Origin of the sequence: Leifsonia xyli subsp. cynodontis DSM 46306 (assembly GCF_000470775.1) — a bacterium.
Lineage (GTDB): Bacteria > Actinomycetota > Actinomycetes > Actinomycetales > Microbacteriaceae > Leifsonia > Leifsonia cynodontis.
Window position 1 is genome coordinate 2,051,372 of the sequence record NC_022438.1, and the last position, 57,671, is coordinate 2,109,042.

Genomic DNA, 57,671 nt, shown 5'->3' on the forward strand with positions numbered 1-57,671 from the left:
ACGGTCATTCGTACGGGGTTCGCTGATGGTGTGTCTCCTCTGAGTCGAGCGATGCTTCGCGTGGCTCGGACCATCGGCGACGGTCCGGCGAAAGCGAGGATTCCACGCACCAGCGCGGTCCTGCGATTTCTCGCAGTCCTGGCACAGCACCCTGTCTGCCCTCGTGTGTGTACACGAAGGCGGAGTGCAGCAACCCGGTAACCTTGATGAAGCGGTCAAGCGCGGGTGGGAGGAATCTCCACTTTCATAACCCGGACAGATGCCCGGGAGCCCGAACGATTCTAACAGAGGAAAGCAGTGAGCGACACATCCCCCCACCACCATCATGAGGACGAGGCCATCGCGGGGGCCACCCGCGACATCGCAGAGGTGCCCGCCGTCGAGGTGATCACCACGACCGCGGTGCATCTGATGAGCGCGGCCGCCGTCAAGTGCGGACTGGCCGAGGCCCCCGGGGATCAGACCGACCTGGACGAAGCCCGCAAGCTCATCGACGCCCTCGCCGGGCTGGTCACCGCCAGTGCCGCGCACCTGGGCGACCAGCACGCGCGCAGCCTCCGCGATGGCCTCCGTTCGCTACAGCTCGCCTTCCGCGAGGCTTCCCCCTTCCCGGATGAGATCGGCAAAGGGCCGGGCGAGAAGCACACCGGCACGGTCACCTGAGCCGGCGAGCGCGGGCGATGTCCACGCCGGGGCGGCGCCTCACCAGACCGGCGGCCGGCGCAGATCCCAGCGCAGCCGCCGCTCCAACTGCGCGGCGAGCGACAACAGCGTCCGCTCGCCGCCGGGACGGCCGATCAGCTGGACCCCCATCGGAAGTCCGTCCTCGGTCTGCGCCACCGGGACCACGATGCCGGGAAGCCCCGTGACATTCAGCATCGAGGTGAACGGCGTGTACTGGACCTGCTGCTGGAAGTTGCGCTCGCCGTCCTCGCGGTCGTACCAGCCGACGGGGCGGGGCGTCATCGCGAGAGCCGGTGTGAGCACGGCGTCGAAGGACGCGAGCTGGCGGATGAACGAGCGCTCGTACGCGCTGAGCGCGCTGAGCGCCTCGCTCAGCTCGCGCGCGCCGATCGCCCGGCCGCGCTCGACCAGCCACGCCGTGAGCGGCTCCAGGAGGGCCAGCGCCTCCCCCTCCGCCGGGATGCGCGCCGCGCCCGCCTGCCAGATCGTGCGGAACGCGGGCGCGTAGCTCGGGTCCGGCGTCAGAGCCGTCTCCTCCATCCCGTGCCCGAGGGCGACGAGTTCGGCGACAGCCAGTTCGAGCGCCGCCCGGGCCTCCGGCGCGAGGGCGATCTCGTAGGCGTCGTCCCACGCGGAGGTCGTCATGACGCCGAGCTGGAAGCGGCCCTCGCCGCGGACCGCCGCCGCGAGGAAGGGACCGTCTCCGTCGCCGGGCGCGCGCAGCGTGTAGTGGTGGTCGATGCGGCCGCCGACCCTCGCGATCATGCCGTCCAGCAGCAGCGCGGCGTCCGCCGCGGTCCGCGCCAGCGGGCCGTCGACCACCAGGCCCGCGAGCGAGGCGATGCCGCTGCCGGCGGGAACGAGCCCGCGCGTCGGCTTCAGCCCCACGAGACCGCAGGCGGCGGCCGGGATGCGGACCGACCCGCCGCCGTCCGAGCCGGGAGCGAAGGGCAGCATCCCGCTCGCCACAGCCGCTGCCGCGCCCCCGCTGGAACCGCCGGCGCCGAGCGCGGGGTTCCAGGGGGTGCGCGCGGGCGGCGCGACGAGCGACTCGGTGTAGGCGGGGAGGCCGAACTCGGGCGCGTTCGTCTTGCCGAGGCTGACGGCTCCGGCCGCGTCGAGCGTCTCCACGATCTCGTCGGAGGTCTCCGGGACGAACCCGGACATGACCCGCGAGCCAAAGCCGGCACGGACGCCCACGCGCATCCACAGGTCCTTGTCGCCGGAGGGCAGGCCCCACAGCGGCGCGCTGCGCGGGACGCGTTCGGCCACCTCGTCGGCGCGGGCGAGCGCCTGTTCGCGGGTGACCGCGACGAACGCTCCGAGCTCCGGGTTCAGCCGGTCGATGCGGTCGAGGTAGTGGGCGGCGAGTTCACGGGGCGAGACGCACCCGTTCTGCAACTCCTGCCAGAGGGCGAGCGCGGTCAGCTCGTGGAGGTCTGTCATCCGGCCAGGCTATCCCGGCCTGAGGACGGCAGATGAAGGAGGAGGACGGAGGAGTTCTCACCGATATCCTCCCGAATCTCCTCCCTTTCCGTCACCCGTCGAAAAGGGAGGAGTTGAGGGCCAGTAACAGCGGTGAAAGCAGGAAACGGAGGAGAAAACGGGCACCAACGGCCGAATCCCCTCCTTTTCCATCGGGACAGCGTCGAATTCCATCGGGACAGCGTCGGAGGCTATTTCAGCGATCTCTGCATCAGCACCGTCCCGAGCCAGCGCTCGAACTTGTAGCCGACCCGGCCCATGCGGCCGATCTCGGTGAAACCGAAGTTCTCGTGCATTTTGATCGACGCTTCGGCCCCCTTGTCGGCGATCACGGCGATCATCTCCTTGAGCCCCGCCGCTTTCGAGCGATCGATGAGCTCCTGCATGAGCACCGGGCCGAGGCCTTTGCCGGTGGAGGCCGCACCCAGGTAGATCGAGTTCTCCACGGTGTACCGGTAAGCCCGCTTCTGCTTCCACGGGGAGACGAGCGCGTACCCCAGCACCTGACCGGACGGCGACTCGGCGACGATGAACGGCATCCCGAGCTTCTGCAGATAGCCGAATTTGCTTTTCCATTCCCGCAGCGTCATCGCATCCTCATCGAACGTGACCGTGCTGTTGGCGACGTAGTGGTTGTAGATCTCGCGGACGTGAGGGAGGTCCTCGGCCCGCGCCTGGCGAATCGCGTACTCGAACGACGCCTCGGGCGCCTCGGGCTTACGCAGATGCCGCGGAAGCACCCGGCGCGTCTCGTATTCCTCTTCCAGCACGGTATCCAGGGTACGTCGGGGGCGTTTCGCGCGCGTTACGGCGACAGCGCCCAGTCGACTGGTTTCTCCCCCACCCGCTCCAGCAGCGCGTTCGCACGGGAGAACGGCTTCGACCCGAAGAACCCGCGCGACGCCGAGAGCGGACTCGGGTGGGGCGACTCGATCGCCGGGTTGCCACCGAGGAGCGGCTTCAGCGTCGAGGCGTCCCGCCCCCACAGGATGCTGACGAACGGCCGCCCCCGGGCGACGAGGCAGCGGATGGCATGCTCGGTGATCGGCTCCCACCCCTTGCCCCGGTGCGAGGCCGGCGCCCCCGGCCGGACGGTGAGGACCCGGTTGAGCAGCATGACCCCGTTGCCCGACCACGCGCTCAGGTCGCCGTGCGGGGGCGATGCGAGGCCGAGGTCGTCGCGCAGCTCCTGGTAGATGTTCTGAAGGCTCCGCGGCAGCGGGTACACCTGCCGCTCGACGGCGAACGAGAGGCCGATGGGATGCCCGGGGGTGGGGTACGGGTCCTGGCCGACGATGAGGACCCGCACATCGGCGAGCGGCGCGCGGAAGGCGCGCAGGACGTTGGCTCCGGCGGGCAGGTACGGCCGGCCGGCCGCGACCTCCGCGCGGAGGAAATCGCCCATTGCGGCGATGCGATCGGCGACGGGGGCGAGAGCCTCGGCCCAGCCCGGGTCCATCGACCCGTCTGCGGCGAGTTCGGCGAGAGATTTCGGCATGGCGCTCAGTGGGTGGCCGTCACGGGCGGCAGCACCGACCAGGGGAAGGTGATCCAGCGGTCGGTGCGACGCCAGACGAAATCAGGGACGATCACGGTCCGCGGCTTCGCGTAGAGGCAGACGGTGCGAACCTCCGCGCCCGAGGCGGCGATCAGGTCGACCACCATCGCGAGCGTGCGGCCGGAGTCGGAGACATCGTCCACGAGCAGCACACGTTTGGCGTCGAGGGCGGCGGCATCGAGCATCGGCGGGAGCATGACGGGCTCGGGCAGGCGCTCGCCGAAACCGGTGTAGAACTCGACGTTGAGCGCGCCGCAGGCCTTGACACCGAGCGCGTAGGAGACGGCCCCGGCGAGCATCAGCCCTCCGCGCGCGATGGCGACGACGAGATTCGGCTCGAATCCGGATTCGACCACCTCGCCCGCGAGATGGCGCGAGGCTTCCCCGAACTCGAGCCAGCCGAGGACTTCGCGCTCCGTCTCCGCTGACTCCGTGAGAACGCCTGCATCTGGATCATCGAGTTCGCTGGCCACAGCTCTACCGTACAAGGGCGCGGTGGGTGTTGGCATCCGCAGAGGACGCCGAACGGCACACGGCGCCGGACGAGGCAGCGGGCGGATGCCGGGCCGCCACGACCGGAGCGGCTGGGCCCTGGCCGGCACGGGCACGGTCATCGCGTCCGCAGCCGGCCTGTCCGGCTAAGCGCCTGTCTCAGCGGCCGGCGGGTTCGGCGCACTCGTCGCGGCCGGGCCGCTGTCCTTCGCGCTGCGGCCGGCGTTCGCGGACGCGGCCTCCTCGACCAGGCCGTGCCGTCGCAGCGTCGCCAGGAAGTCGGCGACATCGCCGCGAATGAGATCGGGCTCCACCCCGGCAGCGCTCGCCACAGCGAGGACGAGCTCTCCGGGCGTCCAGCTGGCCGTGTCGAGCACACGCCAAATGAGGGAAGCCGACCCGGCCAGCACCATCGGAGGCTCCCTCAGCCGATCGAGCGCGAGGAGATAGTCGCCGGAGTCATCGGCGACGGCCGCGATGCGGCCGGCGCGCACGATCGCGGGCGGAGCGTCGACATCCGCGATCGCTGCCTCCACAGCGGGTTCCTCCACAGCGGAAACGGGAGCAGCAGGGGCTTCGACGGCGCTCAGAGCGGGCTCGGGCTCCGCGAGGCGCGGCGTTCCTGCTCTCCGCGATCGCCTGTCGCACGCTCTCCGACCGCGCGACCCGGACGGCTTGCAGCATCTTCGGAATCGAGCGCATCGCACGCCCCGCTCGCCGCAGCCGCAGCCGCTCGGCGAAGGAGGCCGACTGCTCGGGATGATCGGCCATGACGTCCTCGCGGGGCGGGAAGAGGGCGTTCCGCAGCACCGCCATGCGCTCACGGCGTGGTGCGGTCAGCAGCTCCAGCATCCAGTCGACCGCGTGGTGGGTGTCGCTGCGCCGCAGCCGCCAGACGAGCATCTCACCGCTCGGCCGATCGGGGGTGCGCACCGCGACACCGAGCTCGGCGCAGATCTCCGCGAGCACCTCGGCGGCGCCGATCCGCTCGACGGCCGCCCCGAGTTCCGCCCGTTCGTCGGCGTCCCCTCGCCGGAGGATCGCGACGAGCGGGTCGAGATGCGCAGCCCGGCGGGTGTCGTCGGCTTCCCGCTGCGCGTGCAGCAGCGCGATCGCGCTGTGGAGAACGCACGGTTCGGGACCGGCACGGCGCCGACCTCCAGCACGGCCTCTGTCCGCTCCGCCCACAGTGTCTCGAACACGAGCTGCGGGTCGGCGAAAGCACCCGGGAACCAGTCGTGGACATCGATGTCGCACGGCCAGCCCGAGCGCACCAGCGTCACCGAGTGCGTGATGAACAGCTGCCAGCTGCGCGACTCCGCGCGGCGCGCCCAGCCGAACTCACGCAGCGCCGCGACGAGGTCGTCGAACCGGGCCGGGTCGGCCCAGACATCCACATCCACCGACACGCGCGGCGCTCGCAGCCCCTGAGCCGCGAGCACCGGACCTTTGACGAACAGGATACGGATGCCGTTGCGCTCGGCCACCTCGCGCACGAGCGTATGGGCGAGGGGAACGGCCGCGCTCAGAGGCACAGCGAGGGGAGGGTCCGGGTCGGGAGTCATTGCACATGATGATATGTGACTGCCTTGAGCAGTGCCTATCCGCTTGCCGCCTCCACGACCGACCGCGCTGCGGCGAGGCCCGCGGAAAGGTCCGCCTTCAGATCCTCGATGTTCTCCAGCCCGACCGACAGACGCACCAGACCGGGAGTGACCCCCGCCGTCAGCTGCTGTTCGGGCGTGAGCTGCGAGTGCGTGGTCGACGCCGGGTGGATGACGAGGCTGCGGACGTCTCCGATGTTCGCGAGGTGACTGAACAGCTGGAGGCTGTCCACCAGCGCGGCGCCGGCGTCCACCCCGCCTTTGAGCTCGAAGGAGAGCACCGCTCCCACGCCCTCGGGGGCGTACCTGTTGGCGGCGGCGTACCACGGGCTCGTGGGCAGACCGGAGTAGTTGACCGAGGCGACGTCCGGGTGGCTCTCCAGGAACTCGGCGATCTCCCGGGCGTTCTGCGTGTGGCGCTCGACGCGGAGAGAGAGCGTCTCGATGCCCTGGATGAGCTGCCAGGCGCTCGCCGGCGCGATCGCCGCGCCGAGATCGCGGAGCAGCTGGACGCGGGCCTTGACGATGTAGGCGAGACCGTCGCCGACCGCTGCGGTGTAGCTCGCGCCGTGGTACGACGGGTCCGGCTCGGTCAGGCCCGGGAACGTCTCGACGTTTTCGGACCACGCGAACGCGCCGCCGTCCACGATGATTCCGCCGATCACGGCGCCGTGGCCACCGAGGAACTTGGTGGCGGAATGCACGACGATATCGGCGCCGTACACGAACGGTCGGATGAGGTACGGGGTCGCGATGGTGTTGTCCACGATCAGCGGCACACCGGCCCCGTGCGCAGCCTGCGCCACAAGCTCGATGTCCAGGATGTTGATCTTCGGGTTGCCGATGGTCTCCGCGAAGAACAGCTTGGTGTTCGGGCGGACCGCCCGGCGCCACTCCTCCGCGTCGTCCTGGTTCTCCACGAACGTGGTCTCGATGCCGAGCTTCGCGAGCGTGTACTTGAACAGGTTGTAGGTGCCGCCATAGATGGACGACGAGGAGACGATATGGTCGCCGGCCTGCGCGATGTTCAGCACCGCGACGGTCTCGGCCGCCTGTCCGGAGGCGACCAGCAGCGCGCCGGTGCCGCCTTCGAGCGCGGCGACGCGCTCCTCGACGACGGCCTGGGTCGGGTTCTGGATGCGGGTGTAGATATTGCCGAACTCGGCGAGTGCGAACAGGTTCTTCGCGTGCTCCGCGTTGTCGAACACGTAGGAGGTGGTCTGGTAGATCGGCGTCGCACGCGCCTTGGTCACCGGGTCCGGCGCGGCTCCGCTGTGGATCTGCTTCGTCTCGAACTGCCAGTCGGCGGCTTCGGTCATGGCGTCTCGCTTCTCGGTGGGCGTCGTGATGACAGCGTCGGGTGATGACAGCACGCTAAGCTCACGGCGGCGCGCGGGCAACGCCGCCGAAACACACCGTAACCGGGACAATGGGCCTTATAAGCAAACGTGTGGTCGTGACCGGGGCGAGTTCGGGGATCGGGGCGGCGACGGTCCGCCTGTTCCGGGAGCGGGGCTGGGAGGTGGTGGGCGTCGCACGGCGCTCCGACCGGCTGGCGGCGCTCGCGGCGGAGACCGGCGCCGAGACCTTCGCCGCCGATCTCACCCGGCAAGAGGACGTCGACGCCCTCCGCGACCGCCTCGCGGCGACCGGGGGCGTCCACGCTCTCGTCAACAACGCCGGCGGCGCGCGCGGGCTCGACTCGGTGGAGTCCTCCAGCGTCGAGGACTGGATCTGGATGTTCGACATCAATATGATCGGAACCAAGCGCGTGGTCTCCGCCCTGCTTCCGCTGCTCCGGGAAGGTGCGCGCGAGACCGGCCACGCCAGCATCCTGAACGTGACATCCATCGCCGGCCACACCGCCTATCGCCATCGAGTCGTACCTCGACTTCCACGGCAACAAGCTCACCCGCCGCTTCGACGCGAACAGCTACCTGACCCTCGTGCGGGCGATGAACTCGCACGACGTCGGCCGCGGGCGCGGCGGCCTCGCGGCGGCTCTCTCCCGGGTGACGGCGACAACGCTGGTCATCGGGATCGACAGCGACCGGCTCTTCCCGGTGGAGGGACAAGAGTTGATCGCCTCCCTCCTGCCAGCCACGCTTGACGGTAGAATCCCTCTGATCATCCGATCGGACTTCGGCCACGATGGATTCCTGATCGAGGACGATCTGATCGGCGGACAGCTGAGGCGGTTGTTCGCTTCCTGAGCGGAACGGAGGGTCATGTCGCGCATCCAGAAGGAGCGTGATCGTCTCCTCGCCTCGACCGCCCGCACCGTGGGGCTGACAGCCACGGTGACCGCGGCCCTCTGCCTGAGCGTTCCCGGAACCCTCCCGGTCCCCCTCTACCTCTTATCGCTCGCGCTGATCGCGTGCATGGCGTACGCCCAGGTCCGGCTCGCCTCGCTGTCCCACCTCACGGTGTGGCTCTCCGTCATCGTCGTCTCCGGGATCGCGCTCATCCTGCTGAACCTGCTGCCGATGCACCCGCTCGAGCCGTCCGTGGTCGCCGCGATCGCGGTGACCGCGGCAGCCGGCATCGCGTCCGTCTCGGTGCTCGGGGTGACGTCGAGACCCCGGATGCTGCTGCTCGTCGGCGCGGTCGCCCTGACGTTCGCGGCCACCGTCGCGACACTCGGGCTCACCCGCTCGCAGCTGGCCGAGTCGCTCGTCTTCGTCGGCGCCGGCTGGATCGCCCTCACGGCGACCGGTGTCTGGCTCTCGCGAACCGTCCCCCGCACGCTCAAGCGGATCTCCACCATGAGCCGCGCCTACCGCGTCGAGCGGCAGGCCTCGGAGACCGAGGCGCGCCGCCGCCAGGGCGCCCGGCTCCTGCACGACACGGTGCTCGCCACGCTCACGCTGCTGGCGCACTCCGGCGTGGGCGTGGGCGCGCTGCGGGAGCAGGCGGCCGAGGACGCGGCCCTGCTCCGCCAGCTGCGTCTCGGCTTCGCTCCCGACCCGAGCCGGTCCGGCGACTACCGCCTGAAACCGGTCGAGGAGTCCACCCTGGGCAACACATTGGAATCGGTCAAGCAGCGCTTCCGGCGGATGGGGCTCGAGGTCAACTGGCATGGCGCCGGCCAGGTGCTCCTGCCGAGCGACGTGCTGGACTCGTTCCTCCTCGCGCTGGGCGAGTGCCTCGAGAACGTCCGCCGGCACTCCGGCGTGAACGAGGCGCACGTCACGATCACGGATGACGAGACGACCGTCCGCGCGATGGTGACGGACGCCGGCAAAGGCTTCGATGTCGCCTGCATCGAGGAGGGCCGGCTGGGCTTCGCCGAGTCGATCGTCGCGCGCCTCCACGATGTCGGAGGCAACGCACGCCTGTTCTCGTCGCCCGGCAGCGGGACGACGGTGGTTCTGGAGGTGCCGAAGTGAGCAAGGCGGACGAGCGCACCATCCCACGCCGCCCGGCCGGCCGCCGCGACCAGGAACGCGACGCCCTGGGGCGGGCCCGGCTGGATCTCGGCTTCAATGTGGCGGCGGTCGCCCTGATCGCCTTCCTCCTCGTGGTGCTGGCCCTCTCCGCTCCCTCCTCCCCGCGGATCGGTCTCAGCCTCGGGGCGTGGGGGCTGCTGCTGGCGACGCTCCTCGTCGCGCTCCTCGTCCGCTTCCGGCTGCCGGAGGAGCTTCCCACCTGGATGTTCGCCGGAGCCCTCATCCTCTGGGCCGCGATCGTGGCCCTGGATGTGGCGGGAACCGCCACCAGCGCCGGCTGGGTCCCGCTGACCGCCGCCGCGGCCGTCGGACCCGCCCTGTTGCTGTGCGTCCCGGTTCGGCCCGCCGGGGAGATCGCGATCGCCGCGGTGGCGCTCGGCGTCGTTCTGACCGTCGTGCTCGTCCTGCGAGCGAGCGGGCAACCGCAGATCTTCGGTCCGAGCCTGGTCACGATCGCCGTCGCCGTCGCTCCGCCGCTGATCGGCGTGCAGATCGTCCGGTCGCTGAGCACACTCGTCCAGCTGGAACTGGACCTCGTGCAGGCGCAGAGCACCGTCTCCTCCCCCGGGTACGCGGTCGGGATGATGGCCTCCGAGGAGCTCGCCCGGCTCGACCTGGCCGCTGAGCGCCTCCTCGACGGCGTGGCGACCGGGCGGACGTCGCTCCCGCTGGACGAGTCCGCTGCGGACGCCGCCGCCAGCATCGCCACCGCGCTGCGCATACGCCTCATCCAAGGCCGCAAGGAGACCTGGCTCTACCACGCGGTCACGGAGTCGGCGCTGCTGGGTCCGGCGGTGACGCTCAACGACCCCGAGGGCCTCGCCGCCGGACTCACCCGCGATCAGCGCGACGGCCTCCTCACCGCGGTCTGGCTGCTCATCAGCGATCCGGTCCGTTCTGGAGCCGGACAGTCCAGAACGTTGACACTCGGCATCGAACGCCGGCCCGTCGCCGCAGCGATATCCGGAGCCGTCTCCACGGATGCCACAATGGCTATCGTTGTGACAGCCACCGGTGTGCCGCGAAACGGGGTGGATCCTGCCGCGTGGCAAGCTATCCGTAGGGTGGGGCGCCATGTGGAGTCGTTCTCCGGCTCGACGCTCCGGATCGAGGTCACCACCGTGAGCGACGCGTCAGCCGAGCTGCCCTGACCCAGCACGGTCTCACAACGAAGAAAGGCTGCCCATGAGCGAGGAACCCCCCATCAGAATCGCGATCGTCGATGATCATAAGATGTTGCTCGGGGCTCTCACCGAATGGATACGCAATGCCGCGGACGACATCAGCATGGTGGCCGCCGTCGCCAGCTGGCCCGAGCTGCTGACCCATCCCGAGTTTCCGGTCGATGTCGTCCTGCTCGATCTGGACCTCAAGGACAACATCCCGGTCTCCCTCAAGCTCTCCACGCTCAAGACGACCGGTGTGCGCACCGTGCTCATGAGCACCTACTCGGAGCCCGCCGTCGTCCGCGAGGCCCTCGCCGCAGGCGCTCTCGGCTACCTCGTCAAGAGCGAGGACGCGGTCATGATCGTCGAAGCGATCCGCGCGGCGAGCAAGGGCGAGTCGTTCATCTCCGCCGAGCTCGATCTCGCTCTCAACGCCGGCGAGGTCGGCGGCGCCCCCAAGCTCAGCGCCCAGGAGCGCCGCGTCATGGCCCTCTACGGCGCCGGAGAGCCGGTGAAAGCCGTCGCTTTCCAGCTCGGCATCTCCGACGAGACCGCGAAGAGCTATCTGAAGCGCATCCGCGAGAAGTACCGCGTCGCCGGCTACGACGTCGGCACCAAGGTGGCGCTGCGGAAACGGGCGATCCAGGACGGGATTCTGCTGCAGAACGACTAGAGGCGGGGCCCTGCGCAAGGGCGGCGTGCGCGCAGCGCGGGAAACGGCCCAGCGTGCTACCCGGCGCAGAGCGATGCGGTTGCTGTTCGCACCGCACGGTCGCTCGTGGCCGAGTCGAGGCCGGCGCTGTGCAGTTCTGCCACGATGCGGGCGACAGCTGCGCCTTCGATGGGGCAGATCGTGGGACGGCCCAGGGCGCCGACGATCGCTGTCGTCGCTGCCGTGATAGTCTCGCGGGCCTGTTCGAGCGACGGATTCGCCGGCGGTGTTCCCTGGGACTCTCTCCAGAGCGCCTGAAAGCCTTCCTGAACGATCTTGCTCGCCTGAATCTGATCCGAAACCACTTTCTGAGCGCGGGCCACGTCAACGCCCTTCTCCGCTGAGGTCTTCGCCGCGGAGGCGATGACCTCGGCTTCGCGTTGCGGGTCCGAGATCGGCACACCCCGCGCGGCTTTGTACGCAGCGACCGCTTTGCTCGCGAGCAGACGGGCGGAGATCGCGGCCATCGGCTCCCGCAGCGGTCCTTCGCCCACGGTCGGCGACGCCGAAACGCTGACGCCCCCCGATGTCGACACGCACCCAGCGGTCGCCCCTGCACACACGATCACCGCAATGACCGCGCCAGCGAACCGCGATGCCACCCCGCTCCCTCTGCCGTAGCCTCGCATCGTTCTCCCCGTCACTTCGCCGTCGTTCCAGCCCGATCGCCGGTTTCGGGCCAACCTTAGACCCCAGCGCCGCCACGAGACCAGAGACGAGCGCCTGCCCGGACCATCGCAACAGCGCTCTCTGCGCCGAGCGGCGTCCGGTGCGAGGGGCGCAACCCCTAGCCACGGCATCGAAACGATTCGATATACACTGACCGGATGAACCCAGTCATCGACGGGCCGACGCGGATGTCGCCGGCCCGAACCCGTCTTGCCCTCCTGGCCCTGGCCCTGGGCGGTTTCGGCATCGGTTCGACGGAGTTCGTCGCGATGGGACTGCTGCCGAACATCGCCCACGATCTGCTCCCACAGTTGTATGCGGCATCCCCGGCGGACGCGAACGCGCAGGCCGGATGGATCATCTCCGCCTACGCGCTCGGCGTGGTCACCGGCGCGCCGACGATCGCCGCGCTGGCCGCGCGCTGGCCGCGGAAGACGCTGCTGCTCTGGTTGCTGGTCGCGTTCACGCTCGGAACCGCCGCGACGGCGTTCGCCCCGACGTTCCCGCTCGTCCTGGCCGCCCGGTTCCTCTCCGCGCTCCCGCACGGCGCCTACTTCGGCATCGCCTCCCTCGTCGCCGCCACGCTCATGGGCCCGGGCAAGCGTGGGCAGGGGGTCGCCTTCGTCCTCTCCGGCCTGACGATCGCGAACGTGATCGGCGTCCCCATCATCACCGGGATCGGCCAGGCGCACGGCTGGCGTCTCGCCTCCCTCGCCGTCGCTGCGATCTTCGCGCTGACCTTCGCCGCGGTCGCCGCCCTCGTGCCATGGCAGGCAGGCGACCCGGCGGCGACGCTGCGGAACGAGCTGAAGGCGTTCGGCAGGCTGCAGGTGTGGCTCGCCCTCCTCATCGGAGCGATCGGCTTCGGCGGGTTCTTCGCGGCCTACACCTACGTGGCCCCGATGGCGACGACGGTGACCGGCCTCCCGGAGTCGTCGGTGCCGCTCATCCTCGTGCTCATCGGCATCGGGATGACTGCCGGCAACATCCTGGGCGGCTGGATGGCGGACCGCAGCGTCCAGCGCAGTATGCTCCTGTCGTTCGCCGCCCTCCTGCTGGGGCTGGTGGCCCTGCTGGTCACCGCCGCCAGCCTGGTGGGGCTGCTCCTCTCTCTCGTCGTCGTCTCGGCGGCCAGCACGGCTCTCTCGCCCGCCATCCAGACGCGCCTGATGGATGTCGCCCATGAGAGCCAGTCGATCGCCGCGGCCCTCAACCACTCGGCGCTGAACCTCGCCAACGCCGCGGGCGCCTTCCTCGGCGGCCTCACGATCGCGGCGGGGTTCGGCTACCTCTCCCCGATCGCCGTGGGCGTCGTCCTGGCCACGGCGGGCCTCACGGTCGCACTGGTCTCGTTCGGGATCGACCGCTCGCGCACCCGCCGCGGCGTCGCCACCGGCGTGATCCACACCCAGCGAGCGGACCCGCTGCCGATCGACTGATCGCCAGACCCGCATCTCGTCAAATTTTTTGATTGCATTTTGCTCGGCCATGTGCTATTACAAACCCCATGAACGTGATCTCTTCCACTGTTGTATCCACTCCCCGGTCTCGGTCTCTAGCTGCGCGCCAGGCACGATGGGGAATAGTTTTTGCTGTGATGCTCGTCACAGTGCCTTTCGGCGGGACAGCCGCGGCTTTCGCGGAAACCACTCCTTCTCCGATCGCGGTTGGCCATTCCCCGGTCGCAGTCGCAGTCGGTCCGAATTCAGAGAATGTGTATGCCGTCAACCAAGATGACAACATGGTATCGGTGATCCATCAGTCATCGCAGGAGGTCGTTTTCACGATCCCGGTGGGCCAGGCTCCGACGGCGGTCGCAGTCGGTCCGGATTGGAAGATCGCGTACGTCACCAACGGGGCCGCCAACACGGTGTCGGTGATCGATGCCGCCTCGCAGAAAGTCACCTCCACAATCCCGGTCGGTAAATCCCCGATGGCTGTCGCGGCTGCTCCGGATGGAAAGAACGCCTACGTCGCTAACAATGCGGACAACACGGTGTCGGTTCTTCCGGTTCCGGCGCCCGCTGCGCCCTGACACCCTGAAGAAGCGGTGGAGCCAGAGCGCTCCTCGGCCAGGTGCGCAGGTGGAGTTTGCCGGCATGGTCCTTTCATCGACCGGGCACGGCTAGGGCTTGGGCAGGAATGCCGTTCTTGCCCCTTCCACTGAGACAAGAGATCGCCCCCGCCGTCCGGCGGGGGCGATCAAATCACTCAGCGCCGGTTCAGAACCCGCCACCAGCAGTGAAAATATCCTGCGAAATACGATCAAGCTGCGTCCGAAGCTCCTCAAGCTCCTGCCTCGCCTTATCCAACGCAGCCTTCGTCTCCGGCCACGTCGACCCCCGGAACCTCGCCGCCAACGGCCCATCCCACACAGCGGAGTCAGACAGAATCCGACCCTGAGCATCCAACTGAGAGATCTGATCCGTGAACCCCCATTCACAATCGACTGAATCTGACGGATAGCCGTCTTCGCCTGCTCGGTCGAAAGCACACGCGACATCATTCCACTCCCCTCATAACGGCCCAACCGGACCAAAACCACTTACCACCCCGATCCTTCCAATACAGAATCTCTCATGTCAAGTTCCAGTCGGACTCACCGACTGAACCAACACCACAACACCCCCAGAGCAGGCGTATCCACGGCCCGGAGTGACGGCGACCGGAGCCCGGCTCGGAAGCGAGGCGCCGAGGAGGTCGCCGTCATAGCCGAGGTCCGGCTGGAGCAGCACGCCGCAGCGGGCCTTGCGGACCTCCTTCGTCCAGTGGCTGTAGAGGCTCCGGAGCTCGCCGCTCCGGCCGGCCGCGACGATGCACAGCCCCGGGCGCTGACCGGAGATCAGCGAAGCGATCGACTGGTCCGTATCCTCGACCCGTTCCGCGTCGTCGATCAGCAGGACGACCGGCCCGGCCTCCAGCCGGAGCGAGGCCACGAGGGCCGGGATCTCCTCGGCGCTCCCCGCGGTCCGGTCCAGTTCGGCCGTAGCGAGCGGGGATCGGCGGTCGTGGATTCCCCAGACCTGGCCTCCCGACGCACGCACAGTCTCGGCGACCGCGAGGAGCAGCGTCGACTTGCCCGAGCGCGACGGCCCGGCGATGAGAAGATGCTCCTCTTCGTACACCTCGAGCATGGCCGGTGCGAGCGTGTCCTCGCGAACGCCCACCGGGATGGGCCAGGGCTCGCCCTCGATGGTCGCAGCGGCGCCGAGCTCCGCCACGGTGATCCGGTCGGGCAGGCTCCCGATGACATCGCGCTTCGCACCGATGGCCGCCCACCGGCCCGCGACCGCGTCCACCGCGCTCGCGAGGCCGTCGGCCGGGATCGCGACATGACTCTGCGACAGGGTCGTCGTGTCGACATACCGGCCGGGCACCGCTGCGGGGATGGATGTGCCTCGAACGCCCAGCGCCGAATAGTCGTAGGCGTCGGCGAGCCGGAAGAGCCACTTCTGGGTGGTCACCTCGTCCATCGCCGAGGGAACGGCCTTGGCACGGGTCGTCGAGACGGCGAACCACATCCCGACGCTCGGACCGTCGGCGTACACACGGTAGAGACCGTCGAGCAGCTCCTGTCCGTGGTAGTCCTGGAACTCGTCGCGGAGCGTCGCCAGCCCGTCGAGCAGGACGAGGGCGCGGCGATGCGTCCCCTCGTCGGAGGAGCGGCGTCGCTCGAACTCGGCGAGCAGGTGCCGCAGGAACCGTGTCTGCTTCTCCTTGGCGCCCGCGCCGGAGCCGACATAGGCGACGATGTGCGGCAGCTCAGCGAGCGGGGCGAGGTCACGGGAGCCCATGTCGAGGCACAGGATGTCGAGGTCCTCCGGAGACGTCTCCGCGGCTGCGGTGAGCGCGATGCTGGAGAGCGTCGTGCTGGTGCCGCTTCCGGCGATGCCCATCAGCATCAGATTGCCCTGGCCCAGATCCCAGCCGGAGGGGGTCTGCCGCTGCAAATCGGGTTCGTCGGCGAGGGAGACGGCGATGAGGTTTCCGCTCATCCCGGCGATCTCCCCGAGCGCCACTGCCTCGCCCAGCGCCTCGGGCCAGACCTGACGAGGTGGCGCGAACCCGGCCTGCGCGTTCGCGGCGACGACAGCGTCGATGAGGTCGTCGAGGTCGGTCGCGCCATCGCATCGGCTTTGGCCGGCGTGCCGCGGAGGGGGATCGGCACGCCGAACGCGTCCAGCAGCTGCACCTCGACGGCCTCCGCCGTCTCCTGCTGCGCGCGTCCAGTGACGAGGGCCGTCTGCACCGGCGTGATGTCGTCCTGTCCGAGCTTGACATAAGCCCGCCCCGTCTGCGCGCGGCCGATGGCGGAGGCGGAGGGGACGCCGATGACGTTCGAGGAGTCCTCCCTGCTCTGCACGCGCAGAGCGACACGGAGGTTCGTGTTCGCCAGGATGTCCTCGTTGACCACGCCCGCGGGTCGCTGCGTCGCGAGGATCATGTGGACGCCGAGCGTCCGGCCGACCGCGCCGACGCTGACCAGGGAGGCGAGGACGTCCGGGAAGTCCTTGGCGAGCATCGCGAACTCGTCGATGACGAGAAGGAGCCGCGGAAGCGGTTCGGCCGGTTTCGTCGCGAGATAGGCGTCGAGGTTGTCGACATCCTCCCCCGCCGCCGCGAACAGACGCTGCCGGCGCTGCATCTCGGCCTCGAGAGCGCGCAGAGCGCGGTCGGCGAGCTGCTCGTCGAGGTTGCTGATCGTGCCGATGGTGTGCGGCAGGCGCTCGCACGCTTTGTAAGCGGCCCCGCCCTTGAAGTCGATCAGAATGAAGTTCAGCCGGGTCGGATCGTTCCTGGCCGCGAGGCCCGCCACGAAGGAGCGGAGGAACTCGCTCTTGCCGGAGCCCGTCGTCCCGCCGACGAGGCCGTGTGGCCCGTCCTTGACCAGGTCGAGGGTGAACGCCCCGCTCTCGCCGGAGCCGATCGGGGTCGAGAAACCGGTCGGTGCCTCCCACATCCGGCGCACCGCCTCCGCATCGAGGCTCCCGGCGTCGAGCAGTTCCGGAAGACGCACCAGCGAGGGCAGCGACGCGCCGGGCACGATGAACTCGGGGTCGTCGAAGTGCGCGAGACGGCGTGCGCCCTCCTCGGCGGTCTCCGGGCCGACGCCGGCGAGGATGACATCGTCCACCGTCGAGAGGTCCTCGGGGCTCCGGACCGTGGCCGAAGCGTCCCGACCGACCTCGATCACCGTGGTGCATACCGCCGGGAGCTGGTCGGCGGTGGTCGCGATGACGATCCCGCTCACCCTCGTCTGCCGTTCGGCGCGCCGCGGAGCGTCCGACATCGAGCGGCCGTGCCCGAGCAGGGCGCGACCGGGGGCGTCCCGTCCCTCCGTGAGGACCTCGGAGTCGAGCACCACGAGAAGGCCCGGCGTCGGCAGGGAGTCGATGCCCTCGTGCAGACCGCGCAGCATGGTCGCGCTGGCCTCGCGCCGCGCCGACAGCCAGCGCTGTCTCCCGCTGCCGCCGACCTGCCGGGTGTGCGGCAGCCAGGAGGCCCACGACCACTCCGCCTCCCGGCCCTGGTCGCAGAACACCCCGATCGTGAGGTCGGCGGGACCGCAGTGGACGGCCGCTTGAAGAAGGAGGCTCCTGGCCAGCGCGAGGGCGCCAGCCCGCTCGCCGACGATCCCGACCACACCGGCGTCGGTCAGGTCCACCAACCAGCACCGGCGCCATGACGAGATGGCTCTCCTCGAGCGCCGTCCGCACCCGGTCGTCGAGCCGCTGGACGCCGGTCTGGTCCACCTCCGGCCGCCAGGGCGCATCGCCCACGCCGGCGTGCAGCGCGAGGAAGTCGTCGGAGTCGGGCCGGCGCTGCCAGAGGAGCGTGGACGGGAGCTCGGCGCGCCTCAGCGTGACAACCGGGTCCGGGATGAGCTCCTGCCTCCGCAGCCGTTCCGTCGCCGCGATGTCGGAGCGGAACTCCTGAAGCGCCCGGTCGAAGCGCTCCTCCTCTTTGAGGGTGCGCGCCCGGCGGTGCTTCTGCTCGAACCACATGCCGATGGCCATCACCGGGCTGAGCGCGGCGAAGAGCGCGAAGCGCGCGTCGCCCATGATCATGACCATCGCACCGGCGAGGACGAGCGGGGCGAGCACGGTGATGACATTAAACTTCGACGCCGGCGGAACATCCTTCGGCCTCAGGGGGACGACGGGTTCCGTCTCCGCCGGACGGCCCGACCGCGGCGGGCGGTTGAAGGGCGCGGTCGCCGCCGGTGTCAGATTGGGCAGCGAACCCGGGGCCGGGGTGGGCGTCTCGGCGAGCGCGGGGCGGACGCTGAGGACAGCGCCGCCGACCAGGACGGTGGCCGGCCCGGTGAGCAGCTCGCCCTCTGCGTCGATGCGGCGACCATCGACGATGGTGCCGTTCGTCGAACCGCTGTCGCGGATTCGCACCCCGTCCCCCTCGAGCGACAGAGTGCAATGGCTCCAGGAGGCGCTCTCGGTGTGGAGCGCAACATCGGCCTGCGGGGAGCGCCCGACCACGAGCTCGCGGTGGTCCAGGACGGGCACGATGCCGCCGACGGCCTCGCCACCGGAGAGCGAGACGCTCCACCCTGCCACCCGGGCAAGCACGCGACCCGGCTTCGCGGAGACGAGCGACCCCTCCAGAAGGACGAGGTCGCGCAGTTCGGTCGTCGCTGTCACGGCCACGCCGTCCACGAAGAGCCGCTCCCCTTCCTCCAGACGATGCCCGCCTGTCGCCCTCACGAGTTCGGCGACGGTCGCCGTCGGAGCCCATCGGCCCAGCTCGACCGCCTCGCGCCGACCGTCGATATCGATCACCACCCGCACAGCGGCCTCCCTTGGTCGTGTCGCGCCTAGCGCCCGGACGGTTCGGGGAACCAGACCAGAGACACCCCGCCGCCGGTGCCGGCGGCGGCCGGGCGCAGTGCCAGGTCCTGTCCACTGGCCGCGAGCGGTGTGACGGGGCCGGCGAGCGCCGACGGACGCGAGAAGTCGAGCGTGGGTCCGGCTCCGCCGTTCTGGGGACCGAGCGCGGAGTCTCCGAGGGCGGAGGCGACGCGGGAGGGGTCCATGCTGTCCGCAGCGCAGACGGCACGGACCAGGGAGAGGACCGCGTCGTGGCTGCGCGCGTCCGCCGCGGGGGCGACCGTGGCGAACGCCGCTTCACCGGTGAGGTTCTTGGCTCCGGGGTCCTGAGCGAGCAGGCGGTTTCCGGCCAGGAAGGCCGACATCCCCCGGCCCGCGGCCGTCGCGTCGAGCGCGATGGGGTCGCCCCACGCAGCGCCGACGGTCTGGAGGTTCGTGGCGACGCTCCCGCCCTGAGCCGCGAGTGCCGCGGCGAAGGCCGGACCGGTCGCCGAGCCCGTCAGGATGATCGGCACGCCGACGTTCCTGGACTGCAAGGCTCGCACGATCGCGGCCTGCTGCCCGGGCGCTCCGCTGACGATGACGGCGTCGTTCGCTGTGCCGGGCTGCTGCCCGGGAGACGTCCCCCCCTCCGCGGGGACGCCGAGGTAGACGCCGTTGGTCGTCGCATCCGCCTCGGTCCGCCGGGCGATCTCGACCGCCAGCGCCTGGAGGTCGGCGCCCTGCTGGAGCGCGATCCGGTCGGCCTCCGCGAAGCCGTCCGGCAGCCTCGGCCCGGCGTCGATGTGCAAGGGGCGCTGGGCTGCGCCGACCGCCTTCGTCAGTGCCTCGCGCTCCGCTTTGGCGGTCGGGGCGAACGTCCAGCTGCCCTCCGCCTTCGCGGCGCTGGAGGGCAGCGGCGCGTAGGGCAGGATCACCGGCACGCCCGCGGCCGAGGCCGCGGCGACCGCACCGCTCAGGTGGGAGCCCGAGGAGGCGATCACGATGCCGGAGACGCCCTTGCCGACGAGCCGCCGGACAGCCTCCTTGCCCCCGTCGGCCGTTCCGTGGTCGTCCTCGGAGACGAGGTCGACCGCGGTCCCGCCGAGCGCCAGCCGCTGCTGGGCGACGCGGGCGCCCTGAGCGGCCCCGTTCCACTCGGACCCTTCGGCCGAGCCGCCGAGCGTGACGATCACGCCGATGCGGGTGTCCTTCGGGACCGGGACGCCGGAGAGCGCGACCGGGACCGTCACGGCGACCGGATCGGCGGCGTCGCTGGCCGTCGCCCGCAGGGCGACGGCGGTCGCGGCGATGACTGCGGCGACGCCGACCACGCCGCCCGCAGCGATCAGGACCCGCTTGCGGGTCCAGCCTCTCCCGGGCGCGACCCTTCGACTGTGCATGCTCACTGGCCTCCGCCGATCTGGAACGAGTAGATGGTCTGCCAGCTCGCCCCCGACGGCACCGTCAGGTGGAAGGGCGGGTAGGCGGCGGCTTCGTCCAGCGCCGCCGAGAATTGGGCCTGTCCGAGCAAGATGCCCGCGATGTCCTCAGCGCGGATGTTCGCGTAGCCGGCCGCGTTCTGGGAAGCGAGCGCGAGCTGGAAATCGGCGGTGTCCGATTTGGCCGCGCTGGCCGACATCGCCCCCAGCAGCCCGGCCCCGCCCGACGACCGGTCGCCGAGGTCGAGCAGGACGCCCTGGAGCAAGGCGGTCGCCGACACGACATCCAGCGCGGAAGCGGTGGTGCTGCGAGCGATGCCGTCGAGGGCCTCCGCCGTCCGCTCGCTGAGCGCGGCCGTCGCCTTCGCGTCGGTCTCGGCGAGCTTGCGCTTCTGCTGGTCGATCATCCGGCCGGACTCGTCGAGCACGCGATCGGAGGTCGAGGTCAGCCCGGCGATCGTGCGGTCGTACGAGTCGGTCAGCGCCTCACGGCTGAGGCGGCCCTGCTCAGAGACCACCCGGATCTGATCGCTCACGGTCTCCGCGACCCGGCTGTTCGTGTCGTCGGCGGCGTCCTGGAAGGCCTCGGCGATGGCCGCCGCGAGGGTGTCCTGCTGCTGAGAGACGGCGAGGAGGTCACCGCGCAGAGTGTCCGCGTCCGTTCGGACGGCGCTCGCCTGCGCGTCGGCCAGATCCAGCGCTGCCAGCAGCTTCCCCCGCTGGTCGGCGTCGGTCGACTGCGCGGCCGTCAGAGCCTTCTGCGCGGCCTTCAGCGCAGCCCGCACCCGGCCGAGGGCCGAGTTCGCGTCGTCGGGGTCGGTCGCCTTGTGGACCGTCGTCCACGCCGTGGCCTGGGCGTCCAGCCGCGCGTCGAGGGCCGCGGAATAGCCGGCCGGAGCCGTCAACGACGTGACGCCGTCACAGGCGGTGCCGGTGAGGTAGGACCGGAGTTCGTCGCGCTGAGCGGCGTCGAGAACCCCGTCGGCCTCGGGGATCTGACAGAGGGCCGCCGCCAGGGCCGCGTTCTGGGCGAGGATCGAGCCGGGCTCCCCCGCGCCTCCGAGCTCGGCGAGCTGGGCGCCGGCCACGGCGTGCAGGGTATCGAATGCTTCGAGCCCCACGATGGCGTCGTCGAGCCGGTCGGAGACCGCGGCGAGAACAGCGGGCGTCGGGATGGTCTCTCGCAGGGTGCCCAACCGCGCGATCACCGTGTCGATGTCGTCGGAGACCGTCCCATAGTGCGACACCGCATCGTGGACGAATTTCGAGTCGAGCGAGCCGATCAGCTCCTGGCCGCGGGCGACGAGCTGGATCATCGTCTGGGTCGCCGTGACACCGGCGTCGTACAGCGCACAGGTCGCCGACGGCTCGGCGCAGGCGGCGTCAGCGGGTTCCTCCGGCCCGACCGTCCGCTGAAGGTCGGCGACGATCCGGTCCCGGCAGCCCTCGTTGGCCTGCGCATAGGCGTCAAGCTGCCCTGCGAGCTGGAGGAGGCTGGAGTACATGGTGCTTCCCGCCTCCGGTGTGCTCACGGTCGCCGCGCAGCCGTCGCCCTCCAGGAGGGACGGCGGGGTTCCCCAGGTGTCGCCGAGCATCGCGACCATCGAGTCGACGGTGCTGCGCAGTTGCGCGGACATGGCGCTCTCGGTGCTGCTCACCGAGGAGTGGAGATCCCGCTGCAGCCCCGTCAGCTGCTCGCCGAGGGAGCGCATGCTCGCGGTGAGCGACTCGCTGCTGCCACGAAGGTCCTGCGCCGTTCGCACGCCCAGCGTCTTGGCCGTGTCGTCGAGATTGTCCCGCACCTCGGTGATGGTCACGCCGGCCCGGCTGAGGATCGCGTTGACGTCGGCGATGACGGTGATAGTGCGCTGCTGCAGGCCCAGCGCTGAGGTGGGGCTGGTGTCGAACGCCGATCCGAGGACACCCTCGAAGGAGAGATCGGTGTGGATGCCCGGTTGCAGGGCGAGGTCGATGCGGGGCACGGCGAAGTCCTTGACATCGGCCGCGAGGGAGAACCGGGCTGTCGCGCCGGTCTGCGGCGGAGCGAGGATCGACGCCCACTGCCCCACCGCGTCCCCGACGGGGCTGGAGCTGACGACACCGTTGGTCGTTCCGTTGTCGTCGCCGCCGACGATCACGACGGAGGGGCCGGTGGTGCCCAGGGTGGTCGAGGCCACGATGCTGAGCGGGGCGCCGACGAGCGCCGGTGCGGTGCGCTTGGACCCGGCGACGTCGTAGAAGACGGTCCGGGGAGCGACGGTCAGGTTCTCGACGGCGACACTGAGTTCGAGACGGCCGGTGTAGCCCTTCAGGTCGGAGAGATCGGAGCCGGATCTCTTGTCGGTGCGGTACTGGGTGATCACCCGGACCGGGAGGTCGTCGACGACCTCCTCCGCCCGGTAAGACGTCTCGGTGCTCGTCGTCTCTTTGGACTCGGCATCGAGGTAGACCGCTTTGCCGTCGATGGCCCGCACAGAACCGTCCGACGTGAGAGCGACGTGGACGGACTGAAGCACCCGCGAGGACGAATCGGGCGTGCCCGCCGTCGGCGCGCATCCCGCGAGCAGCGCCAGCAGGGCGGCTCCGCCCAGACCGGCGAACGTCCGGTGACGGAAGCGTGCGCTGCGAGAGCGCGCAGAGAAGCTCAAGATCAGGTCCCCCTCGGATGGCGATCGGCGATGCGCGCGGTCTCGGACAGACTCTTATCGCATCAAATGCACAATACAATATGCCAGAAGACGGAGAAGGAGGGGAAATCGATGGTTCAGCCACGACCGGGCGACGCCCTCGGGGCCGGGTACCGCCTCGTGCAGCATGTCGGCGCGGGAGCGGCGGGGGATGTCTGGCTCGCAGAGACGACGGCCGACGGCCCCCGCTTCGCCGCGAAGATCCTGAAGCCGGAGCACACCAAGGACCCGACGCTCGTGGAGCGGTTCATCCGGGAGCGGTCGGTGCTGATCGGGCTCCGGCACCCGGGCATCGTCGCCGTCCGCGATCTCGTGGTGGAGGGCGAGACCCTCGCCATCGTCATGGATCACATCCCCGGCGGCTCACTGCGCGACGCCCTGAGCGAGTCGAAGACGCTCCCCGCGGCGGATGCCCTGACGGTGACGTCCGAGGTCTTCGACGCGCTCGCCGCCGCGCACGAGCAGGGGGTCGCGCACCGCGACATCAAGCCGGACAATGTGCTCCTCACCGAGCCGTGGCAGCCCGGCGCCCGCGATGTCGTGCGGGTGACGGACTTCGGGATCGCCTCGGTGGTGGATGAGCGCACGCGGCAGACGACCGGACTGCTCGGCACACCGCTCTACATGTCGCCGGAGCTGATCAGCCGCGGACGCTCGAGCGGCGCGTCGGATGTCTACTCGGCCGGCATCCTGCTCTACGAGCTGCTCGCGGGGCGCACCCTGTTCGTCGGGGCCGGCACCGACTTCACGATCGCCTACCGGCATGTGTCGGCGCTCCCGCCCCGGCTGGCCGTGCCCGACGATCTGTGGGCACTTGCTGGACACCCTGCTCGCGAAGGACCCGGAGGCGCGCCCCAGCGCTTCCGAGGCCGCCCGAACGGCGCGGAGGCTCGCGACCGCGCACTCCGCTCTCCCGGCGCTCGAACCAGCCGACGACCTGCCCGAACCGGTCGAAGTGGAGCGGCCGGCGACGATGCTGCGCGGCGAGCTGCTGCGACCCGACGAACCGGCCGCGGCCACTGCGTCCACCCTGTCCGGCGAGCGGCCGGACCTCGGCGAGGCGGGACAGCGGACCGTCGTGCGCGCCCTGGCCCGGCCCCTGGTTCCCTCGACGCCGACGGCGGAAGCGGGCGAGTCGCCGCCCTCGCAGCGCGGCCGGCTGCCCGAGTGGCTGACCAAGCGCACGGTGGCGCTCGGCGCAGCTGGAATCGTCCTGCTGATCGGGCTGGGGGCCGGTGCCGTCCTGCTGTTCCCGGGGGGATCGGAGAAGGCGGAGCCGGTCGCCTCCGATTCGGCGGTGACCGCGAACCAGCAGGACCAGGCCCGCCCGACCGGGCTCTCGACCGCCCGCTCGGCGGCCTACGACCCGGCATCGAAACGCATCGTCATGGAGATCGTCTACTCGGCACAGAAGTCCGACCTCTCCGGCGAACTGCTCGAAGTCCTCCCCGCTCTGGGCACGAAGACCTGTCCCCCCGTCGCCTGGACGGGCGCGACCGCGACACGGCACGCGGCTTCCACGACGGGGATGACCGTCTCCTGCGGGTGGCGTCTGGCCGATGTGCGGGTCCCGCGCGACGGCCGGACGACCGTGAAAGCGTCCCTGCCGGGCACGGTCGCGGATGCCGCCGCCCTGCACGCCTGGCTCGACGAGGCGGCGACGGCGACGAACACGGCCGTCTCGGACCCACAGGTGAGGGGGACGGCCTACCCGGCCCAACGGCTCAAGGGGATCAGCGTCACGACACCCGCGAGGACCGTCAGCCAATCGCCCCTGCCGATCACGCTGCTCCCGGTGTGGCCGAGCGGAACGGACACCCTCAACCCGCTCTACCAGAGCCCCTCCGCGGGCTCGCCCTCCCAGCTCCTTCAGGACATCGCCGGGGGCGAGAGCAACGTCCGGTTCTCCGACAGCTGCGGCGGCGCGGTCGCGGTGTCGTCGGACGGGCTCACGATGACCGCGCTCTCGATCACCCCCGAGTGCCGGCTCCGGGCGTCCGTCGGCAACTTCACCGACCTCGAGAGCACACCTTTCAGCGTCACGACCCGCGACTGAGCACCCGTGAGTCCTGGTTGGGAGAGCGCGTTTCGGTGAGCGCCCTGCGCCGCGGGTGTAGCGGCCTGGACTGCCTGGCGAATGCTTGAGGAACTGAAGCGTATCGGGTTAAGCACTGTGCGTCACCGCCGTTGGCTCGCCCGCTGCCGCGGGCACCCGTTCGCGGTGTTTGCGGCGGGCGCTGGAGGCCAGCACGAAAGCGGCGAGCCCAGCGAAGAGCATGCCGCCACGCACGAACATGTTCTGGCTCACGGAGAACAGATACGCCGCGGTCCCCGTCAACCGGATTCCGGTCGGACGTCCGCTGAGGAGCGAGGGCGTCACCGTGCCCGGGTCGGGCAGGGCATTGCCATCGCCCTTGGTGACGAACCGTTCCCCCGGCTTCACCTGGAGGATGCGGTGGACGTAGGGGCCCAGTCGCAGCGACGAGCCGCTGTAGTGCGCCACGGCGCGTGCCGGGTCGACCACGACGATGTTCCCCGCGTGCAGAGCGGAGGCGTCGATGGTGTGGCTGACCAGCAGGATGTCTCCGCGCTGGTAGGTGGGGACCATGGAGGTCCCGTTGACCGTCACGTAGTACCCGTTGGTGCTGACAGTGGCGAGGAAGGGCAGGGCGAGCAGTGCGATGATCGCACCGCCGACGATGTTGAGGGCGATTCTCACGGGTTTCCTTAGGCCGGATTTCCTGAGGGAGAGGGACACGGGTTCGGAGAACGGCCATGACGCGGCGCCACCACCGAGGAGACGACGCCACGCCACAAACCGGACCTTACTTGTTGGGGTTCATCGAGTAGGTGACGTTGAAGTCAGCGATCGCATCGATCGCCTGAGCGGGCGCCGGGTCGGTGCCATCCCAGGTGACCGTCACCGTGACGGTGTCGGATTTGCCCGAACCGAGTGTGATGCCCGCCTCTTTCTTCAGCGCCTTGGCCAGAGCGATCGGGTTGGCGATCGTGCCGCCGTCGCCGGTGATCGGGGGAAGCACGCCCGTGGAGAGCGCATAGGCGATCTTCAGGTGCTCACCCACTTCCTTCGGAAGCGGTTTATCCGCGTTCGTCATCGCGAAGATACCGTCGAAGGTGGCCGACTCCGTCGTGGAGGCGTTGGCCGCGGTCCACGTCTCCCTCGCCGTGTTCGTGGTGGTGTTGAAGTGGGCGTCGAAGGCCGTACCGGTGAAGGTGAAGCCCGCTGTCGCGGCATCCTTGATGAACTGGTTGTTCGTGATAGCGGTCTGGGACGTGGCGATGGCCCCCACGCCGGTGAGCGCGACGGCGGCGACGGCGGCGGTGGTGAGTGCGACCACCCGCTTGCGCCCCTCGAACAGCGACTTCAAGCTGCGTTTGCCGTTCGAGGTCGGGTCTGTTGGGTGTGTCTTCATCATGTCGTTGTTCTTTCTTGTTGGTTCTGCGTGGGGGGCAGCAACACCGTTCAGGGGCTGCCGGAGATCTTTATGTACCGTCTCAGTGTTTCGTCGGGTGGTCCTCGACTCGCCTGGTCGATCACCGTCATGGGCGGGGACCCCCTCGGTCCCTCTCCCGCGTTCCGGCGCTCCGCCGTCGATGGGGTGACGCTGGCTGAGGCGACAGCGCGGGGCGCGACAATGTGGGGTCGGCCGGCCGCCGACGAGCTGCCCGTACCCGTTTTCTCGCCAGGGCCGAACGGTTCCGTCGGAGGCGCGGACGAGGGCGTGGTCTTTGACGCCGGCGAGGACGGCGATGGTCTCCCCCGCGGGTGTCTGCACCTGCACAGGGGTGGTGAAGCTTACGGAGCTGCTGGCGTTGCCGAGTTCACCGCAATAGCCGTATCCCCGGGTCCAGACGGTGCCTTCAGCGGCGAGGGCGAAGCTGCGGGCTGCACCGGTGGCGAGGGCGGCCGTGTGAGGTTGAGTACGATACGGGTTCCGCCGGGGGGGAGGGAGAGAGAGCAGAAGTTGCTGACGTTCCAGCTCTCGCCGGTGTTGCTGCTGGTGGCGGTGTCGCTGGCTCCGGAGACCGCTACGGGCGATGCGGCGACAGCGAGCGCACCGAGGGCACCGAGGCGAACGGCCCACCGTGAGGGTTCTCCCCCATCACCACCGCCGGGGGGTAAAGAGCGTCTGCATTGTCTTGTTCTTTTAGAGGTTCAGGGCGTTGAGAGGCAGAGCGTGTGGATCGGGGAAGTTCAGAGGCAATGGTTGAACCGAGTGCCGGGTCTGAGTGCTCTGGTCACCCGTGAATCGCAGGATCTTCGAGTGTGGCGAACCGTGGTCGCGACTGGTTCGAGCATCACGCTGTCCAAGTCGCCGCCGGCATCGTTGCGGAATCAACCAGTGCCGAAGCGACCGAGAACGCCAAGACCGCTCAGGAGACCGTGAGCCTGACAGTGATCGGGGTCCCTCGCGTGTTGGCACACAGGTCCGATCGGGCGGCACGGATCAGCTACGCGGCTGCTGAGCTGGCCGAGCAGCACCGGCGTCTCGATGCCGATGACGACGCACGGAACAAGGGCGCCACGTCTCGGTCGGAGACATCACGTGCTGGTCAGCCGGTGCGCGGCCGGACCCCCGAGGACCCCTGCATCTCGCGGAAGCCCGAGCGCGCCGAGGACGGGCTCTTAGCCCGGTGTGTCCCCGATCGCTTGCTCGAGCCGCTCCAGCTTGCCATCGAGTTCACCCTCGTATCCAGGCCGGATGTCCGCCTTCAGCACGAGCGAAACCCTTGGCCCGAACGGCATCACTGCCTCGGTCGCACGTTTGACGACGTCCATTACCGTGTCCCAATCCGGTCCCTCGAGTTCCGTGAACATGCTGGTCGTCCTGTTCGGCAGACCGGACTCGCGGACGACCGTCACCGCGGCGGCGACCGCAGCGTGGACGGATGCGTCCGGACCTTCGCCGCCGCTGGGGGCGACCGAGAATGCGACGAGCATGGGACCTCCTTCGTCCGCTCCCAGTGTAGGAAGCCTCGGGCCGGCAGCCTAGCGCGCGGACCGGAGCGCCGAGCCCGGACGCGAACCCGGCACGGCGCGGAACGGCCACGCCTGCGCCGGCAGCAGGTCGCCCGCGGCTTCGTCGGCGTGCCGCTTGCGCCACAGGGCGGCGATCGTCCAGCCGAGGAGGACAAAATAGCCGAGGTTGCGCACCGTCAGCACGCTCACCATCACCGGGTTCGGGTCGATGAGCCCATCGTAGAGGAAGGGATAGAGCACCTGGGTGAGCGCCGCCGTGATGAGCACGAGGACCGCCGGGGTTTTGAACCCCCGCCCCTGGTAGACGAGCCCGATCACGACCGGTGCGGCCAGCCAGGTGATGTACTGCGGCGACCCGACCTTGTTGAAGGCGATGAACGCGGTGACGAGGGCGAGGGCGAGCTCGGGCAGGATGCGCGTGTACGGCGTCCCGCGCCGCAGCGACCGGATGCCGACGAGCGCGACGACGATCACTGTGACCGCGAGCAGCGGGGTCATCAGCTCGCCCGCGACGGCCGTCCCCTTCCCCGCGACCTGGAACGTGATCAGCTTCGTGTCGTAGTAGACGAAGGAGCCGGGCAGGCGCAGCGCCGCCTGCCACATCCAGAACGTCGCGACCGGGGCCTCGATCTGGATGCCGCGATCGGTCTGCATGGTGATGAAGCTGAGCGCATGCCAGCCCGCGCCGAAGAGGAGAGGGACGGCGAGGATCGCGAGACTGGTCACGACCGCGACGAGGACGATGTGCCAGCGTGTCTTGAGCGCGACGACGGCGGCGGCGACGATCGCGGCCGGCCACACCTTGATCCAGGTGGCCGCGGTGAGCGCGACCACCGCCGCGCGCTCGTTCAGCGTCAGCCAGAGCAGTCCGACGATCGCCAGCGCGGCCGAGATCGAGTCCAGCCGGCCGACCGCGATCGGGCCGAGCAGGAGCAGGAAGCCGAGCCACCACCAGGCGGCCACGATGCGGCGCGGCTCCCGCCCGGCGGTGAGCACGGCGAAGGCGGCGGCATTCACCAGGAGCACCATCGTGAGCCAGCCGCCGACGTAATTGTCGGTGCCGAGCAGCAGCGGCAGCATGACCGGCACCAGCGCGCCGAAGGGGTACACCCAGTCGGAGTCCACGCCGACGATCTGGGTCCCCTGCGCCGCGAGCTGCGCCCAGGGCTTGTAGACATGCATGACGTCGCCGAGGCCCTTGCCCTGGTCGAGGGCGAGGGCGCCGAGGACGAGGTGGACGAGCAGGAACGCGATCCACAGGGCGAACGGGCTGGCGGCGGCGCGCTGGAGCCCGCCCGAGACGGTTTCCGGGGTCGGCGCTGCGGGCTTCGGCTCCGGTTCCCTGCCCATGACGCTCATCCTAGAGGATGGCGTTCCGTGCGCCGCTCAGCGGGCGGCGAGCAGCCCCCGCACGACCGCGGGAAGGGCCTCCGCGATGTCGAGCGCCGCGATCGGGCCGCCACCGGACGCCCGCACGCCCGCCCGGCCGTGCAGCCAGGCCGCGGTCGCGGCGAGCGCCGCTAGCGCGTCGTGCCCCTGGTCGCGCACCGCATCGGCGTGCGTCGCGACGAGGGCGCCGAGCACACCGCCGAGGACGTCCCCGCTGCCCGCGGTCGCGAGCCAGGGCGTCCCCGCCGTCACCGTGCGATGTGTGCCCTCGGGGGTGAGGATGTGCGTGGTGTGCCCTTTGAGCAGCACCGTCACGCCGAAGGAGGCGGCCGCCCGCGCCGCCCAGGCGACGGGGGCGGAACGGACACCGTCGGCCGTGACGGCGTCCGGACCGTCGCCGGCGGCGAGCATGAGCGCGAGTTCGCGGGCGTGCGGGGTGACGACGGCCGGCCCCGCGGCCTCCCGCACAAGGTCGAGGGCTCCGGCGTCGATGACGAGGGGCGTGCCGTCGGCGAGCACGTCGCGGAGGCGGCGGGTGTCGTCCGGGGTCCGGGAGGCGGCGTCCATTCCGGAGCCGAGCAGCCAGGCCTGCACGCGTCCGGGCGCGGTGACGGCCTCCGGCCGGCGGCGCAGGACCTCCGCGGCCGGATGAGCCGCCCCGAGGTAGCGGATCATTCCGACACCGGTCCGCGCCGCCGCCTCGACGCCGAGCACAGCGGCGCCCGGGTAGCGGCCGGAGCCGGTCACCACGCCCAGCACACCCCGCGAGTACTTGTCGTCGTTCTCGGCCGGCACGGCGATCCAGTCGTTCACGTCCCGTTCCCGCCACTCGCCCCGGTCGTCCATGAGAACCTCCCCTCCTCACCATAGGTTGGGGCGATGAGCATCGCCATCCCCGGGAAAGTCGTCGTCTTCGACTACGGCGAAGTCATCTCGATCACCCCGACGGAGGCCGACCGGGCCGCGCTCGTGTCGCTCGCCGGCGCGGATTCGGAGGGTTTCTGGCCCGCCTACTGGCGGCGGCGCAACGCACTGGACCAGGGCACGCTGAGCATCCAGCAATACTGGCGCGGGATCGAGCTCGAGCTCGGCGAGCAGTGGGCGGACGCGAAGATCCATCAGCTCTGGCTGGCCGACTTCCGGAGCTGGCTGAGCATCGACCAGAGCACGCTCCAGGTGCTGCTCGATCTGAAGGAGGGCGGCACCCGGCTCGCGCTGCTGTCGAACGCCGGCCCTGACTTCGGCTCGTATTTCCGGCACGGCACGCTCGGAGACCTGTTCGAGAAAGTGTTCGTGAGCGGCGAGCTCGGCACGGTCAAACCCAGCGCCGATATCTTCGAGCACGTCCTCGCCGAACTCGGCGTCACGGCGGCCGAGGCGGTCTTCATCGACAACAAAGAGGAGAACGTGCGCGGCGCCGAGACGGTCGGGATCGCCGGGCACGTCTACACCTCCGCCGCCGATCTGCGAGCGTATCTGACGGCCCTGGCCGCTTAGGAGACGATATGGCGACACTCTTCGACCCCTTCACGCTGCGCGGCGTCACCGCCCGCAACCGCATCTGGGCCTCCCCGATGTGCATGTACTCAGTGCTGGACCGCTCGGGCGTCCCGCAGACCTGGCAGCTCGTCCACCTCGGTGCGATCGCCACCGGCGGCAGCGGCATCGTCTTCACCGAAGCGACCGCAGTCAGCCCGGAGGGGCGTATCTCCCCGCGCGACACCGGCATCTGGACGGACGAACAGGCCGAAGCGTGGCGGCCCATCGCCGCCTTTATCGCCGAGCAGGGCGCGGTCCCGGGCATCCAGCTCGCCCACGCGGGCCGGAAGGGCTCCTCCTGGCCGGCCTGGGGCTTCGAGGACAGGACCGGCTCGGTCTCGCCCGCGGAGGGCGGCTGGCCGACCGTGGCACCGTCGCCGATCGCGTTCGGCGACCTGGACGCCCCGGCCGAGCTCGACCACGACGGCATCGACCGGGTCGTCGCCGACTTCCGCTCCGCCGCGCGCCGCTCGGTGGACGCCGGCTTCCGCGTCCTGGAACTGCACGCCGCGCACGGCTACCTGCTGCACCAGTTCCTCTCCCCCTCGCCAACCGCCGCGAGGACGAGTACGGCGGCTCGCTCGAGAACCGGGCACGGCTGCTGCTGCGCATCGTCGCCGAGGTGCGCGCGGACGTCGGCGACGAGGTGCCGGTCTTCGTCCGCTTCTCCGGCTCCGACTGGACGCCCGGCGGCTGGGACGAGCAGCAGACAGCGACCGTCGCCGGCTGGGCGCAGGAGGCGCCGGGGCCGACTTCTTCGATATCTCCTCCGGCGGCATCCAGACCGGCGTCCGCATCCCGCTGCAGCCGGGCTACCAGGTCCCCTTCGCCGAGCATGTGCGCCGTTCGGCCGAGGTGGAGATGAGCGCCGTCGGGCTCATCACCACCCCGCGCCAGGCCGCGGACATCGTGGAGAACGGCAGTGCGGATGCGGTCATGCTGGCGAGCGAGCTGCTGCGCGACCCGCATTTCCCACTGCGAGCCGCGCACGAACTGGGCGTGCCTATCGGCTACTGGCCGCCGCAGTACCTCCGCGCGCCGTGGCGGGACTGAACGCGGAGCGCTTCGGAATCGAGCCGGCCGCGGAGGAGGAGCCGCCCGGATGCGCCGTCCTACCCGCGCCTGGTCGCGTCCTGCACCTCGCCGACCAGCTCCTCGATGATGTCCTCCAGGAACAGCACGCCGACCGTCGCCCCCTCGGAATCCACCGCTCGCGCCAGGTGGCTGCCCGAGCGGCGCATCGTCGCCAGGGCGTCCTCCAGATCGCTGTCGGCGAAGACGGTGACCAGGCGGCGGACCCGCTTGACCGGGACGGGGAGTTCGTAGCCGGTCTCCTCCAGATCGAGCACGTCCTTGAGGTGGAGGTAGCCGGTGAGCTCGGCGCCGGCGTCCAGGACGACGTAGCGTGAGAACCCGTGCTTGGCGACCGCCTTCTCCACCTCCGCCGGGGTGGGCGACGGGGGCAGCGTGACGAGCGTCTCCGGTCCCACCATCACATCCCGGACCGTCTTCTCCGTGAACTCGAACGCGGCGTTCAGAGCGCCCGTGCGGTCGGTCAGCATGCCCTCGCGCGTGGACTGGTCGACGATGGTGGCCACCTCGTCCAGCGAGAAGGTGCTGGCGGCCTCGTCCTTCGGCTCCACCCGGAACAGCCACAGCACAGCGTTCGCGGTGGCGTTCAGCGCCACGATGATCGGGCGCACGGCCCGCCCGACGGCGACCAGCGGCGGCGCGAGCAGCAGCACGGCCCGGTCGGGCATCGAGAACGAGATGTTCTTCGGCACCATCTCGCCGAAGACGACATGCAGGAACGACACCAGCACCAGCGCCACGATGAACGCGATGGTCCCGATGACCTCCTCCGGCCAGCCCGTCGCCCCCAGCGGGACCTGCAGCAGGTGGTGGATGGCCGGTTCGGAGACGTTCAGGATGAGCAACGAGCAGACCGTGATCCCGAGCTGGGTGGTCGCCAGCATCAGAGTGGCGTGCTCCATCGCGAAGAGCGCGGTCTTGGCGCTCCGCTTGCCGCGCTCCGCCAGCGGCTCGATCTGCGAGCGGCGCGCGGAGATGACGGCGAACTCGGCGCCGACGAAGAAGGCGTTCACGAGGAGGAGCGCCAGCAGCCAGGCGATCCCGGCCCAGTCACTCATGGTCCGCCTCCGTCTCCGGCGTGTACCGGATGCGGTCGACGCGGCGACCGTCCAGCCGTTCGACCCGCAGCGTGCCGCCGTCGATCGCGACCTCGTCACCGGCCCGGGGCAGGCGTCCGAGCTCGTTCATGACGAAACCGGCGACGGTCTCGTACGGGCCCTCGTCCGGAACGGTCACGCCCGCGCGTTCGAGCAGCTCATCGGGACGCAGGATGCCGGGGAAGGTGATCGAGTGCCGGCCCCGGACGACACCGGCGCGCGCACGGTCGTGCTCGTCCGCGACCTCGCCGACGATCTCCTCCACGAGGTCTTCGAGCGTCGCGATTCCCGACGTGCCGCCATACTCGTCCACGACGACCGCCATCTGGTAGCCGCGCGCGCGCAGCTCACCGAGCAGCGTGTCGAGGCTCATGGTCTCCGGGACGCGCAGGGCGTCGGTCTGAAGCGCCGAGACGGGGACGAACTCGCGTCGCGGGCGCGGCACGGCGACAGCCTGCTTCACATGGACGAAGCCGACCACATCGTCCACATCCTCATCGACCACCGGAAAGCGCGAGAACCCGGTCTTGCGCGCCAGGGCGATGACGGCGCCGGCGGGCTCGGCGCGCTTCACGGCCTCGACGCTCGGGCGGGGCGTCATCACGTCGGAGGCGGTGCGGGCGGAGAACGCCAGGGTACGGCTGAGCAGGGTCGCGGTGTCCTCTTCCAGCACACCGGCGCTGGCCGAGCGGCGCACCAGCGAGGAGAGCTCCTCGGCTGTGCGGGCCCCCGAAAGCTCTTCCTTCGGCTCGATGCCGAGCATCCGCAGGAAGCCGTTCGCGGTGCCGTTGAGCACGACGACGAAGGGCCGGAAGACCGCCGTGAAGACCGTCTGGAACGGGATGACGAGCCGGGCGGTCGCCAGGGGCAGAGCGAGAGCGAAGTTCTTGGGCACAAGCTCGCCGATGATCATCGACAGCAGCGTGGCCGCGGTGATCGCGACGATGGACGCGATAGGCACCACCACCACGACCGGCAGCCCCCAGGCGGTCAACGGGCCGCGCAGCAACGTGCTCAGCGCGGGCTCCATGGTGTAACCCGTGAGCAGAGTCGTCAGGGTGATGCCGAGCTGGGCGCTGGAGAGGTGGGTGGAGGTGATCCTCAAGGCGGCGATCGTCATGGCCAGCCGCGATTCGCCGCGCGCTCTGCGCGCTTCGAGGTCGCCTCGATCCAGATTGACGAGGGCGAACTCGCTCGCCACGAACAGACCGGTGCCGATCGTCAGTAGAAGGCCGACGCCGAGCATGATCCATTCAAAAAGCACGGCGATCACCCCGCTCGCGCGGGCCGGTTCGAAGGAATGGGCGCTGGGTCGAGGGTTTCAGTGAAGGAGGGTCGTCCATTTCGTGGGTCAGTATATCGACGGAAGTCCGAAGAGCACTGGACGATTCCGCGACTCCCGGCCCGGTCTGTCCCCCCGCACCGGTCCGTCCCCCGCACCGGTCCGTCCCTCCTCCGCACCGGTCCGTCTCGTCGGAAAAGGAGGAGAACCGGCCGCTAGCACCTGCTTCCTCCTCCGTTTCCTGCTTTTCCCCCGTTGCTGGCCGTGATCTCCTCCCTTTTCGACGGGCATCGGAAAGGGAGGAGAGCCGGGAGCGTGAGGGGCCGGATGTTGGGAAAGGGAGGAGAGCCGGGAGGATGTGTGTGTGTGTGTGAGAGAGAGAGAGAACTCCTCCGTCCCCCGCGGTGTCCGGGTTGTGGTTCGGGGGCACCGCGAGTGGGCGCCCCGTCAGTGACCGGACCCCCAGCGGCTACCAGCTGACCGGCAGCGCCTTGCCCTCCTCATAGCCTGCCGCCGACTGGATGCCGACCAGCGCCCGCTCGTGGAACTCGGGCAGCGTCCGGGCGCCGGCATACGTGAACGAGCTACGCACGCCGGTGGTGATCATGTCGAGCAGATCCTCCACCGATGGCCGCAGCGGGTCGAGGAAGATCCGCGAGCTGGAGATGCCCTCGGCGAACAGGGTCTTGCGGGCGAGCTCGTAAGCGTCGAGGCGCTCGAAGCGGCCCTTCACCGCTTTCGTGGACGCCATCCCCCAGCTCTCCTTGTAGAGGGCGCCGGACTCGTCGGCGGCGAGCAGGCCCGGCGCCTCGATCGTCCCGGCGAACCAGGAGCCGATCATCACAGAGGCTCCGCCGGCGGCGAGGGCGAGAGCCACATCCCGCGGGTAGCGCACGCCGCCGTCGGCCCAGACGTGGGCGCCGAGTTCGCGCGCCGTCGCGCTCGTCTCCAGCACGGCCGAGAACTGCGGCCGTCCGACCGCCGTCATCATGCGCGTGGTACACATGGCGCCCGGGCCGACGCCGACCTTCAGGATGTCCGCTCCGGCGGCGACGAGATCGCGCACAGCCTGCTCGGTCACGACATTGCCTGCGACGACCGGAAGGCCGAGGCCGAGCTGCTTGACGGCGCGGATGGCGCGGCGCATGCCGTCCTGGTCGCCGTGCGCCGTGTCGATCACGAGGACGTCGACGCCCGCTGCGGCCAGCGCCTTCGCCTTCGCTGCGACATCCCCGTTGATTCCGACAGCGGCGGCGACCCGCAGACGGCCGTGCGCATCGAGCGCGGGCCGGTAGATCGCCGAGCGCAGCGCGGTCTTCTTGCTCAGGGTGCCCACGACGCGGCCCTGGTCGAGCACGGGCGCGAACTCCAGATCCGCGGCCTGCAACGCCGCGAACGCGGAGCGGCCGTCGGTCAGATCCTCGGCGTCGAGCGCGGCGATGGCACCGTGCAGCAGATCGCCGACCCTGGCGTCCGGCAGAGCGGTGCCGAGCTGGGTCGCTGCCAGGCAGCCGAGGTAGCCGCCATCCTCTCCGGAGACGACGACACCGTGACCGTCGACGGCCGGGATGCGCCGCAGCACATCGGCTGCCGTCTCTTCGGGACCGGCCCCGTACGGGGTGTCGAACGCCACGGGTTGCGCCTTCACCCAGCGGATCGCCTCGTCCATCTGCTCCAGGCGCATGTCCTGCGGCAGCACACCGAGGCCGCCGCGGCGGGCGAGCGTCGCGGCGAGGCGCTTGTCGGTCACCGAGTTCATGTTCGCGGACACGATCGGGATGGTCGCGCCTGTGCCGTCGCGGGGCTCGAGCGACACATCCAGCCGGCTTGTCACATCCGACTGCGAAGGGACCAGGAAGACATCGGAGTAGGTCAGGTCGTGGCGGGGCGTCGTTCCATAGAACTGCATGGGAATTACGGTATCGCCCCCGGCTGAGCGACCGCACGGCGCTCCCGATGGGATTAGGCTTAGCGGGGAGGGACGCGGGTGGTGAATCGCTGCCCGATCGTAGCGAAATCAACGGAGAGAGTGGGCGATCGGCTGTGTCGAGCCAATTGACCGGTGTAGGGACCGACGACGGATCGTCGGGTGAGTTCGGGGCCAACGAGTGGCTCGTCGACGAACTGTACGAGCAGTTCGTTCAGGACAAGAACTCGGTCGACAAGTCCTGGTGGCCGATCCTGGAGAACTACAACCCGGTGAAGGAGGGACAGGCCTCCGCTCCGGACCCGGCCGAGACCGCCGCACCGGCCCCCGCGGAGCCGGGCGTCCCGACCCCGGGCGAGCCGACATTCCCGGCCCCCGCCGAGCCGATCGCGCCGGCCCCCAGCGAACCGACTGTGCCGGCTCCCGCCGAACCGATCGTGCCGACGCCCAGCGAGCCCGCCACGCCGGAGCCGACAGCGCCGGCCGGCCCCCAGACGCTTGCCGGAGCCCACCCGGCCGAGCCCAAACCGGTGACGACGCCGATCCCGGTCATCGGCCAGCAGCCCGTCGCGCGCACCACCTCGGTCGCGCCGAAGCCGCAGCCGGTCCCGGCCGACGCGCCGGTCACCTCCCCCACCCCGGTCGCCGAGACGGCCGACGAAGACAGAGTCACCCCGCTGCGCGGCATGTCCAAGACGCTCGCCAGCAACATGGACGCCTCGCTCACGGTCCCGACCGCGACCAGCGTCCGCACCATCCCGGCCAAGCTGATGATCGACAACCGCATCGTCATCAACAACCACCTCAAACGCGCCCGCGGCGGCAAAGTCTCCTTCACACACCTCATCGGCTGGGCGCTCGTCCAGGCGCTCAAAGAGTTCCCGAGCCAGAACGTCTTCTACGACGAAGTCGACGGAAAGCCCTCCGTCGTCGCCCCCGCGCACATCAACCTCGGCATCGCGATCGACCTGCCGAAGCCGGACGGCTCCCGCGCCCTCCTCGTCCCGAGCATCAAACGCGCCGACACCCTGCGCTTCGGCGACTACCTCGCCGCTTACGAAGACCTCGTCTCGAAGGCCAGGAGCAACAAACTCGCGGCCGGCGACTTCGCCGGAACCACCATCTCGCTGACGAATCCGGGCGGGATCGGCACCGTGCATTCCGTGCCGCGCCTCATGAAGGGCCAGGGCGCGATCATCGGCGCCGGAGCGCTCGAATATCCGGCCGAATTCCAGGGCTCCAGCGAGAAGACGCTCGCCGGGCTCGCCATCGGCAAGACCATCACGCTCACGAGCACCTACGACCACCGCGTCATCCAGGGCGCGGGCTCCGGCGAGTTCCTGAAGATCGTTCACGAGTTACTCACCGGCAAGCGGAGTTTCTACGAGAACATCTTCGCCGAGCTGCGCATCCCGTACGTGCCGATCCAGTGGAACCCGGACATCTCGGTCGATCTCGCGAGCGCCGTGGACAAGACCGCGCGCGTTCAGGAACTCATCAACTCCTACCGCGTCCGCGGGCATCTGATGGCCGACATCGACCCGCTCGAATACGTGCAGCGCAGCCACCCGGATTTGGAGATCGAGACCCACGGCCTCACCTTCTGGGACCTCGACCGCGAGTTCGTCACCGGCGGCTTCGGCAGCCAGGGCAAACGCACGATGAAGCTGCGCGACATCCTCGGCGTTCTGCGCGACACCTACTGCCGCACGGTCGGCATCGAGTACATGCACATCCCGGACCCGGCGCAGCGCAAGTGGCTGCAGGAGAAGATGGAGCGGGCGTACCAGAAGCCGACCCACGACGAGCAGCTGCGCATCCTCGGCAAGCTCAACGAGGCGGAGGCGTTCGAGACCTTCCTGCAGACGAAGTACGTCGGCCAGAAGCGCTTCAGCCTCGAGGGCGGCGAGTCCACCATCGCACTGCTCGACACCATCCTGCAGGGGGCCGCCGAAGAGAGCCTCGACGAGGTCGCGATCGGGATGGCGCACCGCGGCCGATTGAACGTCCTCACGAACATCGCGGGCAAGACCTACGGGCAGATCTTCCGCGAGTTCGAGGGCACCCAGGACCCCCGCACCGTGCAGGGGTCGGGCGACGTCAAGTACCACCTCGGCACCGAGGGCACGTTCCACGGCGCAGGCGGCGAGGAGATCCCGGTCTATCTGGCCGCGAACCCGTCGCACCTGGAGGCGGTGGACGGCGTTCTCGAAGGCATCGTCCGCGCCAAACAGGACCGCCGCCCGGCCGGAACCTTCCTCACCCTGCCGATCCTCATCCACGGCGACGCCGCGATGGCCGGTCAGGGCGTCGTGGTCGAGACCCTTCAGATGTCGCAGCTGCGCGCCTACCGCACCGGCGGCACCATCCACGTCAACATCAACAACCAAGTCGGCTTCACCACGCCTCCCACCGAGTCGCGTACGTCCGTCTACTCGACCGATGTGGCCAAGACCGTCCAGGCGCCGATCTTCCACGTCAACGGGGACGACCCGGAGGCGGTGGTCCGTGTGGCCCAGCTGGCCTTCGAGTACCGCCAGGAGTTCAAACGGGACGTCGTCATCGACCTCGTCTGCTACCGCCGCCGCGGTCACAACGAGGGCGACGACCCCTCGATGACCCAGCCGCTCATGTACAACCTGATCGAGGCGAAGCGCTCCGTGCGCCGCCTGTACACCGAGGCCCTCGTGGGCCGCGGCGACATCACCGAAGAGGAGTACGAGGCCGCTCACCGCGACTTCCAGGAGCGCTTGGAACGCGCCTTCATGGAGACGCACGCCGCGCAGACCAACTCGACGCCGGTGATCGCGCAGGACGGCGGCGAGCTGGAACAGCCGATCGCGCAGCAGAACGACGACAACGTCGGCGAACCGGAGACGACCGCCGTGACCGAGCAGGTCATCCAGCTCATCGGCGACGCCTTCAACAACCCGCCCGCCGGGTTCAGCGTGCATCCGAAGCTGCAGCAGTTGCTGAGCAAGCGCGGCGACATGAGCCGCAACGGCTCGATCGACTGGGGCTTCGGCGAGCTGCTCGCTCTCGGCTCTCTGCTGCTGGAGGGGACCCCGGTGCGCCTGGCCGGTCAGGACGCTCGGCGCGGCACGTTCGTCCAGCGCCACGCCGTGCTGCACGACCGCGCCAACGGACAGGAATGGCTGCCGCTGGCGAACCTCAGCGACAACCAGGCGAAGCTCTGGATCTACGACTCGCTCCTCAGCGAGTACGCGGCCATGGGCTTCGAGTACGGCTACTCGGTGGAGCGCCCGGATGCGCTCGTGCTCTGGGAGGCTCAGTTCGGCGACTTCGCCAACGGCGCCCAGACGATCATCGACGAGTTCATCTCCTCGGCCGAGCAGAAATGGGGCCAGCGCTCGTCGCTCGTCCTGCTCCTCCCCCACGGCTACGAGGGCCAGGGCCCTGACCACTCCAGCGCCCGCATCGAGCGGTACCTGCAGCTGTGCGCCGAGAACAATATGACCGTCGCGCGTCCGTCCACCCCGGCGTCGTACTTCCACCTGCTGCGTCGCCAGGCGTACGCCCGCCCGCGCCGGCCTCTGGTCGTCTTCACGCCGAAGGCGATGCTCCGCCTGCGCGGAGCCTCCAGCGAGATCGCGGACTTCACCTCGGGCCGCTTCGAGCCGGTGATCGACGACCCGCGCATCGGAGACAAAGCAGCGGTCAAACGCGTCCTGCTCCTCGCCGGCAAGCTGTACTACGACCTGCTCGGCGAGCTGGAGAAGAACCCCAACCCGGAGATCGCCCTCGTGCGCGTCGAGCAATTCTCCCCGCTCCCCGCCGCCGAGCTGAAGGCGACCGTCGACTCTTACCCCAACGCCGAGCTGGTGTGGGCGCAGGACGAGCCCGAGAACCAGGGGGCCTGGCCGTACATGATCCTGCAGACCTCGAAGCTGGGCCCGCGCCCGCTGGGCGTCGTCTCCCGGCCGCCGTCGGCGTCGCCCGCCGCAGGCTCGGCCAAGCGCCACGCGCAGGAGCAGACGGTGCTCATCCAGCGGGCGCTGAAGCTGTAGCGGCGAGCAAGCGGGCCCCGGTTCAGACGGAACCGGGGCTCTTCGCTTCCCGCGCTTCCCTTCGCGGTGAAGAGACCGTGACGGATCCCTTGAGCCTTTCCGCTACCCGTCGTTCTCTCGTGGAGTCATCACGAGGAGACGGGAACGTCGACGTCGTCACAGGGGAAGTGTGATCGTTCCCAGAGAAACCCGGGCGTAGGTTGACCGCATGACCGTCCTGACCACCCACCGCCTCGGCGGCCTGTTCTTCCTCCGCCAGGTGCAGCGACGCTGAGGCCGCCCGGGATCAGTGGGTCGTCGTCTGAAACGACCGTATCCGCATCAGCACCTCGGCGCGCAGCGTCTCGGGAGCGGTCTCCTTGCAGGCGCGCTGCACCGCCTCGGTGAGGACGATGTTCAGGTGCAGCTCGTCGGAGCAGCCGTCGCAGTTGGCGAGGTGCTCGCGCACATCCGCAGCAGCCTCGCTGCAGAGCTCGTTGCGCAGATACTCTTCGAGTTCGGCCTTGGCCTTCTCGCATCCGCAGTCAGTCATGTCGTGCTCCTGGGGGTCTGCACGGCCCGGTCCTCCTGGACGGCGGAGAAACCACGCTCGTGCGCATAATCGGTCAGAAGCTCCCGGAGCATCCGGCGGCCGCGGTGGAGACGGCTCATGACCGTGCCGATCGGGGTCTTCATGATGTCGGCGATCTCCTGGTAGGAGAACCCTTCGACATCGGCGAGGTAGACGGCCAGCCGGAAGTCTTCGGGAATGGCCTGCAACGCGTCCTTGACGGCACTATCGGGCAGGTGGTCGATCGCCTCCGCCTCGGCCGAGCGACTCGAGGAGGCGGTCGTGGACTCCGCCCCTCCCATCTGCCAGTCCTCGAGTTCGTCGATCGTCCCCTGGTAGGGCTCGCGCTGTCTCTTGCGGTAGGTGTTGATGAAGGCGTTGGTGAGGATGCGGTACAGCCAGGCCTTCAGGTTGGTGCCCTGCTGGAACTGCCGGAAAGCAGCGAACGCCTTGACGTAGGTCTCCTGCACCAGGTCTTGCGCATCGGCCGGGTTCCTGGTCATCCGGAGCGCCGCCGCGTAGAGCTGGTCCATGAACGGCAGCGCCTGCTCCTCGAACAGAGCGCCCAGATCCTCGGTTTCGGTGGTCATCAGGGGCCAGTCTAGTTGCGGCTTCCGCGGACGGTCTCCAACGGCTCCGCCCGCCGCGCCGCCGCGGGCGCGCGGGATCGAACGGGGAGCGTTCAGAACAGCGGGAGTGGACGCCACAGGCCGATCCTTCCTTCCAGCGAGAACACGGATACCCTTGACAACAATGCTGATCTCGAACTATTCCACCCCCGACTTCAATCCCTACGGCGACACCCGTGTGGAGAAGCCCAACGCGCTGTGGCCCGCTCCCGTCGCGCCCGGACCGGTCTCGGCCTCCGTCTCCCTCCCCGGGTCCAAGTCGCTGACCGCCCGCGAACTGGTTCTGGCCGCCCTCGCAGACGGCCCCTCGCTGCTGAGCGCGCCGCTGCACTCACGCGACAGCGCCGCGATGGTGGAGGCGCTGCGCTCGTTCGGCGTGAGCATCGAGGAGAGAGAAGGCTCAGGAGGGTTCGGCTCGGATTTCCTGGTCACCCCCGCCGACGAGCTGCTCGGCAGCACCACCGTCGAGTGCGGCCAGGCCGGGACGGTCATGCGCTTCGTGCCGCCGATCGCTGGGCTCGCGCTCGGCCCGACGATGTTCGACGCGGACGACTCCGCGCGCGGCCGGCCCATGACCGCGATCATCGCCTCCCTCCGCGCGCTCGGCGTGGAGGTCAACGACGACGGCCACGGCGCCCTCCCGTTCACCGTCCACGGCACCGGGACGGTCGCCGGCGGCGCGATCGAGGTGGACGCCTCCCGTTCCAGCCAGTTCGTCAGCGCCCTTCTGCTCTCAGCCAGCCGTTTCGAGAACGGCCTCGAGCTGACGCACTCCGGCGAGCGCCTCCCGAGCCTGCCCCACATCGAGATGACGGTGGCCGCGCTCGCCGCGCGCGGTGTCGCCGTCGAATCGCCCGAGACGGGCCGCTGGATCGTGCAGCCCGGTCCGATCGCCGCGCGCGACGTGGACATCGAGCCGGATCTGTCCAACGCCGCCCCCTTCCTGGCCGCGGCCGTCGTCACCGGTGGCTCGGTCACGATCGCGGGCTGTCCCGAGTCGACAACGCAGGTCGGCGCCGACCTGGCCCGCCTGCTGCCACTGTTCGGGGCGACCGTGACGAAGGACGACGACCGGCTGACGGTCACCGGCCCCGAGCGCGTCCAGGGCATCCGGCTGGATCTGACGACCGGCGGCGAACTCGCGCCCGCCCTCGTCGCGATCGCCGCTCTGGCCGACGGCCCGAGCGAGATCACCGGCATCGGCCACATCCGCCACCACGAGACCGACCGCCTGGCCGCCCTCGCGGCCGAGATCAACGGTCTCGGCGGCGCGGTCACCGAGCTGGAGGACGGCCTCCGCATCGAGCCGAGGCCGCTCACGGGCGGCGTGTGGCACAGCTACGAAGATCACCGGATGGCGACCGCCGGGGCGATCGTCGGGCTGGCTGTCGAGGGTGTAGAGATCGAGAACGTCGCCACGACGGCGAAGACCCTCCCCCAATTCACCGAGCTGTGGGCGCGGATGCTCGACGAGAGCGCCCGCCCCTGATGCCCGGCGGCTCGGGGTCGTGGTGGTCGGACGACGATGACGACGACGAGTTCGACCGCTATGACGATTCAGCCATCCGCAGCCGGCCGAATCCCAAAGGCAACCGTCCGCGGACGAAGGTGCGCCCGGAGCACGCGGACGCGGAGATCGCACGCGTGCTCGGCGTCGACCGCGGGCGCTACACGGTGCTGCTGGACGAAGACGCCGAGCACGAGCGCGAGGTCACGGCCGCCCGGGCCAGCGAACTGCGCCGGAAGCCCATCGTGACCGGTGACCGGGTCGCGGTCGTGGGCGACACCACCGGTGAGCAGGGAACCCTCGCGCGCATCGTCCGCATCGAACCGCGCACGACTCTGCTGCGCCGCAGCGCCGACGACACCGACGAGGTCGAGCGCGTCATCGTCGCGAACGCCGATCAGATGCTCGTCGTCGTCGCCGCCGCGAACCCCGAACCCCGAACCCGGCTGGTCGACCGCTACCTCGTCGCCGCCTATGATGCGGGGATCGAGCCGATGCTCTGCGTGACGAAGATCGACCTGGCCGACCCCTCGCCGTTCCTGCGCAACTTCGCGGGGCTCGACCTGCCGGTGTTCACGAGCCGCGGGGATGCGATCCCGGTCGAGGAGATCACAGCCGCTCTGATCGGACACGGCACTGTCGTCGTGGGGCACTCGGGCGTCGGCAAGTCGACGCTCGTCAATGCGATCGTGCCCGGCGCCGGGCGCGCGACCGGACACGTCAACGAGGTGACCGGGCGCGGGCGGCACACCTCCTCCTCGACCGTCTCGCTGCGGGTCGGGAACGACGCGGGCCACGGCTGGGTCATCGACACCCCGGGGGTCCGCTCATTCGGGCTCGGGCACGTCGACACCGCCAGCATCCTGACGTCGTTCACCGACCTGGCCCGGCTCGCAGAGGAGTGCCCGCGCGGCTGCACCCATCTGCCGGACGCCCCCGACTGCGCGATCGTCGAGGCCGTCGAAGCCGGGCAGCTGGGCGAGATCGGCACAGCCCGGCTGGATTCGCTGCAACGGCTCCTGACGACATTCGCGCGCTGACGGCGGCGCTTTGCGAGAATAGCGGCATGACTGAAGCTCGTCTCGAGGCCGGCCAGACCGCGCCCGCATTCACCCTGAAAGACCAGGACGGCAAACCCGTCTCGCTCGCCGACTACGCCGGTGAGCAGGTCATCGTCTACTTCTACCCCGCGGCGATGACCCCGGGCTGCACCAAGGAGGCGTGCGACTTCCGTGACAGCCTCACCTCGCTCGCCTCCAGCGGCTACCGGGTCATCGGCATCTCGAAAGACGCCCCGGCCAAGAACAAGCGGTTCGCGGAGCAGGAAGGGCTGAACTTCCCGCTGCTCTCGGACGAGGACCTCGCGGTGCATAGCGCGTACGGCGCGTACGGCGAGAAGAAGCTCTACGGCAAGGTCGTGGAGGGCGTCATCCGCTCCACGTTCGTTCTGGACCCGGACGGCAGCGTCCGCCTCCCTCTGTACAACGTGAAAGCCACCGGCCACGTCGCCTCGCTGCGGAAGAAGCTCGGCCTCGACTGAGGACGCCGGTCAAGCGGCGGGCAGTCGCGGCACGGACGCGATGAGCCGCTGCGTGTAGGGGTCGGCCGGGGCGCCGAGGACATCCCGGGTCGACCCCTGCTCGACCACACGGCCACCGCGCAGCACGATGGTCTGCCGGCAGAGCGCCGCGACGACGCTGAGGTCGTGCGAGACCATCACAATTGTCATTCCATTGCGCTCGGTCAGCTCGCCGAGCAATTCGATGATCTGGATGCGCGTCGTCACATCGAGCGCGCTCACCGGCTCGTCTGCGAGCAGCACCCGGGGTCGCGACACGATCGCCCGGGCGATGGCGATGCGCTGGCGCTGGCCGCCCGAGAACTCGTGCGGGTAGCGCTGCGCGGCCTCCGCCGGCAGCGCGACGGCTCGCAGCGCCTCGGCCACCCGGTCGCGGGCCTCCGCACCGCTGGCGAACTTCAGCGAAGCAAGCGGCTCCCCGACGATGCGCCCCACGCTCTGCCGCGGGTTCAGGGAGGAGTAGGGGTCCTGGAAGACCGTCTGCACGCTGCGCCGGAATTCCCGCATCCGTGCCCGATCCCATCGGTCCAGCGGTGCGCCGTCGAACTCGACGCTGCCGTCGGTCGGTTCCGCGAGGCCGAGGAGCAGCGAGAGCACGGTCGTCTTGCCCGCGCCGGACTCCCCGACGAGCCCGACGCTCCGGCCCGGCTCGACCGCGAACGAGACGCCGTCGAGCGCCCGTGCCGGGGCACGCCGGTAGCGGAAGCCGGCCTCACGCAGTTCCAGGATGGCGGTCACGACACCTCCAGGGCGGCATCCAGTCGGCGGGCGCTGCGGACGAGCTCCACCGTGTAGGGGTCGGCCGGCGAGGTCAGGATGCGTTCGATCGCGCCTTCCTCCACCACCCGTCCCTCGCGCAGCACGAGCGCGCGATCGGTCATCCGCGAGATCGTGGCTGACGAACAGGAGCGCCATGCCGCGCTCGGCGACCAGGCTGTCCAGGAGGTCCACAGGATGTCCGCCTGGACCGTGACGTCGAGCGCGGTCGTCGGCTCGTCCGCGATGAGCAGCCGGGGGCGGCAGGCCAGCGCTGCGGCGATGGCCACGCGCTGTCGCTGTCCGCCGGAGATCTCGTGTGCGTAAGCCCGGGCGATGCGTTCGGGATCGGGCAGCCGGACCTCGGCGAGAGCCTCCAGCACCGCCTGCCGCAGCCCCGCGCCGCGCAGCCCGAGGTGGCAGCGCAGCGGCTCTGCCACCTGCTTCCCGAGCCGCATGAGCGGGTCGAGCGCTGTCAGCGGCTCCTGGAAGACGAGGGAGGCCGTCCGCCCGCGGAGCGGCACGAGTACACTCTCCTTCGCCCCGATGACCGGCACCCCGGCGAGTTCGACCTCCCCGGTCGCCGTCAGCCCGTCGGGGAGCAACCCGGTCACGGCGAACGACGTCAGCGATTTGCCCGAGCCGGACTCGCCGATCAAGCTGAGCCGCTCCCCCTCGTCCAGCCGGAACGAGACGCCCTCCTGAGCGTCGGGTCGCCGATGTCCCGCACTCCGTCGGCGACGAGATTGACTCCGACCACGAGCACCACACCGGGAGCGATCGCACCCGCCGGGGCGACGGCGACCGTTCCCTGCGCCTCTTGCAGCAGCCGGCCCCACGAGGCGTTCGGCGGCGGCGCCCCGAGCCCCAGATACGACAGGCTCGCCTCCGCGAGCACGGCGGCGCCGAACTGAAGCGCGAGGTTCACGCTCAGCGTCGGCCAGATGTTGGGCAGGATGTGCCGCCCCACGATGCCCGCCCACGAGGTCCCCGCCGTCCGCGCGGCCGTGACATACTGCTGCGCCAGCACGCGCTTCGCGAGGATGCGCGTCAGCCGCGCGACCACCGCCGACAGCGCGAGCCCGATCGCGAGGATCGCCGTCCCGAGCGACGCCCCCTGCGCCGCGACGATGAGCATGGCGAGCAACAGCGTCGGGAAGGCAATCAGTGTGTCGAGCACAGCCGAGACCGTGTGGTCCAGCCAGCGCGTCGCGAAAGCGGCCAGCATCCCGACCGTCACACCGACGATCGCGCCGATGACCGCCGCTCCTGCTCCGACCGCGAGGGCGATCCGGGCGCCGATCATGAGCTGGGTCAGCAGATCGCGCCCGAACCGGTCGGTCCCGAGCCAGTGCGAGGCGTCCGGCGGTTGCAGCCGCCCGCCCGAGGTGTCGCCCTGCGCGTACGGAAGCCACACGAACGAGACCGCTGCGCACGAGCGCCACCAGCCCGACCAGCGCCAGGCCGAGCCCGAGCGTCAGCGACCGCCGCGTGCGGCGACCGGCTCCCGCCCGCCGGTCGGGCGCGGGGCCCTGCGCGCCCGCCTGCTCCACCACCGCGTTCATCGGTTCCCCGAAATGCTGTGCCGCAGCCGCGGGTCGATGAGGCGCTGCGCGATGTCGGCCAGGAAGCCGACGACCAGGACGAACAGTGTCGAGACGAAGAGGATGCCCTGGATGCCGGGGTAGTCATGCTGCTCGATCGCCCTCAGCAGCATGCTCCCCAGCCCCGGCAGCGTGAACACGCTCTCGACCACGACCGCCCCGAGGAACGTGGTCGCCAGCTCGATCCCGAGCACCGAGACGACCGGCACCGCGCCGTTCCTCAGCCCGTGCCGCCACATCGCCCGCCCGAGACCGGAGCCGAGCGCGCGGGCGTTGCGCAAGTAGTCGCTGCCGATCACATCCAGCGTCGCGCTGCGCACGTAGCGGGAGAGGGAGGCGCTCATCACAATCGCGATCGTCGCGATCGGCAGCGCGAGCGACCCGAGCGCCGCAGCCGGGTCGGCCCAGTCGTCCCGGGGGAATCCGCCCGACGGGAACCAGCGCAGGGCGATCGAGAACACGCTGACCAGCAGGATGCCGACCCAGAAAACCGGCACGGCGATCCCAAGCTGCGAGAACGCGGAGAGCGCCAGCCCGTACCACCGGTCGGCCTTCCACGCCGCGAAGAAACCGATCGGCAGCGCCAGCGCGACCGCGAGCGCGAACGAGAGCAGCGTCAGCGGGACCGTCACCACCAGCCGCGAAGCGATCTCCGGACCGACCGGCAGGGAGGTGATGAACGACTCCCCGAGATCGAATGTGAGGAGCGATGCGAACCACGTCGCGAACTGCTGCGCCAGCGGGAGGTCGCTGCCGACCTGCTGCCGCGCCGCCGAGATCTGCTCCCGGGTCGCGCTCGCGGAGAGCAGCGCGTTGGCCGGGTCGCCCGGGAGCACACGCAGGAGGAAGAACAGCACCACCATGGCGAGCAGCAGCGACACCACGAGGAAAGCCGTGCGACGGAAGAGGTAGACAGCCATGATGTTCTCAGCGTAGATGCCCGGACGGCCGGTAGTGGCCCACTCGGGCAGCTGTGGAGAGGCGGATCGGACGATGCGGGTGTGGAGGACTACTTCTTGACGATGCCGTAGGCGTAGAACTGCGAGTTCAGCCCGTTCACCGGATAGCCGGTCACCTCCTTCGAGGCGACCACGATCTGCGGATACAGGTACAGCCAGGCGCTGGCCGCATCCTTCGCGATCTGCTCGCCCACGAGCGTGAGCTTCGCGGTCTGCCCGGCCGTGGTCGACGCTTGCTCCGCTTCGGCGACCCACTGGGTCACCTGGGGGTTGTCGTAGCCCCAGTAGAAGTCCGGGTTGCTATACCAGACCACATCGCGGTCGTTGACGTACTCCTGCAGCGTCGCGGTGAAGTCGTGGTCCTTGAACACTTTCGTGTACCACTCATCGGCGGAGATCGAGTTGATGTTCACCGTGACTCCGACTTTGGCGAGTTCCGTCTTGAGGAACTCGGCCACCGCCGGGTGCGGGTCGTAGGTCGGGGTGTCGAGCGTGAACGTGAACCCGTTCGGGAGTCCGGCCTCGGCCAGCTCCTTCTTCGCGAGCGAGACATCGTACGGGTTGACCGCGGTGAGGTCTTCGTACCAGGGGTCGCTCGGCGGGACCATCGAGCCGATGAGCGTGCCATAGTCTCCCCAGATCGACGTGAGGAGCTTCTTTTTGTCGATCGCCGAGGAGAGAGCTTTGCGCACCTCGGCCTTGTCGAACGGCGCGACCCTGTCGTTGAAGGCCAGGAGCTCTTTCGTCGTCGAGGTCCCCTCGCTGATCCGGTAGTCCGCATTGTTCCGGAACTGCGCGAGCGCGTCCGGGCTCTGCACACTCGTGACGATATCGACCCGGTTGGTCAGCAGGGCGTTCGAGAGAGCGCTCGCGTCGGTGAAGTACTCGAAGACGACCTCCCTGTTCTTCGCCGCGTCGCCCCAGTAGCCGCTCCAGCACTCGAGACTGAGCGAACTGCCGCGTTTCCAGGAGCCGAGCTTGTACGGCCCCGTGCCGTCCTCGGCCGTCTTGTAGTTCGACGTGCCCGGTCCGTAGACCCAGATGTAGCTGAGGTTGTACGGCAGCGAGATCGACCGCGCCGTCAGCGTAACGACCACGGTCTTCGCGTCGAGCGTCTCGATGCCGGAGATCACAGCGAGCTGCGACTTGCGGGCGGACTGGGAGCCGTCGGCGAGGACGCGCTCGATGCTCGACTTCACCGCGGCGCTGGTGAGCGGCGTGCCGGAGTGGAAGGTCACGCCGTCGCGCAGGGTGAAGGTGTACGTCAGGCCGTCCTCGCTCGCCGTGTAGCCGGTGGCGAGCAGCGGCTCGACTTTGCCGTCGTCGGTGAGAGCGAACAGGCCCTCGTAGACATTACCGTTCAACGCCTCGGTCACGCCCTGGCCGCCGCCGGTGTTGTCGAGGTTGACGGGCTCATAGAGCGAGCCGATGGCGATGGACGCGTCAGGGCCGCCAGCGGACGACGAGCCGCCGGCGCAGCCGGCGAGCGCCAGCGCCGAGGCCAGGCCGATCGCGAGCGTGGCGAAAAGGGGAGTCTTTCTCAAGGGCGTTCTCCTGTGCTGTGAGGAAGGCGGGCGTTCGGGCGGATCAGTGCGCGAAGCCCTCGCGGAACACGACGCGCTTCTCCCCGGCCGTGACCGGGAAGGCAAAGCGGTTGCTCCGCGGCGGCAGCGGACAGTTGAACTGGTCCGAGAAGCCGCAGGGCGGGACGAATGCGCGGTTGAAGTCGAGGACGGCGCGATCGCCGTGCCGGGTGACGAAGAGGAAGCGGCCGGAGGCGTAGGTCCCGCCGTCGTCCTCGGCGCCGTTGGTCGGGTCGCCGAAGACCAGCAGCAGCGTCCCCTCGTCGTCGAACGCGCTCAGCGTGTAGTCGACGCCGTCGCGCGAGAAGGAGATGTCTCCGGGCACGACCTTGTCGCGGGTGAGGCCGTTGTCCCGGATGTGCTCGAACGGGACGGTGTGCTCCCCCGCCACCGGTGTGAACGTCGCCTCGACGACCCACGCCGGGTCGAACGGGAAAGCGTCGATGGTGTCGAAGGCCCGGATGGCCGGGGAGGCCGCGTCCCAGAGCCGGATGCCTCGCTCAGGCGCGCCGGTGTCGAGGTTGCCGCGCCCGACCGCGGTGGCGGTGACGGTCGCGGGGTGTCCGGCCAGCGCCTCCTGCGCGGTCGTCGTGTCGCCCTCGGGCAGCCAGCGCGTCTCGATGAGCGCGAGGTTCCCCGTCGGGCCGGCGACGGGCGGACAGCCGCGAGGAACGCCACGAGTCATAGCCGGCGCGAGCGGTCGCGACGGTGGACGGGGAGGCGAGGAATGGGGCGGGCGCAGGTGGGGCGGGGAGTTCAGACACGATGTCAGACATAACGCCACCGAGTCTCGGGGTTGTTCCCAACCCGGCGCTATTCGTGTGACTCAGTATTTCGCGCGGTGGCCTTCACGACCGAAGGGACCACGGCGAGCACCACGGCGGCGACCGCGGGAACGAGCAGGCCCCACCCCAGATCCGGCCGCGCGACGAGGCCCTGGAAGCTGCCGACGGCGACCGCCAGCATCAGGATCTGGATGGTGACCGTCGAGGCACGCGCCCACGCCCGCAGCGTGAGGATGCCGACCAGCGTCGCGATCGCCCATGCTGCGGCCAGCGCTGTGAGCACGAAGATCGCGATCGCCGTCGCGAACGACTCAGGGACGATCGTGAGCAGGTCGACCAGCAGCCAGACCGCCAGAGCGGTGACAAGAGCGGACTCCAGACCGAGGATCACGGCCAGCGCCACCAGCAGCGGCGGCCGACGGGGGGAAGACAGGGCGGGCACTTTAGCATCCAAACGTTTCGAGCGTGTGTTCACAGGGTTGTCTCATACAAAACTATTGATTCGAGTTAACCGCTATGGGAGCATATTGGAGGTCGAGTTAACGCTCACAGGGTCGTGGGCATGTCTCGTTTCTCACGGGTCTGAACCCTGTAACCCGACTGCTTACCTGCATCCTAGGCCTCTGCGGCCGGGAGAAACCTAGCAAACAACAAGGAGCACATTTTCATGGATTGGCGCGACAAAGCCGCCTGCCTGACCGCGGACCCCGAACTGTTCTTCCCGGTCGGCAACACCGGCCCCGCTGTCGACCAGATCGACAAGGCCAAGACCGTCTGCGCACGCTGCACCGTGACCGAGATCTGCCTGCAGTACGCCCTCGAGACCAGCCAGGACTCGGGCGTCTGGGGCGGCCTCTCCGAGGACGAGCGCCGCGCCCTCAAACGCCGTGCCGCCCGCGCCCGCCGCGCCTCCTGAGCCCGCGCGATCCCGACCCCGGTTCGGCCCTCGTTCCCCATGACACGGCCGGGGCGGCGTCACCCCTTGGTCAGGTAGCGCAGCGGAACCTCGATAGTCACCTCTGTGCCCTGTCCCATCATCGTGTGCCAATCGATCGCACCGCCCAGTTCGCCCTGGATGAGCGTGCGGACGATCTGGGTGCCGAGACCCGAACCCACTTTGCCCTCCGCCAGACCTGAGCCGTTGTCGACCACCTTCACCGTCAGGAAGTCCGCGGTGCGGTCGGCCACGATCTCCACCTGACCTTCGCGCCCGGCCAGCCCGTGCTCGACGGCGTTCGTCACCAGTTCCGTCAGCGCGAGGGCGAGCGGAGTCGCATACTCGCTCGGCATCGAGCCGAACCGGCCCGTCCGCTTCGGATGCACGGTCGTCGTGTGACTCGCGGCGACCTCCGCCACCAGGAGCAGCACCCGGTCGAACACATCGTCGAAGTCCACGATCTGATCGAGACCGGTGGAGAGCGTGTCGTGGACGACGGCGATCGCAGCCACTCGCCGCATCGCCTGGCTCAGCGCCTCGCGCGCCTCTTCGGAATGGGTGCGCCGGGCCTGGATGCGCAGCAGTGAGGCGACCGTCTGGAGATTGTTCTTCACCCGGTGGTGGATCTCCCGGATGGTCGCGTCCTTCGTGATCAGTTCGCGCTCCTGATGCCGCTGCTCGGACACATCCCGGCACAGCACGATCGCGCCGACCCGCTCGCCGCGGTTGCGGATCGGGATGGCGCGCAGCGAGACAGTGACGCCGCGCGCCTCGATGTCGGTCCGCCACGGCGCACGACCGGTCACGACCAGCGGCAGGGACTCGTCCACCGCGATCGTGCCCGCCAAGAGCTTCGTGGTGACGGTCGCGAGGGACTCGCCCTCCAGCTCCCCGGTGAACCCCATCCGGTTGAAGGCGCTCAGCGCGTTCGGGCTCGCGAACGTGGTGATGCCATCGACACCGAGCCGGATCAGACCGTCCGCAGCACGAGGAGCGCCACGCCGAGGGGCCGCGGGTGCTCCCGGATCGGGGAAGTCCCCCGTCGCGATCATCGTGAACAGGTCGTTGGCGCAGTCGTTGAATGTCAGCTCCTGCCGGCTCGGCGTGCGCGCCTCGCTGAGGTTGGTGTGCCGGGTGATCACCGCGATCGGCTCCTCCGCCATCTCCGGCGAGTGGACGCTCAGCCGGCGGATGACCGGAACCGCGCGCACCCGGGTGGGCGTCTCCTCGTACCAGTCGGGCGCGGACGTGTCGATGATGGATTCCGTCCGGTACGCGTCCGTCACCTGCTGCGACCACTCCGGCTTGATCCGCTGGCCCACGAAGTCCCGGTAGAACAGCGTCGCCGCGCTGGAGGGCCGCGCGTGGGCGACCGCCACGAAATCGTCATCGGCCGTCGGCACCCAGAGCACGATGTCCGCGAACGCGAGATCGGCCAGCAGCTGCCAGTCGCCCACCAGCCCGTGCAACCATTCGACGTCGGCCTCGGATGAGCGGCCCTGGGCATGAACGAGATCACTGAGCGTCGACACGTCACCAGTGTATGCGGGTCAGCTCCCGGGTCGGCATCTCTGGAGTATCGCACAAGCAAGACAAAAACGCAAGGCATGCTTTTCTGTGCTTTTACGCTCTGTACCTTTGCCCGGCCTGCTGTTTGGGTGGGTGAACCACGCGCTCGACAGCAAACGGCCCAGGAGAGAGGACCACGACATGATGCCGCACCCCCGGAACCGTCCGGACACGCCCGGAGCATCCCTCGGCCTCGGCTCGGCGGACGAATCACCGGCCGACGGCGAGGCGGTCGCAACGACGCGCGATGCCGGCGCCCGTGGGCTCCCCGTCTCCTCGCCCGACCTCAGCGCCGACGCCGCCGCACTCTGCGCCACTCTCGCCCTCTGCGTCGTCGAGATCATCGCCGGCGTGCGCGCGCTCGAACAGATCGGGCGGTGGGTCACAGACTCGTGTCTACATCCATATCCTGCGCCGGATGGTCATCGCCGCCCGTTATCGTGCCGTCGCGGGCGTGGACGAGCGCCGGCCGCGCGGCCGGGTGGGGAAGCCGATGGTCTCGCTGCTCGGGGACACGGTCGCTGAGGCGGTGATGATGGTTCATCAGCCGACCCGTTCCCGGGCCGTCGCGATCCGGCTGGAGCGGCACCGATCGCGCTGGCGCGCCTCGGCGATCCATGTGATCTAAGGCCCCGTCGGGGGCCGGAAAAGGGGGAGATGAGAGGCGGCACGCCCCTAAGAACTCGATCCAAGAGATCAGAGACTCCTCCACTCGCGGGCCGACAACGTTGACGGGGCGGGCCACAGTGCCCGCCCCGTCAACGGATTGGGTGGAGGCGATCGCGACGGAGTTCCTCTGTTCGCGTTCGGCGAGGACGGGGAAGAGAAGCTCGACGCCGCGGTGGTCGGGTTCCGTGCAGCCGGGTTCGTCGATGCAGACCAGGGCGACGCAGCCGTAGCGGGCGATGGTGCGGGCGAGTTGTGACCCCGACGGAAGATCTGGGCGATGACTCATCGTTCAGGACTCTCGGCCGGGGCACTCGCCACTTCTGCCGCGCCCCCCTTGACGGCTGAGCAGCTTGAGAGTATTTTCAGGCCATGTTTTCAAAAAGATGTGTTATTGGCATTGTGAGTGCGGCGTTTCTGCCTCTGGCTCTCTTGGCCGATGGCGCCTCCCCGACGATGGCCTCCGGCGTCGACCCGGGCTACACGGTCGACCACGGCTCTGCGGACCCTGATGGGGTTTCCGTTCTCAGCTATAGCCCTCGAGAACGAGAGAAAACTCGCCGCTACTGGACTCCAGAGCGCCTTGAGCAAGCCGATGAGAAAGCCGGTGTGTCTGACCGCGATGGTATTGGTCAGCAGCTCAATGCCACTATTGTTCCTCTCGCTGAAATCGACAGCCTGGGGGTTCTGTTCGGACGTAAGGACAACCAGCCGTGGCGTTGTTCCGCCAACGCTGTCGAAGCACAAAACCTCAGCGTCATCTCCACGGCCGGTCACTGCGTAGCAGAGAAACCTCACGTCATTGATCATCTGGTTTTCTATGCGGGATACCGGGGTCCTCATCGTCTCTCCGCTTTTTGGAAGCTTTGACGTTTTTTGGAGCGTGACACCGAATGGGTGGGCTCTTCAGCACGGTGACGGATTCGACGTCGCCTTCCTGAAGGTGGACACAAGAAACGAGCCTCAAGCGGAGGGAAGCACTCACCCCGGACATCCTGTGCTGGGGCAAAGCGGCCCGACTCCGAGTGGGATTATCTTTGCTTACCACCCGACCGGCCCCGCCGATGCCTATGGTTACCCCGGAGCGATACAGAACGGCGACGTTCCCGTGAAATGCTCTGATGACATCCAGACGCTGTTTCACACTGTCGGCCCGAACCTTCGTGTCATGGACGATTGCGAGAACTTCAGCGGAGGTGCGTCAGGTGGCCCTGTCGTCCAGAACGTCGATGGTCACCGCCGTGTCACCGGGAATGTCGAGAACTCAATTATGCAACTCACGAAATTCACGTGACCTATTGGGAGCTCGCAGCACAAAACTCGTGGACTTATGCCGAAACCCACTGATTCATCGTCATCCGTTACCTCACATTCATGAGCCTCACCCGGTGAAGGGGGTGGCCATCATGATGCCACCTCCACCGTCTCCGTAGCGCTCTCTCCGTGCCTCTTTCAGGGGATGACGGGTCTGCGGCTGGATCGGTGACCGCCCCTGCGATCCGCCGTGTCTCTGTCAACGTGAACGAAGACGAGGGAGGGGTCAGGAACGCTGCGGGTCGTCGACAGCGGCAGCGAACACCCGGCGGCCGAGCGCCACCAGGAACAGCACCAGCGCCACCGTCAGCAGGATGTGACCCATTCCGGCGATTCCCGCGACTGCGGCGCCGCTCTTCTCGCCGAGGACCGTCAGAGTCCCGTGCGCCGTCATGGCACCGGCGGTGAGCAGCAGGCCCGCGTTGTAGGTCCAGAAGAACCAGGCGAACAGGGGGCCGTGCGCCAGCCCGAAGAGGCGATCCAGGATCAGCACCAGCAAGAACACCACGAACCCCAGCACGAGCAGGTGTACGTGAACGAGGCTGAGCTGGGTCGCTCCCTGGACGTCGCCGGCTTTCGTGAATTCGCGGAAGAACAGCCCGGAGCCGAGCCCGAGGACGAGGAAGACCGTGGCCGCGATGAAAGAAGATCTCATGTCGTCCAGTCTTCGCGGGGATGGCTCCGGCGGCATCGTTCGAAAGATGGAACACGAACGAAACAGCGGGGCGGCCCTGTCGGGACCACCCCGCCGTCCGGTTTCGCGGATCCGGTTTCTCGGTCAGTGCCTCTTCTGGGGCTTCTTCTGCGCCCGGCGCTCGGCGCGATTGGCGGGGGCGGCATCGTCTGCGGCGGAGACCCGCTGACCGAAGGCGCCGCGCTGGGTCGACCCCTGCTCCGGCGCAGCCTCGGCGACGGAGCTGTGCTGCTGGGAACGCTGAGCCCGCGCGGTCGCCGCCTGCTCGATCTGACCGCGCTGGTTGCGGACCTCGACCTCACCCTGCTCGCCCGGGGCCGAATAGCTGAGACGCGCCTCGCTGTCGCCACGGGTGAGGCCCTTGGCGGCGACGGCCGGCGACTCGACCTCGTTCGGAGCCTGGTTGACTTCGACCTCCAGATTGAACAGGAAGCCGATGGTCTCCTCCCGAATCGCGCCCATCATCTGCTGGAACATCGCATAGCCCTCGCGCTGGTACTCGACCAGGGGATCGCGCTGGGCCATCGCACGCAGGCCGATGCCGTCCTTCAGGTAGTCCATCTCGTAGAGGTGGTCACGCCAGCGACGGTCGATCACCGAGAGGACGACACGGCGTTCGAGCTCGCGCATGGCGGGCTCACCGAGCGACTCCTCGCGTCTCTTGTAGGCGATCCGGGCGTCGGAGAGGATCTCACGCCGCATGAAGTCACGGTTGATCCGGCTTTTGTTCCCGGCCTCCGCGATGACTTCGTCGATGCTGACGCCAACCGGGTACAGCGTCTTCAGCTCGGCCCACAGCGCATCGAAGTCCCAATCGTCTCCGCTGCCCTCGCCAGTGTGCTGATCGAGAATGTCGTCCACAACGTCGGTGAGGAATGTCTGCACGCGCTCGTGCAGGTCGTCGCCCTCGAGGATGTGCCGGCGGTCGCCGTAGATCGCCTCGCGCTGGCGATTCAGGACATCGTCGTACTTGAGGACGTTCTTGCGGATCTCGGCGTTCCGCGCCTCCACCTGCGACTGCGCGCTGCGGATGGCACGGCTGACGACCTTGGATTCGATCGCCATATCGTCCGGAACGCTGGTGCGGCCCATGAGGCTCTCGGCGGCGCCCGCGTTGAACAGGCGCATCAGATCGTCGGTCAGCGACAGGTAGAACCGGCTCTCGCCGGGGTCGCCCTGACGGCCCGATCGACCGCGCAGCTGGTTGTCGATGCGGCGCGACTCGTGGCGCTCGGTGCCGAGCACGTACAGGCCACCGGCCTCGATGACTTTCTCCGCCTCTCCGGCGACCGTGGCTTTGACCCCGCCGAACACCTCGTTCCAGGCGGCTTCGTATTCCTCGGGCGTCTGCACGGGCGAGAGACCGCGCGCGTTCATCTCGGCGACCGCGATGAACTCGGCGTTCCCGCCGAGCATGATGTCGGTGCCACGGCCGGCCATGTTCGTGGCGACGGTCACCGAGCCGAGACGGCCCGCCTGCGCGACGATTGCGGCCTCTCGGGCGTGGTTCTTGGCGTTCAGGACCTCGTGGCGGACGCCCTTCTTGGCGAGCAGGCGCGAGAGGTACTCGCTTTTCTCGACGCTCGTGGTGCCGACGAGGACAGGCTGGCCCTTCTCGTGGCGCTTGGCGATGTCTTCGACCACCTGGTCGAACTTCGCCTTCTCGTTCTTGTAGATGAGGTCGGCCTGGTCGATGCGCTGCATCGGCTTGTTCGTCGGGATCGGGACCACACCGAGCTTGTAGGTGCTCATGAACTCGGCGGCCTCGGTCTCGGCGGTGCCGGTCATCCCGGAGAGCTTCTTGTAGAGACGGAAGTAGTTCTGGAGGGTGACGGTCGCGAGCGTCTGGTTCTCGGCTTTGACCTCCACGCCCTCCTTCGCCTCGATCGCCTGGTGGATGCCCTCGTTGTAGCGGCGGCCGACCAGGATGCGGCCGGTGTGCTCGTCCACGATGAGCACCTCGCCGTTCATCACGACGTAGTCCTTGTCGCGCTTGAACAGAGCGTTCGCCTTGATGGCGTTGTTGAGGAAGGAGATGAGCGGGGTGTTCGCCGACTCGTAGAGGTTGTCGATGCCGAGGTAGTCCTCGACCTTCTCGATGCCGGACTCCAGCACGCCGACCGTGCGCTTCTTCTCATCCACCTCGTAGTCGATCTGCGGCTCGAGGCGCTTGGCGAGGTTGGCGAACTCGTTGAACCAGCGGTTGGCCTCGCCCGAGGACGGACCGGAGATGATGAGCGGCGTGCGAGCCTCGTCGATGAGGATGGAGTCCACCTCGTCCACGATCGCGAAGTAATGGCCGCGCTGCACCATGTCGCTCGCCTGCCACGCCATGTTGTCGCGCAGGTAGTCGAAGCCGAACTCGTTGTTCGTGCCGTAGGTGATGTCTGCGGCATACTGCTCGCGGCGCTCCT

The 57,671-nt window shown here is 69.2% G+C and carries 49 protein-coding genes and 5 pseudogenes (2 of these 54 running past the window's edge); 20 read left to right on the top strand and 34 right to left on the bottom strand.

Annotated elements, in window-relative coordinates; all coding sequences use genetic code 11:
* On the bottom strand, positions 1–27 hold the start of the coding sequence (gene infC / locus O159_RS09825) for a translation initiation factor IF-3 (RefSeq protein WP_144267764.1). It extends 630 nt beyond the left edge of the window; only the first 27 of its 657 coding nucleotides appear in the window; its start codon is at positions 25–27; its stop codon lies off the left edge, out of view.
* Positions 28–297: 270 nt separating this feature from the next.
* Between infC and O159_RS09830 the strand changes: the two genes are divergently transcribed.
* Positions 298–663: a DUF1844 domain-containing protein gene (locus tag O159_RS09830; RefSeq protein ID WP_021755653.1), complete on the top strand. Its 366-nt coding sequence runs from the start codon at positions 298–300 to the stop codon at positions 661–663.
* Positions 664–702: 39 nt separating this feature from the next.
* Here the strand turns inward: O159_RS09830 and O159_RS09835 are convergent, their stop codons facing one another.
* From O159_RS09835 to O159_RS09855, 5 genes are all read right to left on the bottom strand, one after another.
* Positions 703–2,130 carry an amidase gene (locus O159_RS09835; RefSeq protein WP_021755654.1) on the bottom strand — a complete coding sequence of 476 codons (1,428 nt, stop codon included), beginning with the start codon at positions 2,128–2,130 and terminating at the stop codon, positions 703–705.
* 230 nt (positions 2,131–2,360) lie between these two features.
* Positions 2,361–2,939: a GNAT family N-acetyltransferase gene (locus O159_RS09840; protein WP_021755655.1), complete on the bottom strand. Its 579-nt coding sequence runs from the start codon at positions 2,937–2,939 to the stop codon at positions 2,361–2,363.
* 35 nt (positions 2,940–2,974) lie between these two features.
* A complete protein-coding gene (locus O159_RS09845; protein ID WP_021755656.1) occupies positions 2,975–3,667 on the bottom strand; it encodes a uracil-DNA glycosylase in 693 nt (230 codons plus the stop codon).
* A gap of 5 nt (positions 3,668–3,672) precedes the next feature.
* Complete coding sequence (locus tag O159_RS09850; RefSeq protein ID WP_021755658.1) at positions 3,673–4,200, bottom strand: phosphoribosyltransferase; 528 nt, start codon at positions 4,198–4,200, stop codon at positions 3,673–3,675.
* 165 nt (positions 4,201–4,365) lie between these two features.
* Positions 4,366–4,755 carry a PqqD family protein gene (locus O159_RS09855; RefSeq protein WP_021755659.1) on the bottom strand — a complete coding sequence of 130 codons (390 nt, stop codon included), beginning with the start codon at positions 4,753–4,755 and terminating at the stop codon, positions 4,366–4,368.
* Positions 4,756–4,978: 223 nt separating this feature from the next.
* Here O159_RS09855 and O159_RS15870 point away from each other — a divergent pair, with 223 nt between their 5' ends.
* Positions 4,979–5,650 (top strand): hypothetical protein, encoded by a 672-nt coding sequence (locus tag O159_RS15870; protein ID WP_021755660.1) that lies wholly within the window; start codon positions 4,979–4,981, stop codon positions 5,648–5,650.
* Between the two features lie 169 nt (positions 5,651–5,819).
* Here O159_RS15870 and O159_RS09865 read toward each other — a convergent pair whose 3' ends face one another.
* A complete protein-coding gene (locus O159_RS09865) occupies positions 5,820–7,142 on the bottom strand; it encodes a bifunctional o-acetylhomoserine/o-acetylserine sulfhydrylase (protein ID WP_043993684.1) in 1,323 nt (440 codons plus the stop codon).
* A gap of 110 nt (positions 7,143–7,252) precedes the next feature.
* Between O159_RS09865 and O159_RS15875 the strand changes: the two genes are divergently transcribed.
* The 4 genes from O159_RS15875 (at position 7,253) to O159_RS09890 (ending at position 11,111) form a co-directional block, all read left to right on the top strand.
* Positions 7,253–7,933, top strand: a complete 681-nt coding sequence (locus O159_RS15875; RefSeq protein ID WP_236609466.1) for an SDR family oxidoreductase — start codon at positions 7,253–7,255, stop codon at positions 7,931–7,933.
* Between the two features lie 118 nt (positions 7,934–8,051).
* Positions 8,052–9,212, top strand: coding sequence for a sensor histidine kinase (locus O159_RS09880; RefSeq protein ID WP_021755664.1), 1,161 nt, complete (start codon positions 8,052–8,054; stop codon positions 9,210–9,212).
* On the top strand, positions 9,209–10,423 hold the full coding sequence (locus O159_RS09885) for a hypothetical protein (RefSeq protein ID WP_021755665.1): 1,215 nt from the start codon (positions 9,209–9,211) through the stop codon (positions 10,421–10,423). Before O159_RS09880 ends, O159_RS09885 begins: the two co-directional genes overlap by 4 nt.
* Positions 10,424–10,457: 34 nt before the next feature.
* On the top strand, positions 10,458–11,111 hold the full coding sequence (locus O159_RS09890) for a response regulator (protein ID WP_021755666.1): 654 nt from the start codon (positions 10,458–10,460) through the stop codon (positions 11,109–11,111).
* A 56-nt stretch (positions 11,112–11,167) separates the two neighbouring features.
* Here O159_RS09890 and aroQ read toward each other — a convergent pair whose 3' ends face one another.
* Positions 11,168–11,686 carry a gamma subclass chorismate mutase AroQ gene (gene aroQ / locus O159_RS14155; protein WP_169725684.1) on the bottom strand — a complete coding sequence of 173 codons (519 nt, stop codon included), beginning with the start codon at positions 11,684–11,686 and terminating at the stop codon, positions 11,168–11,170.
* Positions 11,687–11,977: 291 nt separating this feature from the next.
* Here aroQ and O159_RS09900 point away from each other — a divergent pair, with 291 nt between their 5' ends.
* Together O159_RS09900 and O159_RS09905 are read left to right on the top strand one after the other, a co-directional pair.
* Positions 11,978–13,258 (top strand): MFS transporter, encoded by a 1,281-nt coding sequence (locus O159_RS09900; RefSeq protein ID WP_021755668.1) that lies wholly within the window; start codon positions 11,978–11,980, stop codon positions 13,256–13,258.
* 158 nt (positions 13,259–13,416) lie between these two features.
* Positions 13,417–13,854 (top strand): YncE family protein, encoded by a 438-nt coding sequence (locus O159_RS09905; protein WP_021755669.1) that lies wholly within the window; start codon positions 13,417–13,419, stop codon positions 13,852–13,854.
* A gap of 547 nt (positions 13,855–14,401) precedes the next feature.
* Here the strand turns inward: O159_RS09905 and O159_RS15880 are convergent.
* The 5 genes and pseudogenes from O159_RS15880 to O159_RS09925 all read right to left on the bottom strand — a co-directional run bounded on the left by O159_RS15880 (position 14,402) and on the right by O159_RS09925 (position 22,730).
* Positions 14,402–15,814 carry an FtsK/SpoIIIE domain-containing protein gene (locus O159_RS15880; RefSeq protein WP_236609580.1) on the bottom strand — a complete coding sequence of 471 codons (1,413 nt, stop codon included), beginning with the start codon at positions 15,812–15,814 and terminating at the stop codon, positions 14,402–14,404.
* Complete coding sequence (locus O159_RS15885; protein WP_236609581.1) at positions 15,811–17,484, bottom strand: FtsK/SpoIIIE domain-containing protein; 1,674 nt, start codon at positions 17,482–17,484, stop codon at positions 15,811–15,813. Before O159_RS15885 ends, O159_RS15880 begins: the two co-directional genes overlap by 4 nt.
* Positions 17,485–18,157: 673 nt before the next feature.
* Positions 18,158–18,622: pseudogene (locus tag O159_RS16605) on the bottom strand (FHA domain-containing protein); the annotation flags it as partial.
* Positions 18,623–18,648: 26 nt separating this feature from the next.
* Complete coding sequence (locus tag O159_RS09920) at positions 18,649–20,043, bottom strand: ABC transporter substrate-binding protein (RefSeq protein ID WP_043993685.1); 1,395 nt, start codon at positions 20,041–20,043, stop codon at positions 18,649–18,651.
* A 2-nt stretch (positions 20,044–20,045) separates the two neighbouring features.
* Positions 20,046–22,730, bottom strand: a complete 2,685-nt coding sequence (locus O159_RS09925; RefSeq protein ID WP_021755672.1) for a hypothetical protein — start codon at positions 22,728–22,730, stop codon at positions 20,046–20,048.
* Positions 22,731–22,841: 111 nt separating this feature from the next.
* Here O159_RS09925 and O159_RS15895 point away from each other — a divergent pair.
* Positions 22,842–23,444: pseudogene (locus O159_RS15895) on the top strand (serine/threonine-protein kinase); the annotation flags it as partial.
* Between the two features lie 139 nt (positions 23,445–23,583).
* Positions 23,584–24,825 (top strand): serine/threonine-protein kinase, encoded by a 1,242-nt coding sequence (locus O159_RS15900; RefSeq protein WP_021755675.1) that lies wholly within the window; start codon positions 23,584–23,586, stop codon positions 24,823–24,825.
* 108 nt (positions 24,826–24,933) lie between these two features.
* Here the strand turns inward: O159_RS15900 and O159_RS09935 are convergent, their stop codons facing one another.
* The 5 genes from O159_RS09935 to O159_RS09955 all read right to left on the bottom strand — a co-directional run bounded on the left by O159_RS09935 (position 24,934) and on the right by O159_RS09955 (position 30,006).
* Positions 24,934–25,488 (bottom strand): signal peptidase I, encoded by a 555-nt coding sequence (locus O159_RS09935; protein ID WP_021753989.1) that lies wholly within the window; start codon positions 25,486–25,488, stop codon positions 24,934–24,936.
* Between the two features lie 106 nt (positions 25,489–25,594).
* Complete coding sequence (locus O159_RS09940) at positions 25,595–26,206, bottom strand: hypothetical protein (RefSeq protein ID WP_021755676.1); 612 nt, start codon at positions 26,204–26,206, stop codon at positions 25,595–25,597.
* Positions 26,207–27,417: 1,211 nt separating this feature from the next.
* On the bottom strand, positions 27,418–27,732 hold the full coding sequence (locus tag O159_RS09945; protein WP_021755677.1) for a thiamine-binding protein: 315 nt from the start codon (positions 27,730–27,732) through the stop codon (positions 27,418–27,420).
* A 48-nt stretch (positions 27,733–27,780) separates the two neighbouring features.
* The gene (locus O159_RS09950) at positions 27,781–29,121 is read right to left on the bottom strand and encodes a glycosyltransferase 87 family protein (protein WP_021755678.1); all 1,341 of its coding nucleotides are present in this window, start codon (positions 29,119–29,121) and stop codon (positions 27,781–27,783) included.
* A gap of 36 nt (positions 29,122–29,157) precedes the next feature.
* Positions 29,158–30,006: an ADP-dependent NAD(P)H-hydrate dehydratase gene (locus O159_RS09955; protein ID WP_021755679.1), complete on the bottom strand. Its 849-nt coding sequence runs from the start codon at positions 30,004–30,006 to the stop codon at positions 29,158–29,160.
* Positions 30,007–30,039: 33 nt separating this feature from the next.
* Between O159_RS09955 and O159_RS09960 the strand changes: the two genes are divergently transcribed.
* Positions 30,040–30,657: an HAD family hydrolase gene (locus O159_RS09960; protein ID WP_021755680.1), complete on the top strand. Its 618-nt coding sequence runs from the start codon at positions 30,040–30,042 to the stop codon at positions 30,655–30,657.
* 8 nt (positions 30,658–30,665) lie between these two features.
* Positions 30,666–31,752: pseudogene (locus O159_RS09965) on the top strand (NADH:flavin oxidoreductase/NADH oxidase).
* A gap of 59 nt (positions 31,753–31,811) precedes the next feature.
* Here O159_RS09965 and O159_RS09970 read toward each other — a convergent pair.
* From O159_RS09970 to guaB1, 3 genes are all read right to left on the bottom strand, one after another.
* Positions 31,812–32,849 carry a hemolysin family protein gene (locus O159_RS09970; protein ID WP_021755683.1) on the bottom strand — a complete coding sequence of 346 codons (1,038 nt, stop codon included), beginning with the start codon at positions 32,847–32,849 and terminating at the stop codon, positions 31,812–31,814.
* Complete coding sequence (locus O159_RS09975; RefSeq protein ID WP_201766264.1) at positions 32,842–34,134, bottom strand: hemolysin family protein; 1,293 nt, start codon at positions 34,132–34,134, stop codon at positions 32,842–32,844. The genes O159_RS09970 and O159_RS09975 overlap by 8 nt, the downstream gene beginning before the upstream one ends.
* 505 nt (positions 34,135–34,639) lie before the next feature.
* Positions 34,640–36,079, bottom strand: coding sequence for a GMP reductase (gene guaB1 / locus O159_RS09980; protein ID WP_021755685.1), 1,440 nt, complete (start codon positions 36,077–36,079; stop codon positions 34,640–34,642).
* A gap of 134 nt (positions 36,080–36,213) precedes the next feature.
* On the opposite strand from guaB1, the gene O159_RS09985 reads away from it, so the two are divergent.
* Positions 36,214–40,125 (top strand): multifunctional oxoglutarate decarboxylase/oxoglutarate dehydrogenase thiamine pyrophosphate-binding subunit/dihydrolipoyllysine-residue succinyltransferase subunit, encoded by a 3,912-nt coding sequence (locus O159_RS09985; RefSeq protein ID WP_201766217.1) that lies wholly within the window; start codon positions 36,214–36,216, stop codon positions 40,123–40,125.
* Between the two features lie 286 nt (positions 40,126–40,411).
* Here O159_RS09985 and O159_RS09990 read toward each other — a convergent pair whose 3' ends face one another.
* On the bottom strand, positions 40,412–40,657 hold the full coding sequence (locus O159_RS09990; protein ID WP_021755687.1) for a zf-HC2 domain-containing protein: 246 nt from the start codon (positions 40,655–40,657) through the stop codon (positions 40,412–40,414).
* Complete coding sequence (locus tag O159_RS09995; RefSeq protein WP_169725686.1) at positions 40,654–41,265, bottom strand: sigma-70 family RNA polymerase sigma factor; 612 nt, start codon at positions 41,263–41,265, stop codon at positions 40,654–40,656. Before O159_RS09995 ends, O159_RS09990 begins: the two co-directional genes overlap by 4 nt.
* Positions 41,266–41,428: 163 nt before the next feature.
* On the opposite strand from O159_RS09995, the gene aroA reads away from it, so the two are divergent.
* The 3 genes from aroA to bcp are packed head-to-tail and all read left to right on the top strand — an operon-like array spanning position 41,429 to position 44,351.
* Positions 41,429–42,793, top strand: coding sequence for a 3-phosphoshikimate 1-carboxyvinyltransferase (gene aroA, locus O159_RS10000; protein WP_021755691.1), 1,365 nt, complete (start codon positions 41,429–41,431; stop codon positions 42,791–42,793).
* Entirely contained in the window at positions 42,793–43,851 is a 1,059-nt protein-coding gene (rsgA, locus tag O159_RS10005) for a ribosome small subunit-dependent GTPase A (RefSeq protein ID WP_021755692.1), read from the top strand. The genes aroA and rsgA overlap by 1 nt, the downstream gene beginning before the upstream one ends.
* 26 nt (positions 43,852–43,877) lie before the next feature.
* On the top strand, positions 43,878–44,351 hold the full coding sequence (bcp, locus tag O159_RS10010; protein WP_021755693.1) for a thioredoxin-dependent thiol peroxidase: 474 nt from the start codon (positions 43,878–43,880) through the stop codon (positions 44,349–44,351).
* A 9-nt stretch (positions 44,352–44,360) separates the two neighbouring features.
* Here bcp and O159_RS10015 read toward each other — a convergent pair whose 3' ends face one another.
* From O159_RS10015 to O159_RS10045, 7 genes are all read right to left on the bottom strand, one after another.
* Positions 44,361–45,128: an ABC transporter ATP-binding protein gene (locus tag O159_RS10015; RefSeq protein ID WP_021755694.1), complete on the bottom strand. Its 768-nt coding sequence runs from the start codon at positions 45,126–45,128 to the stop codon at positions 44,361–44,363.
* Positions 45,125–45,805, bottom strand: a complete 681-nt coding sequence (locus tag O159_RS10020) for an ATP-binding cassette domain-containing protein (RefSeq protein ID WP_021755695.1) — start codon at positions 45,803–45,805, stop codon at positions 45,125–45,127. Before O159_RS10020 ends, O159_RS10015 begins: the two co-directional genes overlap by 4 nt.
* On the bottom strand, positions 45,802–46,563 hold the full coding sequence (locus O159_RS15905; RefSeq protein WP_021755696.1) for an ABC transporter permease: 762 nt from the start codon (positions 46,561–46,563) through the stop codon (positions 45,802–45,804). The genes O159_RS10020 and O159_RS15905 overlap by 4 nt, the downstream gene beginning before the upstream one ends.
* Positions 46,564–46,707: 144 nt before the next feature.
* Positions 46,708–47,670 carry an ABC transporter permease gene (locus O159_RS10030; RefSeq protein ID WP_021755697.1) on the bottom strand — a complete coding sequence of 321 codons (963 nt, stop codon included), beginning with the start codon at positions 47,668–47,670 and terminating at the stop codon, positions 46,708–46,710.
* 89 nt (positions 47,671–47,759) lie between these two features.
* Positions 47,760–49,253, bottom strand: coding sequence for an ABC transporter substrate-binding protein (locus O159_RS10035; protein WP_021755698.1), 1,494 nt, complete (start codon positions 49,251–49,253; stop codon positions 47,760–47,762).
* Positions 49,254–49,296: 43 nt separating this feature from the next.
* Positions 49,297–49,977, bottom strand: a complete 681-nt coding sequence (locus tag O159_RS15270; RefSeq protein ID WP_021755699.1) for a DUF1684 domain-containing protein — start codon at positions 49,975–49,977, stop codon at positions 49,297–49,299.
* Positions 49,978–50,105: 128 nt separating this feature from the next.
* Positions 50,106–50,519, bottom strand: a complete 414-nt coding sequence (locus tag O159_RS10045; RefSeq protein WP_021755700.1) for a hypothetical protein — start codon at positions 50,517–50,519, stop codon at positions 50,106–50,108.
* A gap of 225 nt (positions 50,520–50,744) precedes the next feature.
* Between O159_RS10045 and O159_RS10050 the strand changes: the two genes are divergently transcribed.
* Positions 50,745–50,993, top strand: coding sequence for a WhiB family transcriptional regulator (locus O159_RS10050; protein ID WP_011186636.1), 249 nt, complete (start codon positions 50,745–50,747; stop codon positions 50,991–50,993).
* Positions 50,994–51,052: 59 nt separating this feature from the next.
* Here O159_RS10050 and O159_RS10055 read toward each other — a convergent pair whose 3' ends face one another.
* Positions 51,053–52,546, bottom strand: a complete 1,494-nt coding sequence (locus O159_RS10055; RefSeq protein WP_021755701.1) for a sensor histidine kinase — start codon at positions 52,544–52,546, stop codon at positions 51,053–51,055.
* A gap of 181 nt (positions 52,547–52,727) precedes the next feature.
* On the opposite strand from O159_RS10055, the pseudogene O159_RS16880 reads away from it, so the two are divergent.
* Together O159_RS16880 and O159_RS16885 are read left to right on the top strand one after the other, a co-directional pair.
* Positions 52,728–52,919: pseudogene (locus O159_RS16880) on the top strand (hypothetical protein); the annotation flags it as partial.
* Between the two features lie 82 nt (positions 52,920–53,001).
* Positions 53,002–53,211 carry an Rv3235 family protein gene (locus tag O159_RS16885; RefSeq protein ID WP_021755702.1) on the top strand — a complete coding sequence of 70 codons (210 nt, stop codon included), beginning with the start codon at positions 53,002–53,004 and terminating at the stop codon, positions 53,209–53,211.
* 135 nt (positions 53,212–53,346) lie between these two features.
* On the opposite strand, the pseudogene O159_RS17005 reads toward O159_RS16885, so the two are convergent.
* Positions 53,347–53,505: pseudogene (locus O159_RS17005) on the bottom strand (IS21-like element helper ATPase IstB); the annotation flags it as partial.
* Positions 53,506–53,705: 200 nt separating this feature from the next.
* Between O159_RS17005 and O159_RS14615 the strand changes: the two are divergent.
* Positions 53,706–54,119: a hypothetical protein gene (locus tag O159_RS14615; protein WP_236609467.1), complete on the top strand. Its 414-nt coding sequence runs from the start codon at positions 53,706–53,708 to the stop codon at positions 54,117–54,119.
* A gap of 670 nt (positions 54,120–54,789) precedes the next feature.
* On the opposite strand, the gene O159_RS10065 is transcribed toward O159_RS14615, so the two are convergent.
* Entirely contained in the window at positions 54,790–55,218 is a 429-nt protein-coding gene (locus O159_RS10065; RefSeq protein WP_021755704.1) for a DUF2871 domain-containing protein, read from the bottom strand.
* A gap of 123 nt (positions 55,219–55,341) precedes the next feature.
* Positions 55,342–57,671, bottom strand: the 3' portion of a protein-coding gene (gene secA / locus O159_RS10070) for a preprotein translocase subunit SecA (RefSeq protein ID WP_021755705.1). 487 nt of this gene lie beyond the right edge of the window; the window shows 2,330 of its 2,817 coding nt (coding positions 488–2,817); its start codon lies beyond the right edge, outside the window; it ends in the stop codon at positions 55,342–55,344.

Excerpts from the sequence above, each read along its gene's own strand:
- O159_RS09905 (WP_021755669.1), top strand. The coding sequence starts at position 13,417 with ATGCTCGTCACAGTGCCTTTCGGCGGGACAGCCGCGGCTTTCGCGGAA.
- O159_RS15875 (WP_236609466.1), top strand. The coding sequence starts at position 7,253 with ATGGGCCTTATAAGCAAACGTGTGGTCGTGACCGGGGCGAGTTCGGGG.
- O159_RS09845 (WP_021755656.1), bottom strand. The coding sequence starts at position 3,667 with ATGCCGAAATCTCTCGCCGAACTCGCCGCAGACGGGTCGATGGACCCG.
- rsgA (WP_021755692.1), top strand. The coding sequence starts at position 42,793 with ATGCCCGGCGGCTCGGGGTCGTGGTGGTCGGACGACGATGACGACGAC.
- O159_RS09970 (WP_021755683.1), bottom strand. The coding sequence starts at position 32,849 with ATGAGTGACTGGGCCGGGATCGCCTGGCTGCTGGCGCTCCTCCTCGTG.
- O159_RS09945 (WP_021755677.1), bottom strand. The coding sequence starts at position 27,732 with ATGCTCGTCGCATTCTCGGTCGCCCCCAGCGGCGGCGAAGGTCCGGAC.
- O159_RS09835 (WP_021755654.1), bottom strand. The coding sequence starts at position 2,130 with ATGACAGACCTCCACGAGCTGACCGCGCTCGCCCTCTGGCAGGAGTTG.
- O159_RS15270 (WP_021755699.1), bottom strand. The coding sequence starts at position 49,977 with ATGACTCGTGGCGTTCCTCGCGGCTGTCCGCCCGTCGCCGGCCCGACG.
- O159_RS10050 (WP_011186636.1), top strand. The coding sequence starts at position 50,745 with ATGGATTGGCGCGACAAAGCCGCCTGCCTGACCGCGGACCCCGAACTG.
- O159_RS09940 (WP_021755676.1), bottom strand. The coding sequence starts at position 26,206 with ATGATGAAGACACACCCAACAGACCCGACCTCGAACGGCAAACGCAGC.
- O159_RS09900 (WP_021755668.1), top strand. The coding sequence starts at position 11,978 with ATGAACCCAGTCATCGACGGGCCGACGCGGATGTCGCCGGCCCGAACC.
- O159_RS09890 (WP_021755666.1), top strand. The coding sequence starts at position 10,458 with ATGAGCGAGGAACCCCCCATCAGAATCGCGATCGTCGATGATCATAAG.
- O159_RS09880 (WP_021755664.1), top strand. The coding sequence starts at position 8,052 with ATGTCGCGCATCCAGAAGGAGCGTGATCGTCTCCTCGCCTCGACCGCC.
- O159_RS09995 (WP_169725686.1), bottom strand. The coding sequence starts at position 41,265 with ATGACCACCGAAACCGAGGATCTGGGCGCTCTGTTCGAGGAGCAGGCG.
- O159_RS09955 (WP_021755679.1), bottom strand. The coding sequence starts at position 30,006 with ATGGACGACCGGGGCGAGTGGCGGGAACGGGACGTGAACGACTGGATC.
- O159_RS15880 (WP_236609580.1), bottom strand. The coding sequence starts at position 15,814 with ATGAGCGGAAACCTCATCGCCGTCTCCCTCGCCGACGAACCCGATTTG.
- O159_RS09990 (WP_021755687.1), bottom strand. The coding sequence starts at position 40,657 with ATGACTGACTGCGGATGCGAGAAGGCCAAGGCCGAACTCGAAGAGTAT.
- O159_RS15870 (WP_021755660.1), top strand. The coding sequence starts at position 4,979 with ATGATCGGCCATGACGTCCTCGCGGGGCGGGAAGAGGGCGTTCCGCAG.
- O159_RS09960 (WP_021755680.1), top strand. The coding sequence starts at position 30,040 with ATGAGCATCGCCATCCCCGGGAAAGTCGTCGTCTTCGACTACGGCGAA.
- aroA (WP_021755691.1), top strand. The coding sequence starts at position 41,429 with ATGCTGATCTCGAACTATTCCACCCCCGACTTCAATCCCTACGGCGAC.
- O159_RS09950 (WP_021755678.1), bottom strand. The coding sequence starts at position 29,121 with ATGGGCAGGGAACCGGAGCCGAAGCCCGCAGCGCCGACCCCGGAAACC.
- O159_RS10065 (WP_021755704.1), bottom strand. The coding sequence starts at position 55,218 with ATGAGATCTTCTTTCATCGCGGCCACGGTCTTCCTCGTCCTCGGGCTC.
- O159_RS09865 (WP_043993684.1), bottom strand. The coding sequence starts at position 7,142 with ATGACCGAAGCCGCCGACTGGCAGTTCGAGACGAAGCAGATCCACAGC.
- O159_RS10030 (WP_021755697.1), bottom strand. The coding sequence starts at position 47,670 with ATGGCTGTCTACCTCTTCCGTCGCACGGCTTTCCTCGTGGTGTCGCTG.
- O159_RS09975 (WP_201766264.1), bottom strand. The coding sequence starts at position 34,134 with ATGCTCGGCGTCGGCCTTCTACTGACGATCGGCACCGGTCTGTTCGTG.
- guaB1 (WP_021755685.1), bottom strand. The coding sequence starts at position 36,079 with ATGCAGTTCTATGGAACGACGCCCCGCCACGACCTGACCTACTCCGAT.
- bcp (WP_021755693.1), top strand. The coding sequence starts at position 43,878 with ATGACTGAAGCTCGTCTCGAGGCCGGCCAGACCGCGCCCGCATTCACC.
- O159_RS09920 (WP_043993685.1), bottom strand. The coding sequence starts at position 20,043 with ATGCACAGTCGAAGGGTCGCGCCCGGGAGAGGCTGGACCCGCAAGCGG.
- O159_RS14615 (WP_236609467.1), top strand. The coding sequence starts at position 53,706 with ATGGCCTCCGGCGTCGACCCGGGCTACACGGTCGACCACGGCTCTGCG.
- O159_RS16885 (WP_021755702.1), top strand. The coding sequence starts at position 53,002 with ATGGTCATCGCCGCCCGTTATCGTGCCGTCGCGGGCGTGGACGAGCGC.